At 40.5% G+C, this 57671-nt stretch carries 71 protein-coding genes and 2 tRNA genes (2 of these 73 cut by a window edge); 2 read left to right on the top strand and 71 right to left on the bottom strand.

Going from position 1 to position 57671, the window contains the following annotated elements:
- On the top strand, nt 1–205 hold the 3' end of the coding sequence (locus tag JR334_02250) for a rubrerythrin family protein (protein ID QRN86076.1). 335 nt of this gene lie to the left of the window's left edge; 205 of the gene's 540 nt are visible here — the last part of the coding sequence; the start codon falls outside the window, past its left edge; it ends in the stop codon at nt 203–205.
- 136 nt (nt 206–341) lie between these two features.
- On the opposite strand, the gene JR334_02245 is transcribed toward JR334_02250, so the two are convergent.
- From JR334_02245 to JR334_02160, 18 genes are all read right to left on the bottom strand, one after another.
- Nucleotides 342–1070, bottom strand: a complete 729-nt coding sequence (locus JR334_02245) for a prepilin peptidase (GenBank protein ID QRN86075.1) — start codon at nt 1068–1070, stop codon at nt 342–344.
- Between the two features lie 97 nt (nt 1071–1167).
- Nucleotides 1168–4206, bottom strand: a complete 3039-nt coding sequence (locus JR334_02240; GenBank protein QRN86074.1) for an InlB B-repeat-containing protein — start codon at nt 4204–4206, stop codon at nt 1168–1170.
- A gap of 18 nt (nt 4207–4224) precedes the next feature.
- The gene (locus tag JR334_02235) at nt 4225–5592 is read right to left on the bottom strand and encodes a VWA domain-containing protein (GenBank protein QRN86073.1); all 1368 of its coding nucleotides are present in this window, start codon (nt 5590–5592) and stop codon (nt 4225–4227) included.
- 25 nt (nt 5593–5617) lie between these two features.
- Entirely contained in the window at nt 5618–6049 is a 432-nt protein-coding gene (locus JR334_02230; GenBank protein QRN86072.1) for a hypothetical protein, read from the bottom strand.
- Nucleotides 6050–6061: 12 nt separating this feature from the next.
- The gene (locus tag JR334_02225; GenBank protein ID QRN86071.1) at nt 6062–6829 is read right to left on the bottom strand and encodes a type II secretion system protein M; all 768 of its coding nucleotides are present in this window, start codon (nt 6827–6829) and stop codon (nt 6062–6064) included.
- Nucleotides 6826–7383: a hypothetical protein gene (locus JR334_02220; protein ID QRN86070.1), complete on the bottom strand. Its 558-nt coding sequence runs from the start codon at nt 7381–7383 to the stop codon at nt 6826–6828. Before JR334_02220 ends, JR334_02225 begins: the two co-directional genes overlap by 4 nt.
- A 15-nt stretch (nt 7384–7398) precedes the next feature.
- On the bottom strand, nt 7399–8427 hold the full coding sequence (gene pilM / locus JR334_02215; GenBank protein ID QRN86069.1) for a pilus assembly protein PilM: 1029 nt from the start codon (nt 8425–8427) through the stop codon (nt 7399–7401).
- A 23-nt stretch (nt 8428–8450) separates the two neighbouring features.
- Nucleotides 8451–9659: a type II secretion system F family protein gene (locus tag JR334_02210; GenBank protein QRN86068.1), complete on the bottom strand. Its 1209-nt coding sequence runs from the start codon at nt 9657–9659 to the stop codon at nt 8451–8453.
- A 25-nt stretch (nt 9660–9684) separates the two neighbouring features.
- Complete coding sequence (locus tag JR334_02205) at nt 9685–10752, bottom strand: type IV pilus twitching motility protein PilT (protein QRN86067.1); 1068 nt, start codon at nt 10750–10752, stop codon at nt 9685–9687.
- Nucleotides 10753–10782: 30 nt separating this feature from the next.
- The gene (gene tadA, locus JR334_02200; protein QRN86066.1) at nt 10783–12465 is read right to left on the bottom strand and encodes a Flp pilus assembly complex ATPase component TadA; all 1683 of its coding nucleotides are present in this window, start codon (nt 12463–12465) and stop codon (nt 10783–10785) included.
- 46 nt (nt 12466–12511) lie between these two features.
- Nucleotides 12512–13696, bottom strand: coding sequence for a hypothetical protein (locus JR334_02195; protein ID QRN86065.1), 1185 nt, complete (start codon nt 13694–13696; stop codon nt 12512–12514).
- 5 nt (nt 13697–13701) lie between these two features.
- On the bottom strand, nt 13702–15855 hold the full coding sequence (locus tag JR334_02190; GenBank protein ID QRN86064.1) for a hypothetical protein: 2154 nt from the start codon (nt 15853–15855) through the stop codon (nt 13702–13704).
- A 179-nt stretch (nt 15856–16034) separates the two neighbouring features.
- A complete protein-coding gene (locus JR334_02185; protein QRN86063.1) occupies nt 16035–16412 on the bottom strand; it encodes a prepilin-type N-terminal cleavage/methylation domain-containing protein in 378 nt (125 codons plus the stop codon).
- A gap of 553 nt (nt 16413–16965) precedes the next feature.
- On the bottom strand, nt 16966–17652 hold the full coding sequence (locus JR334_02180; protein ID QRN86062.1) for a prepilin peptidase: 687 nt from the start codon (nt 17650–17652) through the stop codon (nt 16966–16968).
- Nucleotides 17653–17802: 150 nt separating this feature from the next.
- Complete coding sequence (locus JR334_02175) at nt 17803–18651, bottom strand: DegV family protein (GenBank protein ID QRN86061.1); 849 nt, start codon at nt 18649–18651, stop codon at nt 17803–17805.
- Between the two features lie 481 nt (nt 18652–19132).
- A complete protein-coding gene (locus JR334_02170; protein ID QRN86060.1) occupies nt 19133–20737 on the bottom strand; it encodes a PucR family transcriptional regulator ligand-binding domain-containing protein in 1605 nt (534 codons plus the stop codon).
- Nucleotides 20738–20977: 240 nt separating this feature from the next.
- Nucleotides 20978–21241 (bottom strand): GIY-YIG nuclease family protein, encoded by a 264-nt coding sequence (locus tag JR334_02165; protein QRN86059.1) that lies wholly within the window; start codon nt 21239–21241, stop codon nt 20978–20980.
- Entirely contained in the window at nt 21241–21396 is a 156-nt protein-coding gene (locus JR334_02160) for a hypothetical protein (GenBank protein ID QRN86058.1), read from the bottom strand. Before JR334_02160 ends, JR334_02165 begins: the two co-directional genes overlap by 1 nt.
- 248 nt (nt 21397–21644) lie before the next feature.
- Here JR334_02160 and JR334_02155 point away from each other — a divergent pair, with 248 nt between their 5' ends.
- Nucleotides 21645–22385 carry a hypothetical protein gene (locus tag JR334_02155; protein QRN86057.1) on the top strand — a complete coding sequence of 247 codons (741 nt, stop codon included), beginning with the start codon at nt 21645–21647 and terminating at the stop codon, nt 22383–22385.
- 139 nt (nt 22386–22524) lie between these two features.
- Here the strand turns inward: JR334_02155 and JR334_02150 are convergent, their stop codons facing one another.
- From JR334_02150 to JR334_01890, 53 genes are all read right to left on the bottom strand, one after another.
- A complete protein-coding gene (locus tag JR334_02150; GenBank protein QRN86056.1) occupies nt 22525–22881 on the bottom strand; it encodes a hypothetical protein in 357 nt (118 codons plus the stop codon).
- 376 nt (nt 22882–23257) lie between these two features.
- On the bottom strand, nt 23258–26296 hold the full coding sequence (locus JR334_02145) for an efflux RND transporter permease subunit (GenBank protein ID QRN86055.1): 3039 nt from the start codon (nt 26294–26296) through the stop codon (nt 23258–23260).
- A 2-nt stretch (nt 26297–26298) separates the two neighbouring features.
- Nucleotides 26299–27396 (bottom strand): efflux RND transporter periplasmic adaptor subunit, encoded by a 1098-nt coding sequence (locus JR334_02140; GenBank protein QRN86054.1) that lies wholly within the window; start codon nt 27394–27396, stop codon nt 26299–26301.
- 84 nt (nt 27397–27480) lie between these two features.
- The gene (locus JR334_02135; GenBank protein QRN86053.1) at nt 27481–28110 is read right to left on the bottom strand and encodes a TetR/AcrR family transcriptional regulator; all 630 of its coding nucleotides are present in this window, start codon (nt 28108–28110) and stop codon (nt 27481–27483) included.
- 159 nt (nt 28111–28269) lie between these two features.
- Nucleotides 28270–28346 (bottom strand) — tRNA-Arg (locus tag JR334_02130).
- Nucleotides 28347–28362: 16 nt separating this feature from the next.
- Nucleotides 28363–28436 (bottom strand) — tRNA-Gly (locus JR334_02125).
- Between the two features lie 107 nt (nt 28437–28543).
- Nucleotides 28544–29137: an XTP/dITP diphosphatase gene (locus JR334_02120; protein ID QRN86836.1), complete on the bottom strand. Its 594-nt coding sequence runs from the start codon at nt 29135–29137 to the stop codon at nt 28544–28546.
- Between the two features lie 18 nt (nt 29138–29155).
- Nucleotides 29156–29857: a Crp/Fnr family transcriptional regulator gene (locus tag JR334_02115; GenBank protein QRN86052.1), complete on the bottom strand. Its 702-nt coding sequence runs from the start codon at nt 29855–29857 to the stop codon at nt 29156–29158.
- Nucleotides 29851–30570 (bottom strand): ribonuclease PH, encoded by a 720-nt coding sequence (rph, locus tag JR334_02110; protein QRN86051.1) that lies wholly within the window; start codon nt 30568–30570, stop codon nt 29851–29853. The genes JR334_02115 and rph overlap by 7 nt, the downstream gene beginning before the upstream one ends.
- Nucleotides 30571–31350, bottom strand: coding sequence for a glutamate racemase (gene murI / locus JR334_02105; protein ID QRN86050.1), 780 nt, complete (start codon nt 31348–31350; stop codon nt 30571–30573).
- Nucleotides 31351–31550: 200 nt separating this feature from the next.
- The gene (locus JR334_02100; GenBank protein ID QRN86049.1) at nt 31551–32072 is read right to left on the bottom strand and encodes a hypothetical protein; all 522 of its coding nucleotides are present in this window, start codon (nt 32070–32072) and stop codon (nt 31551–31553) included.
- A gap of 273 nt (nt 32073–32345) precedes the next feature.
- Entirely contained in the window at nt 32346–32906 is a 561-nt protein-coding gene (locus JR334_02095) for a hypothetical protein (GenBank protein QRN86048.1), read from the bottom strand.
- Between the two features lie 71 nt (nt 32907–32977).
- Nucleotides 32978–33337: a hypothetical protein gene (locus JR334_02090; protein ID QRN86047.1), complete on the bottom strand. Its 360-nt coding sequence runs from the start codon at nt 33335–33337 to the stop codon at nt 32978–32980.
- The gene (locus tag JR334_02085) at nt 33338–33781 is read right to left on the bottom strand and encodes a SocA family protein (GenBank protein ID QRN86046.1); all 444 of its coding nucleotides are present in this window, start codon (nt 33779–33781) and stop codon (nt 33338–33340) included.
- 190 nt (nt 33782–33971) lie between these two features.
- Nucleotides 33972–34310 (bottom strand): hypothetical protein, encoded by a 339-nt coding sequence (locus JR334_02080; GenBank protein QRN86045.1) that lies wholly within the window; start codon nt 34308–34310, stop codon nt 33972–33974.
- Nucleotide 34311: 1 nt separating this feature from the next.
- Complete coding sequence (locus JR334_02075; protein ID QRN86044.1) at nt 34312–34935, bottom strand: peptidoglycan DD-metalloendopeptidase family protein; 624 nt, start codon at nt 34933–34935, stop codon at nt 34312–34314.
- Nucleotides 34932–35459 (bottom strand): phage holin family protein, encoded by a 528-nt coding sequence (locus JR334_02070; protein QRN86043.1) that lies wholly within the window; start codon nt 35457–35459, stop codon nt 34932–34934. Before JR334_02070 ends, JR334_02075 begins: the two co-directional genes overlap by 4 nt.
- Complete coding sequence (locus JR334_02065; GenBank protein QRN86042.1) at nt 35456–36895, bottom strand: hypothetical protein; 1440 nt, start codon at nt 36893–36895, stop codon at nt 35456–35458. The genes JR334_02070 and JR334_02065 overlap by 4 nt, the downstream gene beginning before the upstream one ends.
- Before the next feature lie 112 nt (nt 36896–37007).
- Nucleotides 37008–38432 (bottom strand): hypothetical protein, encoded by a 1425-nt coding sequence (locus JR334_02060; GenBank protein QRN86041.1) that lies wholly within the window; start codon nt 38430–38432, stop codon nt 37008–37010.
- 8 nt (nt 38433–38440) lie between these two features.
- Nucleotides 38441–38965 (bottom strand): hypothetical protein, encoded by a 525-nt coding sequence (locus tag JR334_02055; GenBank protein QRN86040.1) that lies wholly within the window; start codon nt 38963–38965, stop codon nt 38441–38443.
- 2 nt (nt 38966–38967) lie between these two features.
- Nucleotides 38968–39810: a hypothetical protein gene (locus JR334_02050; GenBank protein ID QRN86039.1), complete on the bottom strand. Its 843-nt coding sequence runs from the start codon at nt 39808–39810 to the stop codon at nt 38968–38970.
- 4 nt (nt 39811–39814) lie between these two features.
- Entirely contained in the window at nt 39815–40156 is a 342-nt protein-coding gene (locus tag JR334_02045) for a hypothetical protein (GenBank protein QRN86038.1), read from the bottom strand.
- Nucleotides 40153–42033 (bottom strand): hypothetical protein, encoded by a 1881-nt coding sequence (locus JR334_02040; GenBank protein ID QRN86037.1) that lies wholly within the window; start codon nt 42031–42033, stop codon nt 40153–40155. The genes JR334_02045 and JR334_02040 overlap by 4 nt, the downstream gene beginning before the upstream one ends.
- Before the next feature lie 215 nt (nt 42034–42248).
- Nucleotides 42249–42611, bottom strand: coding sequence for a hypothetical protein (locus tag JR334_02035; GenBank protein ID QRN86036.1), 363 nt, complete (start codon nt 42609–42611; stop codon nt 42249–42251).
- Nucleotides 42612–42623: 12 nt separating this feature from the next.
- Nucleotides 42624–43448 carry a hypothetical protein gene (locus JR334_02030; protein ID QRN86035.1) on the bottom strand — a complete coding sequence of 275 codons (825 nt, stop codon included), beginning with the start codon at nt 43446–43448 and terminating at the stop codon, nt 42624–42626.
- 1 nt (nt 43449) lies between these two features.
- Nucleotides 43450–43830 carry a hypothetical protein gene (locus tag JR334_02025; GenBank protein QRN86034.1) on the bottom strand — a complete coding sequence of 127 codons (381 nt, stop codon included), beginning with the start codon at nt 43828–43830 and terminating at the stop codon, nt 43450–43452.
- Nucleotides 43830–44207, bottom strand: coding sequence for a hypothetical protein (locus JR334_02020; GenBank protein QRN86033.1), 378 nt, complete (start codon nt 44205–44207; stop codon nt 43830–43832). Before JR334_02020 ends, JR334_02025 begins: the two co-directional genes overlap by 1 nt.
- Nucleotides 44204–44608, bottom strand: a complete 405-nt coding sequence (locus tag JR334_02015) for a hypothetical protein (protein ID QRN86032.1) — start codon at nt 44606–44608, stop codon at nt 44204–44206. The genes JR334_02020 and JR334_02015 overlap by 4 nt, the downstream gene beginning before the upstream one ends.
- Nucleotides 44598–44867 carry a hypothetical protein gene (locus JR334_02010; GenBank protein QRN86031.1) on the bottom strand — a complete coding sequence of 90 codons (270 nt, stop codon included), beginning with the start codon at nt 44865–44867 and terminating at the stop codon, nt 44598–44600. The genes JR334_02015 and JR334_02010 overlap by 11 nt, the downstream gene beginning before the upstream one ends.
- A gap of 12 nt (nt 44868–44879) precedes the next feature.
- Entirely contained in the window at nt 44880–45137 is a 258-nt protein-coding gene (locus tag JR334_02005; GenBank protein QRN86030.1) for a cadherin-like beta sandwich domain-containing protein, read from the bottom strand.
- 20 nt (nt 45138–45157) lie between these two features.
- Nucleotides 45158–46342 carry a phage major capsid protein gene (locus JR334_02000; protein QRN86835.1) on the bottom strand — a complete coding sequence of 395 codons (1185 nt, stop codon included), beginning with the start codon at nt 46340–46342 and terminating at the stop codon, nt 45158–45160.
- Between the two features lie 22 nt (nt 46343–46364).
- Complete coding sequence (locus JR334_01995) at nt 46365–46967, bottom strand: HK97 family phage prohead protease (protein QRN86029.1); 603 nt, start codon at nt 46965–46967, stop codon at nt 46365–46367.
- The gene (locus JR334_01990) at nt 46960–48204 is read right to left on the bottom strand and encodes a phage portal protein (protein QRN86028.1); all 1245 of its coding nucleotides are present in this window, start codon (nt 48202–48204) and stop codon (nt 46960–46962) included. The genes JR334_01995 and JR334_01990 overlap by 8 nt, the downstream gene beginning before the upstream one ends.
- An 18-nt stretch (nt 48205–48222) precedes the next feature.
- On the bottom strand, nt 48223–49908 hold the full coding sequence (locus JR334_01985) for a terminase large subunit (protein QRN86027.1): 1686 nt from the start codon (nt 49906–49908) through the stop codon (nt 48223–48225).
- Nucleotides 49901–50218, bottom strand: a complete 318-nt coding sequence (locus tag JR334_01980; GenBank protein ID QRN86026.1) for a hypothetical protein — start codon at nt 50216–50218, stop codon at nt 49901–49903. Before JR334_01980 ends, JR334_01985 begins: the two co-directional genes overlap by 8 nt.
- 130 nt (nt 50219–50348) lie before the next feature.
- On the bottom strand, nt 50349–50900 hold the full coding sequence (locus JR334_01975; GenBank protein QRN86025.1) for an HNH endonuclease: 552 nt from the start codon (nt 50898–50900) through the stop codon (nt 50349–50351).
- A gap of 107 nt (nt 50901–51007) precedes the next feature.
- Entirely contained in the window at nt 51008–51454 is a 447-nt protein-coding gene (locus JR334_01970) for a hypothetical protein (GenBank protein QRN86024.1), read from the bottom strand.
- A gap of 118 nt (nt 51455–51572) precedes the next feature.
- Nucleotides 51573–52025 (bottom strand): hypothetical protein, encoded by a 453-nt coding sequence (locus JR334_01965; GenBank protein ID QRN86023.1) that lies wholly within the window; start codon nt 52023–52025, stop codon nt 51573–51575.
- Nucleotides 52026–52029: 4 nt separating this feature from the next.
- Nucleotides 52030–52317 carry a hypothetical protein gene (locus tag JR334_01960; protein ID QRN86022.1) on the bottom strand — a complete coding sequence of 96 codons (288 nt, stop codon included), beginning with the start codon at nt 52315–52317 and terminating at the stop codon, nt 52030–52032.
- Nucleotides 52314–52592: a hypothetical protein gene (locus JR334_01955; protein QRN86021.1), complete on the bottom strand. Its 279-nt coding sequence runs from the start codon at nt 52590–52592 to the stop codon at nt 52314–52316. Before JR334_01955 ends, JR334_01960 begins: the two co-directional genes overlap by 4 nt.
- A 217-nt stretch (nt 52593–52809) precedes the next feature.
- Nucleotides 52810–53091, bottom strand: coding sequence for a hypothetical protein (locus JR334_01950; protein ID QRN86020.1), 282 nt, complete (start codon nt 53089–53091; stop codon nt 52810–52812).
- 2 nt (nt 53092–53093) lie between these two features.
- A complete protein-coding gene (locus JR334_01945; protein QRN86019.1) occupies nt 53094–53447 on the bottom strand; it encodes a hypothetical protein in 354 nt (117 codons plus the stop codon).
- Between the two features lie 59 nt (nt 53448–53506).
- On the bottom strand, nt 53507–53911 hold the full coding sequence (locus tag JR334_01940) for a single-stranded DNA-binding protein (GenBank protein QRN86018.1): 405 nt from the start codon (nt 53909–53911) through the stop codon (nt 53507–53509).
- Nucleotides 53904–54110, bottom strand: coding sequence for a hypothetical protein (locus tag JR334_01935; GenBank protein QRN86017.1), 207 nt, complete (start codon nt 54108–54110; stop codon nt 53904–53906). Before JR334_01935 ends, JR334_01940 begins: the two co-directional genes overlap by 8 nt.
- The gene (locus tag JR334_01930; protein QRN86016.1) at nt 54107–54406 is read right to left on the bottom strand and encodes a single-stranded DNA-binding protein; all 300 of its coding nucleotides are present in this window, start codon (nt 54404–54406) and stop codon (nt 54107–54109) included. Before JR334_01930 ends, JR334_01935 begins: the two co-directional genes overlap by 4 nt.
- Nucleotides 54406–54681 carry an HNH endonuclease gene (locus tag JR334_01925; GenBank protein ID QRN86015.1) on the bottom strand — a complete coding sequence of 92 codons (276 nt, stop codon included), beginning with the start codon at nt 54679–54681 and terminating at the stop codon, nt 54406–54408. Before JR334_01925 ends, JR334_01930 begins: the two co-directional genes overlap by 1 nt.
- Nucleotides 54678–55268 (bottom strand): HNH endonuclease, encoded by a 591-nt coding sequence (locus tag JR334_01920; protein ID QRN86014.1) that lies wholly within the window; start codon nt 55266–55268, stop codon nt 54678–54680. The genes JR334_01925 and JR334_01920 overlap by 4 nt, the downstream gene beginning before the upstream one ends.
- Complete coding sequence (locus tag JR334_01915) at nt 55269–55499, bottom strand: hypothetical protein (GenBank protein ID QRN86013.1); 231 nt, start codon at nt 55497–55499, stop codon at nt 55269–55271. It abuts the gene before it with no gap.
- Between the two features lie 343 nt (nt 55500–55842).
- Nucleotides 55843–56079, bottom strand: a complete 237-nt coding sequence (locus tag JR334_01910) for a hypothetical protein (protein ID QRN86012.1) — start codon at nt 56077–56079, stop codon at nt 55843–55845.
- Complete coding sequence (locus JR334_01905) at nt 56057–56503, bottom strand: hypothetical protein (GenBank protein QRN86011.1); 447 nt, start codon at nt 56501–56503, stop codon at nt 56057–56059. Before JR334_01905 ends, JR334_01910 begins: the two co-directional genes overlap by 23 nt.
- Nucleotides 56500–56817: an HTH domain-containing protein gene (locus JR334_01900; GenBank protein ID QRN86010.1), complete on the bottom strand. Its 318-nt coding sequence runs from the start codon at nt 56815–56817 to the stop codon at nt 56500–56502. Before JR334_01900 ends, JR334_01905 begins: the two co-directional genes overlap by 4 nt.
- Before the next feature lie 4 nt (nt 56818–56821).
- Nucleotides 56822–57190 (bottom strand): RusA family crossover junction endodeoxyribonuclease, encoded by a 369-nt coding sequence (locus tag JR334_01895; GenBank protein ID QRN86834.1) that lies wholly within the window; start codon nt 57188–57190, stop codon nt 56822–56824.
- A gap of 135 nt (nt 57191–57325) precedes the next feature.
- Nucleotides 57326–57671, bottom strand: partial view of a conserved phage C-terminal domain-containing protein gene (locus tag JR334_01890; GenBank protein QRN86833.1) — the 3' portion only. It continues 248 nt past the right edge of the window; only the last 346 of its 594 coding nucleotides appear in the window; the start codon falls outside the window, past its right edge — the gene reads right to left on this strand; its stop codon occupies nt 57326–57328.

Below are 57671 nucleotides of genomic sequence, written 5' to 3'. Positions count from 1 at the left end.
CGCTGAAATAGAAAAACATCATGAAGAACGTTATCTAGCTCTTCTAAACAACATTGAAAAAGAACGAGTATTTGAGCGTGACATGGAATGCAAGTGGATATGTCAAAACTGTGGAAATATACACTATGGTAAAAAGGCTCCAGAAGTTTGTCCCGTATGTGACCACCCACAAGCACATTATGCATTACTTTCAGAAAACTATTAAGATATAACTACGCAATAAGGCTGAGCGATACATCGCTCAGCCTTATTTTTTATTTATCATCCATATTTATTTTTGTAACAATCTAACACGATTCAATCTAATACAAATCGTCAAAGCATCCATTCTTAGCCTATCCCTAGTAATATAAGAAAAAAATTATATCCCAAAAATAGACCTGTGTTACGACTATACCAAGAGCAATATATGGTCCAAATGCAATTCGGTCTTTTCTCGTTTTTTTCTTAAGAGCAATTAAGGTTAAGCCAACAATTGAGCCAAACATCATACCAGCCAATATGCCCATTAAAATTTTAGGAAAGCCCAAATACAAACCACATATTCCAATAAGCTTGACATCGCCACCACCCATTGCACCGAATAAAAATAGGACAAAGAAGAAGACAAAAGCAAGTATCCCACCCACTGCCGTAAACTTCCATCCTATTTGTGAATACAGTAAAAGATATACCATAACTAGTGGCAACAAACCCATATGGATTGCATCCGGTATTTCTTGCGTTTTGGCATCTATTACACTCATAAACAAGAGTATTTGCACCATCATGATGTGAAGCCAAGCAGAACCATCTGTAATATTAACAAAAATCGCCAAACATAGAATACAGCCCATACCATAAAACACGATTCGATCCAATCGATTAAAATCCTTAAATAGCCATGAATCATTTTTAAACAGGGTCGTGCCCAATCGATTAAAAAACTTTTTCCACGAATATTCCCACTCTATGTCATCTAAAGATGATTCATCCTGCTGTTCAAGTAATACCATGTTATTCAAAAACAGGTACGCTGCTTGAACCATTACAAATGTTAAAACAAAACTTCCAATGACTGAAAATATCATATCTCTGCATTCCCTTCTAGTGTTATATTCATTATGAATTATATTCATTAATCCTTCAACAAAAGATGCTTCCGGAAAACCGGAAGCATCGCAATCATCATGGCAAGTCTAAGATGTATGGATCACTATCAGAGCCAGAGCCTGACAAGACTGTCAAGGTATACCAATCGACATCTAGTTCCAAATAAGGTCTAACACCCGAATTAGTAGATTTTTGAGATTGGGTTATTCCTCCGTTATTGCGTACCCTATATGCCTGATTCTTATTTTTTGCCGAGCTAGTCCACCATGCTCCCTCATTCGCTAGAATTGCATAGGTATCCAAATCAAGTACCTCATCTCGACTCAGTAAACCAGTATCAATTACTGCTGGTGTGGAGATAGTGTAGTAATAATTGTAGGCAACTGTATCTGCATCCCACCAATCTTGATTACTCCCCCACATTGTTCGTTTTAGTACTTTGCTATCAGAAACCTTTTGGTAATTGTATCCTTCAATCTCAACATAATCCCCTATGGATAAGTCGTTAAAACTTAACTGGCCTTTCCATTGAGCATAACATGTAAAGCTCTCAGTAACTATGGTGTTAGAAGTAACTTCATCTCCATTACCATAAGGACGCGTATTCCATCCAGTAAAGATATGAGCTGCTCTAGTTGGAGGATTCGGTAATGTACCAATTTTAAGCCCCTCGTATACTTCGATATTAATAGGATCAGGATAATTGTCTCCACCATTTTTATCAAAAGTTACTATATAAGAAATAAGGGGTATTAATTCATACTGAGCATATACAGTGATTGAGGATTCCACTACTGTATTCTCATCAAATTCACTTCCGCTACCATCCCTTTTCGTATTCCATCCATTGAAGATATAGTCTACTTTGTTTGGTGAAGTAGGTAGTGAACCCAAGGAACTTCCATCAAGAACCAACATTTGTCCAGGAACTGGATTGTCATCTCCACCATTTTTATCGAATGTTACTGTAAAGGTTTCCACGGATGAGCCAAGAATCTCTACCTCAGTAGACGCGCCTGCTCCCCCAGTAACCCTAAAATTAATCTTTCCTACAATCTCGTTATCTGAATATTTGTCACGAACACTCAGTTCGTAAAATTCAGATATTGGCTCGATTGAAGAATAGGCCGCAGAAACGGTAATTGTGTTTTCTCCATCATAGGCAGCTGAAACCTGTACTGGATTACCGGTTCCACTCTTCCAATCTACCGCCATCTCCATATTATATCTGCTGGAGCCTACATTTTGGTATACATTTTCTCCGGTAAAGGTAGAAGCACTGCTAGCACTAGCATAATCTAGGTTTCTTCCATAGTTCGAAGATATAATGATTTCATCATCGTTTGACCCTTTCACCAGGTCAAGACGTAATGGATTGTCCAAATCTGTATCCATATCATTGCTAAACTTGATTTTTCCGGTATTTCCAACTACAAGATTTCCTTGATTGCTTACTTTGCGAACACCTTTTGTAAAGGTTATACTCTCTCCATCTTCGACAGTAAGTGTTGACCCAGCAGTCCAACCGCCTTCTATCATTTCGGCCGGATCTTTGACTAGAATATCGACATACTCAAAGTCAACATTGTCTAGTATAATCTCATCTGGTGCCGAAAGTGTCACTGTACCAATTTTAGTAGTATCCCCCTCAAACGAGGTATCTTCAATACTAATCTCGTCTTTTGAAATTAGCTGCATAGTTTTTCCGTACTGACCATTTGCTACAAACTCAAGATTTGAATCATGAATTAGAATTCTCCGAACACCAGGGAATGACAAACCTTTCGTCGTATCTAAAATCAAATCATCGGCTGCCACCATGCTTGTTCCATATAAGATAATATCGCCATTCGCTATTACTGATATTGAGTCTGCTTCAAGATTTGAATATTCTTGGAATATAACTGTTCCTCTGCCTTCTGTTTCAAAGTTAATATCCCCGCTCGTAGTTAAGGATGGCCCATCTTCAATTAATTTAGTTCTACCATCTTCAATTACAGCATCTCCTGAACTTGGGTCAATTTTGATATATTGGTATAGGGTAATATCGCCATCACGAGTAGTAATATCGATATCGCTAGAATTCGTCACTTCAATATCAGTCGCTAGATTTACATTCTTATCCACATACCATTCTAATTTCTGCGTTCCATTTACATCAATTGGACCAATCAAATCACCAGGTGCAACGTCGATGCGCATAGGAACATATAGGGAACCACCACTCGGATCAAGAGTCTGATCTGGTTGCGATGGATCTTGGAAGGGTACTAGTGAATCAAAGCCGTGATTCAGTGGCCACATCAAGCTCTTTTCTACCTTAACATCATCTGTGTTGACATAGTTGGTATTGTTATCCTTATCCACCCAAGCAAACAGTCCTGATTTCCACTCTTCGCCGAGTACGTATATAACATTTGTACTATTGACTTCATTTCCACGAATGCCGTGTATATCAACAGGAACTACGGTAAACATAATGTAGCGGTTTACTAAGTTAGTCAAATCTGTCAAATTACTGGGTGAAATGCCACCAAAATAGATTTCTTCATAGTCATCCGGAAATACTGGTTCAGGATTTCCTTCCATAGAAGCATACCAATGGTATAAATCGGCATACCAGTTGGGATCTGTATTGGCATCAACCAAGCCAATTAATTGGGGCTTAGGATCATCTTTCATATCGGCAACTTCATGGGTTGTTTTATTTAAAATTTCCACATGTACATTTGAAGCAACCAAAAGCTGATGGACTTGCATCTCTGTCAATTTTTTGGACAAAGAAACGTTCATAAATTTTGCTTCATTTTCTGGATAAACCATATCCAGCTGATACATATCAACTGACCTACCGAAAATATTCTGATACTCAACTATTGATACCCCATCGAGGGATAATTCATCGATTGCTGGATCTAGCATGGCATTTTTTAAATCAAAGATATTACTTTCCATATGAGCTTGCGCATCAAAAGCGCCCACAGTGACATCCATCGTTCGTAATGTCATCTGTAGGATACTCCCAAAGGCAGGTATTACTCCAATAGCTAAAATGCCTGCTATGGTAATTGCCACAATCGTTTCTACTAGGGTCATGCCTTTCTTTTTCAACATGCGCTCACCCTCTCATAATTAATATGGTCCATAAATATGCCATGTTTCTTGTAGAATCGTGTTGGTTATTTCGCCAAAAACACGTTCCAACTCTACCGCACTATCTGCCCTGTAATATGTTCCGGCTCTAGCTGTATTTGTATCATGGGTGCATGAGTCTGTGGCAATATCTTCTGCTCTAGTTATTTCATCAGCGACTGCTGTAAATCCAATCACAAAAGTAGAGATATCAACATCCATACCCACAACTACATTTTGTCCAACATAGTCTACATAATTCATTGCATTACTAATATTACTACTATCTGAATACCCTGAGCCCCATAAGTAGTGTATATTATTATCATCTACTTGAGGCGAATAATTATAGTATGAATTACTGCTATAAAAAGTTGGTTCCCCATCTGTCAAAAGGATCAAATAATTAACTATTTCTTCCTCTGAATGATCATCTGAATAGTCCTTAATAATATGTGCTCCTCTTCGTAGTCCATCTCCGGTATTTGTACCTCCATATCCATACAAATTGTCAACTAGATTCTTCAAGGCTACTTTCTGTGTTGTAGCATCCATCATCGGACTGACATCGTTGGCATTATTAGCAAAAGGTATTATACTCACCTTCACATTACCAATATCAGCAAACTGATCAATAAGGTCTTTCGCTTTTGATTCAAGAATCGAATTTCTCACCTCGCTAGAATCATACCGCCAGTTCCATTGGTCATGCCCGTCCATATCGAAACGCATACTGCCGGAATTATCTAAAACGAGTGCAACTACTATAGTAACTTCTTTTTGAGTCGTTACAATTTCTGGTTGAGGTTTAGGATCGGTCCTATAGGCTAAGGCTATCGCAGGGTTTGAGAGGCTACCACCATCTTCAACGGCTACAGAATTCACCGCCGCTAGCTCTGATTCGATGATTGCCTTTTCCGATTCGCTTCCTTCAAAGTATCCTTCTAAATGGTATGATATCAGTTTGGTATTAGGAACACTTTGCGAAAAATAAAGATTATAAAATATCTTTTCTTTTTCGGGAAGCAATACAACTCTGTCATGAGTATTATTGACTGGGTCCCAAATATACTCTACTATTTCCTTATTATCTTCAATGCCGATATAATTCCACTTTTCCTTTTTTGATTCATTAAAAACGTCTTCCGTAATAGCAAATGTAACAGAGGCATCTCGTATAGCATAATTCACGGTGTCTGCAGCCAAACGGATATCTGACTGGATTTCATACTCATCTACCGTTCTCTTTTGACTAATCCATGAGAAATTTAGGAAGGAAGATGCAATCGACATAGCTATACTAGCAATCACGATTGTTACCATCAATTCAACAATTGTAAAACCTTTTTGATAACGATGTCTTGTCATTTACAACACCTCTTTCCCCTTCTCACTATTTAGACCAAGTTATGCTTGAATAATCGTCATAATTTATGTAGAACTCTAATCCGACCGTTCTAGTTGTTCCGTCTGGTAAACTGCCTACTGATTCAATATAAATCTTTTGTGTTTCACCAGGGTCTGAGGAACTAACTGTAATATCAGCCGTTCCATAACCAAAATCAACATCCGTTTCCTGCAAAACTAGATTCACATTACTCTCAAAGTTGTCCAACAAGCTAGGCGTAGTCGTCAACAAAACTTCATAGGCCAATTCAGCGCCCGAGCGTGCCACATAATAAGCCTGCAATTTTTTCTCTTGGATTCCGGCTTGCTTTGTATTCGCTTGAGAAACGCTCACTACGACACTCACCATGGTGAACAGTATTAGCATGGCCACCATAACAAATATCAAGGCTGCTCCTTGCTTTTTTTTAGCTTTCATATTCATCCCACCTTATTCGAATGGATTGGGTTTACCGAAGGCTACGGGTGACGCCTCTTTAAAGTATGTTTCTTCAAAATCTTCCAGTGCTGGAATTTTATAAAAAGCTAGTTTTGCACTTCCAACAATCGTTCCTTCACTTCCACTAATCGCCATTTCTTGCACAACCACGGCTTTATTAAGGTCCTTGATGGATTGTAATAAGGCTTTAAGCTGTGGGTATGTAGTCTGATTATAGCTTAATAATACCACAACCGACGGTATTAGTTCATTTTCAGCCATCTCTGCGTCAGAAATTTCTTCTTCCGAAATTTCTGCTTCATCCATAATTTCCTTGTAATTGTCGGCAATTTCACTCAATGGATAAGTTAATGGCATCTGCTCAGCTTGGCTGTCAGAAACCGTAGTTAGAATTTCCTCTTGTGGCATATAAGACACAACGGTTGCATTAGATTGTGCTATCTTTTCATCAACCAAGCGTAATATTCCAGCTTGGTCTAACTCTTTGAAAAATACCGTGTACTTGTCTGCTAGGCTTTGACGAAGTTCTTTTTCTTCTTCCTGTAGTTCTTCACTTCGATCGATTACGCTTTGAGCTTGTGCAATCTGAATTTCCAATTCCCCTAATTCAGCTTGTAAACTTTCAGCTTTCAACATTTGAGGGGAAATTACAAATCGGAAACAGGCGTATGCCAAAAGAGCAATACTCATAATTATAAGCAAGTATCTTTCTCGTTTATTGGTTACCATCCAATTGTTTTTAGTATTCTTTTTGTTCATTGAATTTCACCTGCTTTCAGGTTTCCGTTTATGTTAACTGTATATGTATTGGCTTCTTGTTTACTCACAACGGAAGCAATTTGCAAACGTTCAAATAATCCAGTTCCAAGTAAGCTATCATAAAGCGTTGCAGCAATTTCCCGGGTTGGAACCTCGCAGATAATGGAAAAAACTTCTTGATTTACATTCAAATTTGTCGTTTTTGAAGTTGCAGGTAATGCTGCTTCAATTTGACTCATAAAATCAACATCGATAATATTTGCAGCTGTCAATTGATTTAGAACATTCTCTGCTTTTTGATCATACTCTTTTAAAACAGCAACAACCTGTTCTAAATTTTTTGATTCTGCATAGGCTTCATGTTCTTGTAATGCAATCAGCTCTAAGTTTTGAGCTTGAATTTTATCCTGCATATCATTATTTTTGGTTATCAGCTGAAAAGAAAATGCGCCTAGGGCAATTAATACGATAGCAAAAATAAATATCGGCGAAGAGAAATTGAATCGAAAGCCCTTCTTTTTGTTATAGCCATCAAAAAAGTTATAATCTCTCATATTTCATCATCCTCTCTACGCTCGAATTAACGCTGCAACAGCGTTAACATGCGCCGGAGATATAATCAGTTCTTCGGTACCGAAACGCACACTGTTGAACAGTTCAACGGGAAAGCCCAAATTTTCAGTAAGATACTCAGGTAATCCTGCTAATTCAGCTCCCTTGCCCATTAAAAATACTCTATCAACATGGCCAATTCTTTCATGGGTGCTATAAAAGCTCAATATCTTCGACAGCTCATCTTGAAAATGATAAAAATAAGGTTTAAGCAAATCAAACAGTTTAACCATACCCGTATCATCTGAGAAGAAAGATTTACCTCTTTCTTTCAGTTGCCTTATTTCAGATCTAGATTTTAAGGTTTCCAGTTCCAAAATCTGTTCAATTTCGCCAGAACCAATCTGCAAAGTCCGGAAGAAAACTGGTTCTCCTTTTACTTTTACGTATGCCGTTGTTGTATTATGGCCATAGTCTAAAAGCAGGACGGATTCTTCACTTATATCATGATCATTGACTCTACTAGCACCATTTAATAGTTTATCAATCGCGTTAATATTTAAATCAAGAAAGGTTTTTTTAAACTTAAGTTTAAGCAGTAACTCATAGTAGCGTTCAACGGTCAATTTATCCAACGCCGCTACGCGGTAGCGTTGCATTGTGTTACCGTTTTCCTTTTCGATTTTTCCAGTATTTCGATACTGAATAATATCATCTCCTGCAGTTTGATACGTTTGAACCATTTCGTTTTCAATCATTTGTTTAACTTCTTTGGCTTTTGAAACGGGTAGTTCAATATCCTTAATTGCTGCATTTTCTGAATTAATCGTTACAATGCATTGCTTTGTCTTAACATTCATCAGCCTCATAGCATCCGCAATAATTTCTTCTAGTACCTCTGGAGCTACATCTTTTCCCACTTTTTCCGCTTCTTCTGGGATAGGAAAACTATTTGCTTGATTTACAATTAACTTATTCTTAGCGTATTGACCAAGGACTATATGTAGGTTTTTACTGCCTATATCGATGGATAGTCTCTGCTTCATCCTTTAGTTCCTCCTTTAGAATTCTAACCAATAGATTGATAAATATTAAAGATGGGTAAAATCATTGAAATTACAATAAATCCAACTATTCCACCCATAACAATGATCAGTAGCGGTTCAATCATTGTTACTAGTTTTTGAATTGAAGCATCAACCTCATCATCATAGTATTCTGCGCATTTAAGTAACATATGCTCCATCGTACCTGATTCTTCGCCAATACCTACCATTGAATAAATCATCGGTGGTAAATATGTCACCTTCCGAAGCGATTGAGAAAGCATCATACCTTTTCGAATATCTTCCTTGGTAACCAAAAGGTCATCCATAATTACCCTATTGCCAACTACATTAATAACTACATCTAACGATTGAATCAGTGTAGTTCCACTAGAAAGCAGGGTTGAGAGCGTTCTTGAAAATCGAACAGCTGCAATTTTGGTAAGCGTTTTCCCAACAGCCGGCAACTTAAACAAAAGTGTATGCCACTTCCGTTTACCGTATTCTGTTCCAATAAATGTTTTGGCCGCAAGGACTACTAGGATTACACCAATAATCATGACGTACCAATAATTTTGAATAAAATCTGAAAATCCTATCATTACCTGGGTGGGAAAGGGGAGGGCCTCCGTAGCAGTATCATATAAGCCCAAGAATATTGGAAACACCTGCGTCACCAGAATTAATATTACTGAGATACTAAGTAGAACCAAAATAATTGGGTAGGTCATTGCCGTTTGTATTTTGGTTTTTAATTTAACATCTTTTTCAAATTGCTCAGCCAGACGTGTTATTACCTCGTCAAGATTACCACTCATTTCACCAGCTTCAATCATGCGTACCATGATTTCCGGGTAAACATCCGATTGTTTCTTAATGCTTTCGGAAAATTGGTCTCCTCGTTGTACTGACTCATAAAGCAACTTAATGCTCTTCTTAATATTTCGTTTATCAATCTGAAGATACAGAATATTTAGCGCATTCACAAGAGAAACCCCAGAAGCCAACAAAGAAGATAGTTGTCTACAAAACATGGCGATATCTTTCGTAGATAGACGAATCTTGTTGCCGCCAAATATATCTTTCTTGGCTACCACTTCTTCGTACTCCAGCAAATACAAATCATTCTGCTTCAGCTTCACTAATAATGCCTGCTTAGAATTTGCTCGAATCTTATACTTTCGTATGATTGTTCCATTGGGTCGCTTCACCTTGCATACATATTCTTTCATACATGCTACTCCTTTCACATATTATCTATATTTCCATATTACAGTATCGTTTGAATACCTTAATATCAACACATCTTGCCATGGCATCTTCAAGGCTAATGGTTCTGGTTTTCACCAATTGAGCTAACGAATAATCCATCGGAACCATTCCATTGTTTATATTGGTCTGCAGTACGGTTTCTAGCTGTTGCGTTTTTCCTTCTCTAATTAAGTTTCTAACCGCATCCGTTACCAAAAGGATTTCCATAGCCGGTACGATACCCTTTCCATCTGCTGTCTTAATCAATTGTTGGCAGACGATTCCTTCTAAAATCGTTGACAGCTGGCTCCTTATCTGATGTTGCTGATGTGAAGGAAATGCATCAATAATCCTGTCCACTGTTTGAGCTGCAGTAGTGGTATGCAATGTTGACATAACAAAGTGTCCTGTTTCCGCTGCTGAAACAGCTGTGGAAATAGTCTCTAAGTCCCTCATTTCGCCCACTAGGATAACATCTGGGTCTTCACGTAGAGCCGCCCTCAATGCTTTTGCAAAACTAGTGGTATCTCCACCTACCTCCCGTTGATTCACCATGCAATTTTGATGCTTGTGCAGGTACTCGATGGGTTCTTCAATGGTAAGAATATGACACTTTCTATGACTGTTAATATACCCTACCATCGCGGCAAGTGTTGTAGATTTTCCTGAACCAGTCGGTCCAGTAACCAGCACCAAGCCCCTCGGTTTAAGCGCTAGAGTCTTGAGAATATCTGGTAGATTAATATCTTCAAAGCGAGGAATATTCGAATGAATCATACGAAGTGCAACAGCCACACTACTACGTTGGCGGTATACATTTACACGGTATCTATTCAAGCCTGGCCTGGACCAAGAAAAGTCAACTTCACCAAATTCACTAAATTTCCCTTTTTGCTCGTCATTCATCATTTTTAGTGCAATTTCTTCAATTACATCTTGCATCAGGATTTCTTCACCGAATGGCACCAATTCACCACGGATTCTTAGTATGGGCGGTTTTCCAACCGTCAAATGCACATCTGACGCATCCTCAGCCACGGCAAAACGGAGCGCATTTTCAAAATTATCGGACATTCTTCTCACTTCCTTTCTAGAAGAATAAGACTAGCCTTCAACACTATAGGTTACTTTAATCATTTCTTCAACCGTCGTAACACCTTTCAGTACCAATTCTGCACAGCTTTGTCGTAATGTAATGGTACCCTGTCTTATGGCCATCTGTTGGAGCTGGTCTGTAGACGCACCTCTATTGATTAGTTCTCTAATTTCTTTCGTTAAAACCAGCACTTCGTGTATTCCAATACGTCCTTTATAGCCTGTAAAATTGCAGGCAGGACATCCTTCTCCTTTATATATGGAAGTAGGTTCCTTCATTTTTAGCAACATCATTTCACTGTGACTCGGTCTATATGCTGTCTTACACTTAGGACAAATTTTTCTTACCAAACGTTGGGCTACAACACCTACAACCGAGGATGATACCAAATAGGATTCAATACCCATATCAATCAAACGGATAACTGATGACGCTGCATCGTTGGTATGTATTGTGCTTAGTACAATGTGGCCCGTAATGGATGCCCTGATCGCAATCTGCGCAGTCTCTGCATCTCGAATCTCACCAATCATAATGATATCCGGGTCTTGTCGAAGAATTGAACGTAGTCCTGAAGCAAACGTGAGACCTGCCTTATTGTTTACCTGTACTTGACTGATTCCATCCAATTTGTACTCGACTGGGTCTTCAACTGTGATTACATTTACTTCTGGTTTATTTAGTTCTTTGAGTAAGGTATACAAGGTAGTAGTTTTACCAGATCCAGTCGGACCTGAAACCAATACAATCCCATTCGGACTTTTAGTAATCTTATCAAATAGCAATTCATTTTCTTCAGATAAGCCAAGAAATTTTCTATCGAGGGCGCCAGCAGAACCACCCAAAATCCGGATAACAACCTTTTCGCCATAAATAGTAGGTAGGATAGAAATACGAAGGTCAACTGTCCGATCATCCAATGAAGTTTCTACCCGGCCATCTTGTGGTATGCGTTTTTCTGCAATATCCATCTCACCCATTATTTTTATTCTCGTTACAATTGCCGAATGGGCCGATATTGCGGAATTCATCACATCTTGCAACTTGCCATCAATTCTAAAGCGAACGCGAACCTCTTTGGCCGTTGGCTCAATATGGATATCACTCGCATTGGAGTTGATTGCATGCTGTAGAATCGAGTTGATCAGACGTACTACAGGTGCCTCGGCAACTTCATTGGCAGAGATTGAACTCAAATCCAGCAAATCTAAATCGCCATATTCCTTCTTCAAATCTTCAAACGCCTTTTGTGCATTTTCGCTACCATAGTAGCGTTCAATAGCATTGTTGATTTCTTTTATCGGTGAAATACCTACTTCAACCCGCAAACCAGTTGCTCTTTTTACATCGTCCACTGCATAGAAGTTCAATGGATCATTCATGACAACGGTAAGGACATTATCCTCTACCTTAATGGGAATTAAGGTATATTTTTTAGCCAATTTTTCAGGTATCAAGCTACTGGCTTTTTTATCGATTGGAGTCTCTGTTAAGTCAATATATGGAACATGAAATAAGAATTCTAGAGCTTGATATAGGGTCTTTTCGTCAATATATCCTATATCAATTAGTGTTTCTCCTAGCAGGGTGCCCCTTTCCTTGGATTTTTCCAACCCCTCTTGCAGTTGTATTTCTGTGATGGCTCCTGCATCCATCAGAACTTCTCCAAGTCTCTTATGGTTTATCCTCATAAGCCTCTCCATTTCTCGTTAAAAATTATACCTTCTAAGGTACTATCTATTGCGTTCTTCCCATTTTTCTCGTATCAGGATAAAGACCCGTTTTAAGGCCTATGAACTCCTCAATATAGAGTCCACTCATCCCCGTAAACTTTAATTCAATGCAATCGTCGTCTTTCATTTCAATAATATAATCCCTAGCGCTGATAAAGCCTGTGCTGTGTTTTAGAATTGCAGGCATAATTCCGTCATTCTTGGATTTCGCAAGCTCATATTCAATTCTTTCACTAGAACAATAGTAGGCTTTTTCTCTATCGGTGCAATCAACCAGTACAAAATCTCCAAAATCAATGATGAATAAATTATCGTAACCTGGCCAATCGTAACTCGTTCGAATAAGGTGATACAGCTTTGAAAAGCACCTTGTTTTTTGGGGATAATCTTTGGTTTTTACTCGGATTTGGTAAAGAAAGTGCCATTGTACAAAAGCATCCTTCATTTCCTTGGGGAATACACCCCAGTCCGGAGAAATGTATGGTTCTCCCAACTGTTCAAAAATGACCAAATTTACTTCAGTCAGTGAATCAGCAATGGAAAATTTCTCCCAATAATTCAGTAGCAAGTTTTCTAGGACCGCAGGTTCCTGGGTTTTTATTAGCTTGATTAAATAATGTCCATGCGAAAATAGGATATCTTTATCTGCTATTTTTAAATATTCCAACGCAATGTGTAAAGCAAAACTACTGTTTTCAGGTATAGAATAGAGCCTATAGAATTCACTCAATCCCAATTCATTCGAATAGATATCACGCACAATATCCGCTACAATTTGATTGCTACCACCATAATTCCAAACTAGCAAACCCTCTGAATAGTCAGCTCCAAGCTCATTGCCCTTTTCGTGGAGACGATGGAATAGATGCAACACAGCCGAAACATCTTCATGGTTTACAAAGAGTGAAGTAAACAAGCGCATCAACCATGGCGACATGCGTTCTACCAATATCTCGGTAGTTTGTTCAATCTCTAAAGAATCCTCAAGTTCTACCAGCATTAGTAGAAGTGCTTCCAAGTCTCTATGCTTCAGATTTTTAGCTAGCGTAGAGCGGTTGGATCCTTTCGTTGCTCTTATTGTATCTCGGAGTGTTTCTTGTTCTTTTTTTCTATCTAAGAATGGAAACTCATCTGGTAAATACATCCATTCCTTGACAGACTCTATGACTTTCGATAAACGGTACATCATATCACCTAATTGTCATGACGAATAGCATTAGGCAAGTTTTCAACCGCTTCCCGAATGCTCTCTGTCGTTAAGGCCAACCGCTCCGTCAGTTCAGCCAAGCCTGCGTCAAAGGTTTCCAAAGTTTGATGCACTGATTCGTTGGTATCCTCTTTGAAGACCTTAACAGATTCTTTTAATCCATCCTTTAAGTCATTTACGTCCAAATTAATCTCTTTGGCATACAAGCTGATGCTTTCCGCTTGTTCTTTAAAGGACTCCATAAGGCTTAAGGTTGCCTCATTATGGTTTGCAGCATTCTCATGATTCTGTTCCATCATTTCTTTAAGCATACTGCCTATTTCTTCATTTACTCTAGATATAATCAGCTGTATTTGGTAATCCATATCTTCAAGCGTTTTTCTAGTTTGATCATCCATTTTGCCAAAGTAATTACTATAGTCATCTCTTAGTTGTTGTGCTTGTTCCGTCAGATTAGCAATTGCCTCAGCATTACTTTCAGTGACTTCAATTACGCCACGTGCAATTTCTTTACCGGCTCCTGCCATAGCATCGTTCATCCGTTTTGTAATGCCATTCATCATATTCATCACGAGCTCGTCCATTTGGGTATACCGTTCTAGTCCCAAATTCAAGGAGTTTTGCAAGGTTTCTTCACTATTAACAAGTTTTTCAACAAAACTTGTTTGGGTTTGAGCAAACTCCGTAATACTCTCCATCGTTTTATGGTGAGAGCGCTCTGATTCACTAGAGAACTTAGTAATACCTTCTTGCAATAAGCTCAAGGCCGTGCCTATTTCATGAAGCTGTCCTGAAGTAATTTCTTCAATACGAACTGCTTCTTCCACCATTTTCTGACTTTTTTCCAGTCTCTCGTTTTCCTCATCCCGCAAATCGGCTAGCAACTGAATCCTTCCCTGCAAGGCTGTATTCTGTTCTTGAACACTAGACGAAAGCTCTTCTGCCTGTTCTTTCTGAAAGGCAAGAAACTGTTGTTGTTGTTCTTCAAGTGCAGTTGCAGCCAACTTCAGATTTTGTTTGATCAGGTCATTCTGTGCCATTTGTTCAGAAGCTTGCTTTGTAAGCATGGCTTCCATATTTTCTCTTGCTAGTTCCATACTGCTTTTAAGAAAAGCATCAAACTGCTCTTGATGCGCAATTGCTTGTCTTTGTTGTTCAGATAGTTGTGTCGTGACTTTAGTCATATCATCGGCCAAAGCCCTCATAGAGCTATCTACTCGTTCATTCAACAAGTTGCTGAATCGTTCAATCATATCTTGTACGCCGCGTTCTTCTCGAGCAGAAATCTTTTCTAAAGCTCCTTGCATCTCATCATGGGTCTTTTGCATACCCACTAGCAAGGTGTCTTTGATCATTTCTTCCATGGCATCACGTAGGGCTGGTAAAACGCCACCTTCGGTGAAACTTTCCATGGCCTGAACCATTCGGTTTACATTTATTTCAAAACTGTGATTTAAGTCTCTTGTCGCACTCGCATAGTTGCGTTGGCTCTTTCTCGTTGCTTCAACGAGTAACGCAGGTCCTGCATTTTGACTCATGACTGGCAGCACTGCGTTGCAGGCATGCAAAAAATGCTGGTATAGCTTTCTCGATGACCGTAGGGCACCCAGGTCAAGCATTGTAAATACCAGCATCAATAGCACCAACAATACGAAACCGACCCCGCCGATTGCTAGTGGTTCAGATAGATCACTCAATCCGTTTATGGAATTATATAAAATGGGAAGTACTATACCCAATACACCGAACATAGGTGCAACTAGGTAAAGTAGCCTAAAGGCGTCCCTATTGCCTTCGATATTTAGTAGTAACTGTTCTGGAAAGAATACTTCTACCTCTGGTAAAAGATCCTCTTCAAAGTGACTGTTAAGCATATGCAACAATCGTTCACGTCCTAAAACAAAACTCTTTGGTTCTACGTCCTTGTTCTCATTTACGAATAATTTTTCATAAGCTCTTCCCTTTTGTGGCAAGTCACTCGCTTTATTGCTGTATTTCAAAAAAACCTTACGCATTGCTCCTAAAGCCATTACGTCATAGCGAATGAAGAAATATGCAAATACTATTCCCATCACCACAACAGGAATCAGAGCAAGCGCTATTAGTATGGGATCCAATCCGTTAACATATTTCATTAGCATATACTACTCCTCGTCCCATGATTTTGTCAGTCAACATCCCGTAAAAGGGTAAAATAGGCCCTTTTCAGTTCAATTCTGAAAAGAGCCTATCAACATTTATTCTACACTACAAGCCTTTATAGTAATCACTACTAAAAGGTATATCGCTTTCTAATCAAAGCCTTCACCCAAATGGATTATTATTCTTCAATTAGGGCTACACCATCTGTAGCGCTATCTCTACCAGCTGTAAAGCCATCAATTTCATATTCGAATCCACCATCATCTTCTAAAGACAAAGAATTAGTACCAGAAGAAATGGTAACACCAGACATAGTCTCAACTTCAGTTTCTGATACATCCGAATAATCGCCTTGTTCAAGCTTTAGCGCATCATAGGCAGTAGCAATTTGCTTAGCATCTACTAATGCTTGGGTGCTTTTAGCTTTGTCAGTAAATCCACTGAATTGTGGAATCATAACTGCTGCTAGGATACCGATGATTACGATAACAACAATCAACTCAATTAGGGTAAAGCCCTTCTTCTTACTTCTTAACTTTGAAAAAATCTTGTTCATAATAATTCCTCCCCGAATCTTTTTTTGAATACTATTGCAATAAAACAAATTATTTTTGTCTTCACTAAACTGATATAATGCTCTCGGCCCCCCCTTTTTTAATACCATTCCTTTGAGGTAACCCGTTCAAATAAAATCGGGAATACTGGTATGTAGGCAAATTAGGTGTTTTTTGATAGGCTTTTCATCGTGCCCTATTATATTTCTTCCGATTATACACTAATTTTGCATTAAAAACAAATATAGTTGGAAAAAGGGTTGTATATAAACCTAAATTTTGTATGGCATGCACTATTACATTCCATCGGTATTCCGTAACGAGCAATATAGTCGTCATGGTTGACGTTAAATGCCGTAGGCAATGGCTTTCTATCTCATCTATGCATGAAACTGCTTTCCATTTCTAAAGACCAACTACAAGCGAAGATGATCCATTTCATTTCATTTCAGTTCCGACTGTACCAGTTTAGCAATAATTTATAAAATTTCAAGATATTAATCATAATAATTATGCATAATAAAATACTTATGAAATAAATAGCAACATTCAAAGCTATATAACTGCAAGAATCAACCCCCCAAAAAGAAAGACCAAATATCTAACCTGGCTAGCCCGGGTTAATCCCTGTTCGTCCTTAAAAGCTAACCTTGCCATTTCAAATGCTATGAGGGAAATAAGATACAGTCCTAAAAACCTCAAGGATCCATAGAATATTCCAGTTGCTATGAACGTAAAAACATATCCCAGTTCTCTTTTTTCTGTAGATATTTGTGAAATCAAGAATCCAAGGACACCACCCAATAAAGCCATTCCCAATTGAGAAAAGCTCTGTTGGTAAAGGGTGCTAAGAGAAAAGATTAATCCGATTACTCCTAGCGTTTTAGATGGAACATGGTTATCAAACTGAATTAGCACTGCTACAATGAAAAAACTAATCCATAGCAAATACAGTATCGAATATGGAAATGGCTGGGTTAAGCCCACTGCTAAAAATCCAATCCCAGTAAAGAGTTCAACCAAAAAATAGCGGATTGAGATGCTTTCACCACAGTAACGGCATTTTCCCCCAATAAACAAATAACTAAATAGTGGAACCAAATCTAAACCATTTAAGCTATGCTGACAGCGTGGACAATGGGACCTTGGATATGCTAGATTCAGCCCTATAGGCAAACGGTAGATACAAACATTTAAAAATGAGCCAATGATAATTCCGTAAATAAAGTAAAACACAAACATGATACACCTCTTGGATTTTTGTTTTTCCTATTGTCATATAATTGATTTAAGCAACATATAAACCAACACTGTATCTGTTTGTTGGATGCTTTACCTTTATGACCAACTACTCGTTGAATTCATGCAGTATATATTTAATACACTTTCATATTATTCTTTTGGAATATAGAAAACACCAATTGTACCAGGTCCGCAATGGCTTGAAATCACACAACCAGCTTGTTCCACTCGATGCCTTCCACCAATATCAATACAACGTAAACTGTCTTCTAATTTCCTAATAGAGTCGAGTCCAAACGAATGGGTTAATATCATTTTTTCAGCCCTGATTCTATTTTGATCTTCCCGTATCCGGTTTACCAAGTATTCAATTCCTTTATTTTTCCCCCGCGCCTTATGGACAACATTAAGATGCCCATCTTCTACTTTGATAATGGGTTTCATCCTAAGAATACCACCTACAAAACTCTGCAGCCCAGAACACCTGCCACCCATATGTAAATAATCTAGCGTATCAACCATAAAATAGCTGACAGTCTTCGGTATATCGTTTCGCACTTTATCTGCTACTTCCTTTGCAGATAAACCCTCCCGAATATACTCTGCCGCAGATATTACGTGTAATCCTATTGCGCTACATAGATTTCTGGAATCGATCACATGGATGCGGCTTATATCCAATTCTTTGGCTGCCATACTGGCATTCTGAAAAGTAGACGATATCGTTGAAGATAAACCTATATACACTACATCTTTGCCTTCTGCCAATTCTCCTTCAAAGGCTTGGTAAAAAGCAGCCGGTGATGGAGCCGATGTTTTAGGGAGGCATCCCAATTTTTCTACTTTGCCATACAATTGTTCACTGTTCAGATCTATTCCATCCTTAAAGGATTGTTCACCAAACTCAACATTTAAGGGAATTATCTTAATATTATTTTTCTCCAAGATAGCAGCAGATAAATCACATGTGCTGTCGGAAAATAAAGTTATTTCATTCATGTAAAAACTCCTATATCCCAAATTGTTCATCTGAAGCTATCGAATATTTGCCCTTCCAAATGAAGAGCATCCGCTGTGTTATACACCATCCGGTGAATAAGAAAAAGCACGTAACTTCAAAAATCAGCCAAGCAAGCAAACTTATTCAAAGCAGTTATTTGGTAGATACACCTTAAATGGATTGTAGCTTTGTAGTATTTGTAAGAGCATTCATACCCTCTTTCCATACCATGTATTTTTATGTATTGGCACAACCATCTTCTTTTTATAATTTGAGCTTTTTCTTCAGCCAAATGCTGTAATTCTTATACTAGCAGTATTTATAATCGGCTTCAAAAAACAATTTGAGCTAATATATGCTATACCAGTATAATTTTATTACGATATATTTACAAGAAAAACCATCCATTTTTGATTCATGAAAAGGGATTTGAAATCCCATTTTATAACCTAACGAGGTCCCTGAATCCCAGGGACCTCGCTACAGTTCTTCTTTCATATGTCGTATAAGTGGAAGAAGTTTTAATGCAATCCCCATATTAAACCTATCCTCATAATTACGCATATCAATATTACAGGCCTTTTCTATTGCTGCCATGCGATAATCCACTGTATTACGATGAACGTGCATCTGCTCAGCAGTCTTGGCATAGCTAAAGCGCATCTCAAAAAACAAGCTTAATGTATCCAGCATTTCCGTAAGATGTTCTTCTTTAAACTGTCTTTCCAACGGGAGAATATAGTCTTCATAATAGCTTTTCATAACTTCGCGGTCTTCTACCACATTGATAAACCCATAGAAGCCCAATTGATTAAAGAAGTAGATATTGGCCTCTTCCCCCAATGATTCTCCAATTTCAATAGCTCGAAGCGCTTCTTGATAGCTTTTGCATATTTTATCATAAGTCCTAGATTTCCCAATTCCAATCGTAAAGGTAAGAGCCTGATCTAAGCCTTGAATTTTTCGATATAAGCTGCGAATAATCTCTTCATCTGAATCACTTAGTATTAAAACTATCGTTTTGTCATCAGGTTGTACCCAAAATGGTGCGCTGGGAAACAGCTCCTTGACAATAGCTTTAAAACTTTGAATAAACCCCTCCATACTTAAGGAAACAGCAGGCTTTTTAATATTCATTAAAGCAATTGAAGAATTTTTTGCTAAACTATATCCCAGTTGTGCCGCCTGATGTCGTGCCTCTTCATAGCTGATTCCTTTTTCAATAATACTTTTAAATAAGTTCTCCCGGTGTTTGGCCTTTTCCTCACTCAATCCCTTTAGTCTCTTAATTTCCAAAGCACAAGCAGATAAGGAAGCACCCAAAAGCATTTCATCATCTTTCGTAAACTCCATATTTTCCTGAAAAAGCATCACGAAATTTTCAAACTGGCTGGGTGTTGAGATTTTAGCACCTAGCCACTCCACTTCGCCTTTCTTATCACGATAGACGTAATGTCCTACATTACTATATAGTAATGCATTATCAGGTACATTAATCCAGTGTCTACACCGAATTATCTCATCCTCTCGGTCACTTAGTGGCGGACAAGAAAGCACATTCCCTTCATAGAGCAAAGCTGTCTTCATGCCAGTCCACTTATACAAGGCCTTCAGCATGCCCTGCAGGCCCTCCTTATATATCCAGTCATTGATTTCTCGAATCACCTCATCACGTCTCTTTATCTCGTTTGTCAGTCGAGAAAAGAGATGGTTATTCATAAAATCACATACTTCTCCAAACACCTTTCCCGCAGGAAACGTTATGACCGGAAATTCATATTCTTCCGCCGCTTCCATCAGCGTGTCCGGAAGCTTATTATCAATCAAATTATTGGTGGTAATACACAAACCAGCTATACCAGCTAAGACCAAACCTTTAATAAGGTCCTTGTGTTCTTCGGTGCGGTCTAAAAAATTATAACCTGAACTAATCACAAGCTCTCCACCGCGCCAATACTGTGTAACATCAATATTCTCAACCACCTGAATTGATGATATATAGTTATTTAAACCCTGCTTACCTGCTAACACTCTAGATGTCTTAAAATATGTATGAGACAACAAATCCACTACTCGAATTTTCATAGGTTACTTCCTTTTCATCGTTTGTTAGTCTTTATCAATATTATAACTTATACGTTACCTATACTCAAAACAAAGAAACAATACCAATTTACTTCCTAGGCTGAACGGGATAGACGTTTTATACTCTTCGGGTGCATTTTCCTTTTTAATACAGTAGTATTTGGATAAAACTACTTTTATATTCAGCTAAGGGATTGCATCATCTCACTTCTTCTAGCTTTATTGCTATTTCACTTTATTCTACTCCTTGCATAGGGGAGACGGCATTGTCGCTACCAACTTCATTTTTTCCTTTCTCGTTAACTGCTTAATTCGGTATTCTTCTTTCATCGCCCATATTTTATCGTTCTCGAACTTATAATACACCAATTCTACAGGCAAGCGTGATCTAGTGTATTTAGCACCTTTGCCAGCATTATGAACTTTTACTCTTTTGTCAATATCCATCGTCCACCCGGTATAAAGCGTTCCATCTTGGCACCGTAGCATATATACATAGGGCATCAGCCGTTTCCTCCATATCCTTTGTTCCTTCTGGATTTCTGCATAAAATGAACTTGTAAATTCATCCTGTTTTTAATACTTGCTTGTTCTAAAATATGAACTGTGAACAAATCCATCAACTTTTCTTTTCTATTTGAAAGCTCTTTTCTTTTCAAAGTAGTTGCTTTGTTATTCGGTAACATGAAATCCTTTCTTGCGTCATGATTGCAACCTAGTGACTAATCCGCCGATTCCCTGAATTCTTACTTAAATCATCAAAGTTCAGTACCGTCGGAACACATTTAACGCTAATCACAAGTATCCTGCGTTTATTCTATCATGAATGCATGGTTAATTTGACTATAAAACTAAGACTCGCTATGATGAAAGAAGATAAATCTAAATGATTAGAAAGAGGTGACCCATGAAGAAGCAAACCTATGCTTTTATTTTCATAACAGCCATTGCACTTATGCTAAGCGGTTGTAGTGCTAGTTCCACAGGCGATAACGCAGAACAACTTGCCACTGACCTTGAAGCCTGCCAACAATCCGTAACAACACTTGAAGCAGAGTTAGCAGCAAAAGATACCATTGTAACCTCCTTAACTACCAAAGTTGAAGATTTGGAAACATCGCTTGAAAACCGCAGTTCAACACAAAACGTCACCCTGCTACAAGAAGCCCTCGACGTTATGTCGATGATTGCCAACCAAGATTCACAGGGGTTAGACACCAAGGTAAGTCCTACTAGAGGCGTACGGTTTTCTCCTTACCCCTATATCGATACCAACAACGATATCATTCTTTATGCTGGCAGCACTGTCCCAACTATGTTCACCAGTAGTGCAGTTCAAACTTGGGGATCGTATAGCGGTAGTGGTGACCCTATCACAAGTGATTTTTCGACATACTACAGTGGATTTGTCTATGATGAAGACTATCTAAACCCTGAGTTGATTGGCATCAACACGCTAATTGGCAGTGGAAATATGATGAACAATTTGGAAACAGTCTATGCGAACGACCAATATGTAGAATTCCATTTTACTGGTTTCGATCCTAGCGTGGAGGGCTTAGACTGGGGAAGTCTAATTTTAGTATTCGATGATGATAATCCGAATTGGGAATTAGTAGGCATCGTACATGGAGAATGGACTATATAGCAGCAGTTCTTTAACACAATATTAATTATGAAAGGCCACAGTAACAATGAATTACTGTGGCCTTTGTATTGCCATTATTCATCCATAGCATCACATTTTTTACTGTATGGTTATTTGAATAAGGTTACCTTGAATCAAATTATTTTTTTTTACAAAACCCGAGCACCCCAAGCAAGGCAAAAGCAGCCAAGGAAAGATAACACAGTGGTAGCCCTTGAAAATCTGGGCATTGAGCAATCATCAAAAATTGGCGAGAAGAAAACCAAATAGCCAGCAATAATCCCAATCCTGTCCCCAGTGCATGCAGAATCTTGTGATCCAAAACTATTGATACAAGAACTATTAGATAGGCTAGTAGCACTAGAAAGCATGCTGGTATATTGAAAACTTTAGGACAATAATCCCCTACGATAAGCTCACTTAGAACCAATTGAATTGACCATGCAGCACCCAGTACTGATATGAGTATTTGGGCTTTACTAGACTTTGTAAGCATCGTTTTTCTCCTTATCTATTAACAAACAGAGATATCCTGTTAAGACGCAACCTGGTAGTTTTTGGTTAAAACACTTGCCCTTTCATATTATGCTATACAAGGTTACTGCCTCCAAAAAAAAGACTCCTTTTGGAGTCTTTTATTTTCCACTGCTACCTTGCGCAAAAAGGAGTTCGGAGACATTTGAAGAAAAGACTGTATTATTATTCATTATGGTAGCAGTAAGAGGAAGTATACTTTAAACTTCTCCATTTAATCATGTACTCCTCCTTCATTTTTCATCTTCTTTGAATTATTTACCCTATCCAACTAGACTTGACCTTCTAACCATATCCTGTCCGAATTGATAGCTGTTCTTTGGCTTAATAGCCTTTTCTTACATCGTTTCAAGCGATTTGTTGCCCATCACCAAACAATACATTGTTGGTACTACTACCATGGTTAAGATTGTCGAAAATCCGAGTCCCGTCATAAGTGCAATGGCTAGAGGTCGGAAGAGTTCACCACCTGAAATCAGTAATGGTATTAAACCAATCACCGTAGTCATAGTACTAATCGTTATGGGACGGTAGCGCCTGTCTACTGCTGCTTTGCATGCCTCTTCTACCCCCATTCCCTCATCTCTAAATGTATTGATTGCATCCAATAAAACGATTGCATTATTGACGACAATCCCCATAAGTGCTATTAAGCTCATCATAGCCACAAAAGTAAGTATCTGGCTCGTTATGAAGAGGCCTATCAAAGCACTAGCCATTGCAATCGGTATTGTTGCTAGAATAACCAACGGTTGCCGGAAGGAGTCAAACTGAAGTATTAAAATGGAAAGAATCATGAGCAATGAAAAAATACCCAGTTTCATTAAATCTACAACACTTTCTCTAACCCGTTGCAGCATTCCCCCAAACTCAAATTTTACATCATCATAATTTTCAGCATCTATATATTCTTTTAACTCATCCTCCACTTTTTGGACAGAATAATCCGCACCTACATCGGCCGATAGTATTATTGATCTTTCTCCAGCATAATGATTAATCATAGGAAACGCTTGTACCAATTTAACTTGTCCTAATTCTTTTAGCTTGGCACTTTTACCAGTCATACTAGATTTTATTACTAGATTTTCAAAATCTTCAAGATTTAGGATATCACTCTTAACGATTAGTGCTGTTTCCTTTCCATTTTTATGTAAATTCGAGACGCTCATGCCCATCAAAGCTGCGCTCGCTTCCTTCTGGATATCCAACTTACTAAAGCCATAATACCCTGCTTTGGCTTCATCAATTTCAACATAAAATTGATATTCCTTGCTCGAAAAATCGTTGGTAACATTGAGCACGCTATCCATAGACTCCATTTTTGAAATCAGCGAATACCTAATTTCATCTAGCCTATCCAGGTTTTCACCCAGTATTTTGATTTCAATGGGTCTTGAGAAATTTCCAAGTTCTAGCAATAAAGTTGATGCGCTTCCCCCAATTAGTTCTTGGCTTAATTTGGACTGAATATATTGCTGTAACTCTTTTTTGTCATCGAACCTTTCACTTTTAGATAAATCAAATTCATACGCTATCTGCGCTATATCCGGTGAGGCACCGCGAAACATAACGGATAAATAGAACTTTGGTAGATTACTGCCCACAGCCGTATAGTAATTACCGAGTTCGGGCACGTCTTGCAGCAGCGCTACTGTTTGGTCTGTGAGTTTTTCTGTTTTGTCGATGTCCGTCGCAAACTCTGATTTTAAGTCGATCTGAATAATGTTCTTATCTGCTTTGGGTAGTAATATTGCTTCCATTCCCATTACGGAAAACCAACAAGCCACTACGAAAAGTAGAGTTAGGACGACTGTCCGTTTCTTTCTTTTAAGACTGGCATTCAACAATTTTTTAAACATTCTTTTAATCTTTGAGTTGTTTCTTTTTTTAGTTTCTACGGTTTTCTTAAATGTCATTGCTGCAATAACTGGTGTCGTTATGATTGCACAAATATAGGAGGCAATTAGGGCGGTCGTTACCACAAAAGGAACGCCGTGAACAAACTTACCGACTGTTGAATCTAGAAGCAGCAAAGGCATAAATGCAAAGATTGTGGTCAGCGTGGAAGTTAATATTGAAAAGGCTACTTCTTTAGTTCCCACTATGGCAGCCCGGATATTTTCTTCACCTTGATCAATATGGTATTGGATTGAATCACTTACTACGATCGCATTATCGACCAGCATACCCAAGGAAATAATCAGGCCAGATATGGACATCTGTTCTAGTTTTACACCAAAGAAGTACATGACCATCATACTTAACGCTATCGATAGCGGAATCGCAGTGGATACCACAAGTGCATTTCTCCACCCCATACCGATAAATACGACTAAAATTACGAAAATGATTGCTTCCAAAAGGTTGATCATGAAGGTATTGATTGATTTTCGCACTTCATCTGGCTGGTATACCATATAAGAAAACTCAACATCGTCTGGGAGTTGCCTAGCTAGCTCTTCTATTTGCTTCTCAATATTTTCCCCAACCATGACAATATTTAAATCATCCTCAAAATACCCCGCCAAATAAACGGCTTTCTTTCCATTTATGCCCAACCTAGGATTGTCAGGATTTGTCTTAAACTGCACATCCGCGACATCTGCAAGTCGAATATTTCGTCCATCCGGAAAAGTCATAACAACAATATTGCGTATATCCTCGATACTTTGAAGCCTCACATCCAAGCTTACTTCAATTTTACTTCCACCATTGTCGATGCTTCCCGTTGGCATTGTTACGTTTTCTGCTTTAATCTTATTTACGATTTCATTCATTGAAATCGTAAGTTGTTCTAATATAGCATGGTCAATATTTATTTCAATTTCCTGTTCAAGGTCTCCATATATATCAAACCTTGTCACCCCATCAATTTTTGCTAACCTTTTTTTAAAAAGTTCTGCGTAATCTGCAAGCTCCTCGTAAGTATAGTTTTCTCCGGTCAAGCCGAAAATCATTCCTGGTGTTTCCATAATTTCGGTATTGGTTATTATCTCCGTGACACCAGAAGGCATATTGGGTTTGAGTTCTTCAATAAGATCATCCAATTCACGCCACGAGCTTTCTATATCAACGCCATCTTTAAGCATAACCATAATAGAAGCCATATTGGACTTAATATATGTTTGAGCATAATCAAAACCTGTAATTTCAGTAAGTCCATCTTCTATCGTACCTACAACATAATCCTCGATTTCCTCGGGAGAGCCACCAGGAAAAGCAACAAATACAATAGCGCCTGGCGCATTTAAATCTGGGCTTTCCTGACGTGGAAGAAAAATATACGAATACATACCAGCAATCATTGTTACAAAAATTAAAAATATGGTTAGTTTTTTGTGTTTTAAAGACCTGGCCGTGATTCCTTTGTCCATGATTAACCCTCAAATTCCTGTGTTTTTACCAACATACCTTCAACGAGTGACTTCATGCCTGAAACAACAAGCTTATCATTTTCTTCCAATCCTTCCACCCATGCTTCATCACCTTTTATTTCTAATACATTTATTGACCGCTTTAATGATTTACCGTCTTGTATAACATAGACAAAATCAATGGTAGTGGACTGAATACACTGGATTGGAATCCAAATTCCTTCTGTACTTCCAGCTACTACTTCAACACGTACAATGGCGCCACTCATTAATTCTTTCTCCTCAATCTCAATTTCAACCTTGTAGGTTGATGTCTGGGCATCAGGCACCTCATCGACAAAGATAATCCTTCCTTCTTTTTCTACTGTATCCATCGTGTAATAGACTTTTTGGCCTATTTCCAATAACTTTTTATCTTCTCTTGTTACATGAATGACGATCTTTTGTTCTTTAGAGCCTACCAAAAATACTGGCTGTCCTGGTGCAATGAATTCAGATACTTCGTATAAAATACTATTTATGACACCATCTTGATCTGCATAAATTGTCCCATCTGCAATGTTTTCATAAAGTCTTGTTTCTTCTGAGGTCATGCGGCTGCGATTTTCTAGCGCAATTTCATAGTTTAACTTTGCTTGTTCATAGGCTAATTCTTTTGCATCCAAAGCAACTTTGGAAACAGCTCCTTCCTCAAACAATGCGGTATAGCTATCATATTGCGTTTTCGAGTAGGAAAGGGCTTCACTGGCCTTCAAAGCTTCCTTTTGGGCTATCTGTGATTGGCTTTCAAGACTCTCACTTTGTAGACTATTATCCTTTGTATCAATCCTACCTAATTTTGTACCAGCCTCAACATAGTCCCCTTCCTGGACATAGATTTGTTCGAGGTATCCACCCATTTTGAAGCTCAATTTCTTTTCAACACTCGGCTTCACAATACCTGTGTACGATAAGGTATCATCTTCCAATCTATTTTTTATTTCAACTACGCCAACTGTTTTGTAGCTAGGCTGTTCCTCTAAATTAGCAGTTTGTCTAGAACAACCAATAATGCCTGTACCTAAAAGGAGTATTGTTCCAATAATGATCCATTTTTTCATACTCTTTTGCCTTTCTTTTCCCATCTACTTTTTTTGCGAATTTGTTCGTATTAAATGATTTTTTAAGAGGGGTTCAACCCCCTCTTAAATTTTCCCAATCAGTGACATTCGAATTGTCTTCCTTAATTTTTCCTTGCAAGCATTCTTCGTCATATCTCCCATAATTATATATTCAAGGAATACTATTCTCATTGTATTCAATACATACATTGCGAATTCATCTGCTTCAATACTTACTTTCATAATATTTTCTTCCAGTAGTCGTTTTATAAAATTTGAAATAATTTCTTTCATGTTATTTTCTAAAAAGTTTTCCATCGTCTTCTTGATTTCATCAGATGCAGATATGGAAAAGAGGACAGAATGGAATTCCTTTATAATGCTTTGATCCATATCAATCAGGGAAGTAGGTAGTGCAAACACTGCATCTGTTAAAACTTCCGCTACCTCTTCAATACCCATATTACTAACATCTAAACCATCCAAGTGGACATGCAAATCATTCCTAGATTCAATCGATGGAAGAATCGTATTTATGAAGAGAAGTTCTTTTGACGAATAGTAACCATACAAGGTGCTAGCGCCAACACCTGCTTTCTTCGCTATATCCCTTATTGAAGCTCCTTTAATGCCTTTTTCTAAAAATATCTCTCGTGCAGCCTTTTGTATCCTAATATTTGTTTCTTGTTTTTCTTCAGCAGTAACCTTTGACATATTTCCTCCATTGCGAACTGGTTCGCTTTAGAATAAGTATATACCTCTCTCTAATAATTGCAAGTTAATATTTAGACACATTTCAATTATTGCCAATTACTCAGTGTTTCCAAATAGGCATAAAAAAAACCGAAACCCTAAAGATTTAGGCTTTCGGTTTGGTACGCCAGAAGGGATTCGAACCCCCGACCTACGGATTAGAAGTCCGTTGCTCTATCCAGCTGAGCTACTGGCGCATGGTTACAAAAAAAATGGAGCGGGTGATGGGAATCGAACCCACGTGGCCAGCTTGGAAGGCTGGAGCTCTACCATTGAGCTACACCCGCATGTCATAACTTCACAACCGCAAGACTTATTATATAGAGTCAGATGGCGGATGTAAAGAGAAATTTTCCATTTTTTGTATTTTTTAATCTCAACTTATTGTCATCATTTATAGAGCATACAATTCTCGAATGATTTTTTCTATACCCTCAAAGGCCTTCTTTCTATGACTAATCGTATTCTTTTCTTCAATAGTAAGTTCCGCCATAGTTTTATTCCGCTCAGAAATGAAAAACAATGGATCATAACCAAATCCACCTGCACCTTTCGGTGCATGTAGAATCACACCTTCTACCGTACCATTCGCAGTATAAGACCGACCATCTGGATAGACTAAGGCTACTACCGATTGAAAACGTGCTGTTCTTTTCCCTGCGGGAATACCGTGAAGCTCCCGAATTAGCTTTCGATTGTTCGCAGCGTCTCCTAGTCCTTCAGCATACCGCGCTGAATAAATACCTGGCGCACCGTTTAAGGCATCTACTTCTAGGCCAGAGTCATCGGCTAGACAAGGTAGTCCCGTTTGCATAGCAGCCACCTTGGCTTTCAAAATTGCATTCTCCGTAAAACTCTGACCGGTCTCTTCAGGGTCGAAGTCGGGAAGTATTGTTTTAATAGGTACTACCTCAATTCCCAGCGGTGCTAGTAAAACTTTAAAGTCTTCAATCTTACCCCTATTGCCACTAGCCACCACAAATTCCATTCTTTTCTTTTCCATTGATTATTCTCCTGCCAATTCAACCAAACGATCAAAATCTGCTATCCAGAATACTCTTCCTTCAGATTGAATTAATCCATCCCGCTTCATCTTGGCTAGCTCTCTAGAAAAGCTAGGTCGAGCCACTCCAAGATAGTCTGCTGTATCCAAAATATTCATCTTTAGTTTGAAGCGTTCCTTTCCCATTTCCCGCTGGCGTTGCACGAGAAGTCGTGCAATTTTTTCCCTTAGAGAGCCCAAGGATAGGATACCCAGCTGTTTGTGCAATCCCATTGCCTTTTCTGCTAGTATACTCATTAGGTTGAGAATCAACTGATTATGGTGGTGACAGTTTCGTTCACATCGTCCAATAATATTAGTCAAGGGGAGCGCAACTACTACTGCATCTTCTTTAGCTTGGACATACACTGGCCATTTCTTTTGCCTACCGAAGGCTGCAACTTCCCCAAACAAGTCTGGAGGGGTTAACAAATCACGCACAGAACGTTCACCCTCTGCCGTTTCCTTGAAAAGCAAGAGGCTACCAGACAAAACCAAATGAACAGCATTTATTGCATCTCCATCGTGGGCATATATTTCACCCTTTTGGAGACTCGTTACCCGTGGATTAAAGCAATCTAGCAAAAAAATGATATCCTCTTTTGTCATCTGATTGAAAAGAAGGTTTTTGGACACAATGCCTGCTATTTCAATATGACTCAACATGTGCCTAGCACATCCTTTTGCAAAGCAAAAAGCTCTTTCAGTCCTTTTTGCCCTAGTTGAACCATCTGATTCAATTCCTCCTGATCGAAGGTCTGCCCTTCACTAGTTCCTTGAATCTCCACAATTTGATTGGGATACATCATCACTAGATTGAGATCTACGTCCGCTGAGGAATCTTCTTTATAGTCAAGATCAAGGAGCAAGGTTTCCTCGTTTTTTCCCACACTGATGGCCGCAACCTGGTGGATTGGGGGTAGCTTGTCCAAATAGCCCATCTTTACTGCTTTCTCCATCGCTTTTACAAAAGCAATATAGGCCGCCGTGATACTAGCACACCTTGTCCCCCCATCTGCTTGCAACACATCACAATCCAAGGTAACCGTTAGGCCTGGTAATTCACGCAAATCTACTGCAGCTCTTAGAGCTCTTCCTATTAAACGTTGTATCTCCATTGTTCGCCCAGACTGTTTTCCTTGTTTTGCTTCACGAGGAGAGCGGCTTCTATTAGCCCGTGGCAACATAGCATACTCTGCTGTAATCCAACCACCATCTTCTTCAGACTTCCAAGCTGGAACAGCACGCTCAACGGTTGCCGTACAAAGCACTACCGTCTTTCCTTGGCGAAACAAGCAGGAGCCTTCCGCAAAGGCATTAAAATCTATCTCCACGCTCACATCACGTAGTTCATCTTTTTTACGATTGGCTCTTTCCATCTATACCTCCACAATATCCAACGTTTGAAACTCTGAGAATCCATGGCCCGCAAAAAGCAGTGAAGCCTTTTTCGAAAATGCTTCACTTTCGAAAGAAGTATAACAAATACTCGGTTCATCATGCCCGCCCTTGTAATGCAATATACTTCCTACCACTTCAACACCAGGGTCAATCAATTGGACGTCCTCTCCCATAATCTCTTGAATGAGGTCTCTGAGAAATGGATAATGCGTACAACCCATTACTAGGGTATCCACTTTTTCTTCTTGTAGAGGGGCTAAATAAGCGCCTAGAGCATCCTTCAGCTGATATGAATCCACATCGCCAGCCTCGATATACGGGACTAGACGTGAACAGGCAACAGTGTGTACGTCTACATCTTCACGCTTGGAAAATATTTTCTTTTGGTAGACCCCACTATTTACAGTCGCTTGGGTCGCCATAAGGCCAATCTTCTTTTTCCCTAGCTTTGCTGCCTTACTAGCCCCCGGGTTAACCACTCCGATGATTTCTGCCCGGTCACCATATTTTTCTTTTAGAAGGTCCAAAGCCAGTGCACTCGTGGTGTTACAAGCATCAATTACCAAGGTTGCACCTTCCGAAATAAGGAATCCAGTAATTCTGTCTGCAAGATGAATTAATTCCCCTGGTTTCTTTTCCCCATACGGCACACGCAAAGTATCGCCATAATAAATAATCTTTTCTTTAGGATATATTTCCCGTAAAGACCGAACGATGGTAAGACCGCCCAGTCCTGAGTCAAACACTCCGATTGCCATGATGTTTACCTTTATCTTTCATTATAAGTACTGCATGTTTTTTTATAGCGAGTTAAGTTGCAATAGCTTTTATTGACTGATTGTTATTAGGTATTTAACAACTTATCAGCTCGTATTATATCACAATGGTTTGTAATTTGTCTTCTGCAACGTAGGCAAAATGTCGGCAAATTAAAAGCCCCCGTTTCCAGGGGCAGATATCATTTTCCATTAATTACGTCATAAGTCACAATTCCATCGATAACCGTAAGTAAAGTATTGTCGGTATTTTCGGGATTTACAAGTTCAATAGTATAACCTGGTAGCATATCTGCAATATTTTCTGAAAGTACTATCATAGCACCTACTAAAGTGTCCCACTCCGCTATTGAATCTTGATCTCCGTCAAGAGCCATCGTCAAGCCAAGAACAAACGCTTCGTCGAACGGCGTAATATAGAATGTGTTAATATCACCATTCAAAGCAACTAACGCGATACCCTCAAAACTGTCTTCGAAAATCCCCAAGGCCAAAGATTCTAATGTTTCCTCACTTAGCTCGTAGTCTTCCTCGGCCACTGGTTCTATGGCCACCAGTTCTTCAGGTGCAGGGATGGCTGCCGGTTCTTCATCTGATCCACAGCTAACTATTGCGCTAAACACACCTAGTACAATCAGGATAATAAACCATATCCGTTTATAAAACGGTTTCTTAATTTTTCCTTCTTTTACCATATTCTCCACTTCTTTCTCTCCCTCGTGAGATGATTATACTATACTCCCCACAAAATTGGAACAACGTGCAAACACATTGGACTCAAAATCCAGCGGGGTTCACCCCCCGTGCGGGTTCGACTCCCGCCTTCGGCACCATACGTATTAGGGCTCCCAACGATTTGGGAGCCTTTTTATTTCTGTTGGTTATATGTGGAAATAGTGAACAAAAAGTGCACAGTCGTTTTAAACATAAAAAAGCCCCTGTCTCCAGGGGCTTAAGTATTTAACGTTTGTTCCTTGCTATCTAGAAGACATCGTACTCACTGTCATTCCCATTGTGAAAGGATCTTTCTCTCCTCCAGCAGCTTGATTTAGTTCTACAATAACTCTTTCAACATCAGCTCTCGCCCGTACCGCATTCTCCTCATTACAATACTTTTCCCATTTGGTTTTAGGGGTATGTGAAAGTATATCATCTTTTATGTTTACATTTTTATTAACTTGTAATTTTTCTGTTCTTCCATGCGCCAGATTATCACGAAAACCAAATAAGTTCTTCAACGTCTGATATGGCCTACGAGATGGATCTCTTGTGATATCAAACTTGTCACATAACACTGAATATTTCTTCATCACTGGTTCTCTATCAATCCTTTCCCAATCTTCTATTTTTTCCTTACCTAAATGATTCAAAAATGCCTCAAATGTAAATGCTGTAAATAGCATGCTCCCTAATAAAGCATAATAACCACCCTCTGGGTAGTCCTTGCTTCTTTCTAGAAGCACAAGTGATCCATGATACAAATTTGCAAACGTTCTTACATCTCGTTCAATTTCAATCTTAGCATCCTTTGCCATCATTTACCTCCAATTATACTCCCCTTCATCCTACACCTTTAATGCAAAATAAAAAAGCCCCCTCCTGAGAGGGGCTAATTATGCACTTTATGGTTTGGGTCCAATCTTAATACTTTAAAACGGCCATTCATCACTATTCCGTGAATTCTGAAGCCGGCTGCTACTTTATAGTGTATAACCTGAACATCTTTAAACGTATCTTGTTTATCAGGTTTCCTCTTAAATTTCTTATCAACTTGTAGCCATGTCATTTGTGACACCTTATCGAGAAAAACTTGAAACTGCTTAATCTGAGAGATTTGAAGATTTGTGAGGTTATACTCCTTCTCTAATGTAAATTTGAAGCTAATTATAAAATCGCGATTTACATCTCCAACACCTGCCAGTATACTACCAGATCCTTTTGTCTTTACTTTTGTCAGTTTTCTAGCCACTTAAGCATCGTCCCCATCGTAAATACTAGAGTAATACTCTTTGATGGTTTTCAGGTTAATGTAATGGTTTCCTCTTTCGAACTCCTCTAAGCCCCTTCTAGCTTCTATCCAAGGTGGTTCAGAGTGGGACAATGCTTCTAATGAATTCCCAGTTTGGTCACCATACGTTTCCCAAACACTTTCTAATAATTCGATATCTTCATCAACAATCTTAGGTTGAGGTCCTTCAAAATCGATTTTCTCCCAACCGTGACATTTATACGCTTGGTACAAGCTATTGGAGACAGGTCCATGCACCCAAGCCTCAAATGGTTCATCAAAAATCTCAACATCCTTTAAGGTGTAGAACCAAGCATATGCATAATAGCAAAGCTTCTGCAGTTTTTTGTGCGTCATTGGCTCTTTGTGCAAAAACCAATTCGCGATTTCCATAATATCATACATCACTATCGCCTCCTTACATTCCTTCTTTTACATTTCTAGTATACTATTACCAATATATCTGTCAACTATGATTAATTGCGAATAGTAACCGTTACTGGTAATTAGGCTGTATTTGGTATCTCTTAGTGGCAATTATCAGGCATTACATTTCTGCAAAATTAAAAAGGCCCCCATCACGGGGGTCTATGGTTTACTCTACTGTATTATCTAGTGTCGCCTCATAGATAAGCGGCTCCAGCTTGTCTTTGTTTATTTCATATACAAAAGCTTCAAGCAACCGTTCAACATCGTCCTCTTTTATTTTAAATTTAGAGTTGATAAAGTCTAGCACCCATTGTTTCTTCTTGGCTCCGCTGCCAGGGTCCGAGAATACCTGCTCTGCGGCATTTACTGCCAACTTAATCGCTTGCAGGAGCTTGGCATAGTTCTCGGCTCCAACCTTCTTGGTGATCCAGGGCAAAACAAACGCCATCAACAGGATGGCCAGCACTCGGATAATTACCTCTAATATATCGATATTTGAAAACATGTTATTCCCCTTTCTTGCTTAGCAATCTGACAGCTCTGGCTATCAGTGCAACTGTTTCAATGCGTGTGATGGTGTCAAATGGTCTGAGGTTGCCCGCGTTGTTAGGATTAAGCATTCCTAGGCTATTTAGATACTCGGCTTCTGCGGCTCCCCAATGGTCTTCTGGCAAATCTTTGAAATGTTTGCTCATGTGCTTTGCCTCCAATTCTTCCAGGTATTTGCCTGGATTAGTGTGTGTTCCCCATCCAAAAGACGGCGAGGACTTCAGTCGCACTTCGTAATGGCAATGAGATCCAGTTGAAATTCCAGTAGTACCTTGGCGGCCAATAATTTGGAACTCATTTACATTGTCGCCTTTTTTAACATCTACAGAGTTAAGATGTGCATACATGTGTAGCGCTCCAAAGGAATCTACAATTGCCACTACAATTCCATAGCCACCAAGACCGGTTCCACTTTCTGCCATTTTTGCATGGACAACGGTTCCTGGAACAAAAGCCTTGATAGGCGACTTGTGCGGTCCCACCACCAAATCGATGCCAGTATGGAAAGATTGCTTTTTCGTGATTGGGTGAATCCTTGGTCCATACGGACTGGTTATTCTAAATTCTGCAAATGGTTTCATATCGTGGGGCCTCCGTCCCCTGAGCTATTGTCAATATCATCATCCTCTAATATTTGCTTTTCTTTTTTCTTCGTCCAAACTAATAGCCATTTCATGTCAGCGCCTGCGTCGCAAAGGTTTTCTAGTATACTTTGTGCTTCCCTTAGAAATATCACAGAATAGATAATAGTAGCCAAGAATACGCTCACTTGCGTCAGCATCGTAACTCGATACGATAAACCGGCAAGAATGAATACAACTAAATAGGACACCAGCTTAATGCTAGTGCCCTTCCATAGTTTGTTAGAATCAATAATCCTACACTTTGTTGCTGCTCTAAATCCTCCGCCAATTTTTGATAGCGCTAGATATTTCGTTAATATATCTAGTATAATAGCAATTCCTACTGCACCAAATGCGTTAAAATATGCACAATCCGGAAATAGTACATAATTAATGATACTGATTGCAACAGCGATGATTGGCTTAGCACCGCTAAATACCTTTTCGAAGTAGTTTGTCCAATCCATTAATAATGTCCTCACTTTCCAGCCACCGCCTTTGCAATAATGTCATATAGTTCCTGTTTGCGATTGTCTCCTGATATTTCTTTCGCGGTCAGTGTTGTAATCGTTCCTCCATCGTTCTCAATATCGCCCCCAGAATCAACTGAAAGGAGCGTCTTGGCGCTTCCGCCTAACGCATCAATAATGTGATTCACAGAGGTTACAACAGCCTGGGATAAGTATTCATAGTCTTCGGCATCAGTCACCTCGAACACATCTCCAGACTGTATCTCTGGCCTGATTGGGACTTCGACCTGCAAGTTGACTCCTATATATTGGTATGCAGTCACGTACTCGTCACCTAGGAGGCCAAGTTCTGTTGCGTCCAACCCCTCGACCGTCGTGATGTATAGCGTCTTCTTGGACCCTAGGTTCCAGCCATCGAAATTAGGGACATCTTTATATACCCGGACAATGCTGTCGTCTGCTTGCTTTGATTCCAGCGCCAGCCTAGAATAAGCGCCATCAGCCTTCTGGGTTATCGACCTGGTGAAAACGTCGTCCTTTTTGAATTCATGGATTGCTAACGGGGTGAAGGTAGAAAGGTAATCAGCCCCACCAAATACCAAATCTCCAGCTGGAGTCTCCATCATGTCCCAATACCAATACTCATGCAATATATTAGCTAGGCCTTCTGATATTTTTTGGCTAGGCTCAAATACCACGCTCGATGCAGTTGATCCCGTTGGATCAATAAAAACTTTAGTCATATCAATGCCGGCATCTGTTAGGATGTCAGTCAGCACACTGATACGTGTTCCGCTATATGATACATCCTCGTCGAATGTTTGTTCCTTGAGTAGATACCCGATTGCATTCCTGCCTTGCAATTGTAAACTGTCCCCGGTCTTACTCCAGGTCGCATTATCCACATAGACTGTACAGACCGGAATTATGTCGGCATCGCCCACGCCAATTTTCCCTACAATCCGCGAGCCAGGCGCATAAATTGAGCTGTCCTTATTAACTGCATCTTCTCCAGGATTGGCAATTGTTAGACTTGCATCTTTGATAGAGCTTTCTCCACTCTCGGATGTATCTAAAGATTGCAATGCGTCAGTCAGTTCTTTGTAATAGGCATATCTGTATAGATATAATCCTGCTGAAACAGCAGGAGTTGGATATCTACCTTCGCCTGCTGCTACTGCTATGGGAGTTATGCCAGCCGCCCAAACCTCACCGTTAAAATTATGTTGCAGCACAAAATCTGTTAGTCCAAAATTACCCATTCGTGAGTTATTTTCCCACGTTTTCTCAAGCCAATCTCCTTCCTCAATTTTTCCGTAAGTACTTATCAACGCATTGTCCGAATCACGAATAATTATTAGCTGCGCTGCGTTATCATAGTAATGCACTAGACCAGCCAAGTCACCAGTCCTGGCATCGTTTATAAATCCATCCCACGCCAAAGGCATTTCGTCACCACCTCGCTAGTGCTTGTGCAATACGGTGCAGTGCTACAATCCACACTGCTGCCGCAACAATCAGACATGTTATTTCAATTTTACCAAGTATCATAATTATCTCCTAACTCGGTGTATATTCATTAAAAGTCAGTTCTATTTGCACATTTTTAATGACATGTTGGGAATCCTTCGCAATACAGTTTGGTTCATATGTCATAGTAACTGCATCCCCATCTGCTGGGGCAGAATCTGCAATTGCATGATATATGCTTCCTGTACCAATGAGATTACTGATATCTCTAGTGTAGGCTGTGGTGTAGGAATCAACAATTTTATAGTAGCGTTTATTCTGGTGTTCGATGTCGATAGTTTTTGTCCCCGTTGTAGTATTGGATCCATATAGAATTTGCGTCCATGTTTCACAATCGTCAGATGAATACATTATATAACGTCTCCCTATGACGTCTGTAACGGACAACATATCATTGCATACGTTTTCTAGAATCATCGGATGTATGTTTGAATCTGGGTCAAATGATATTACTTTTAGCGCCGGTCCTAATTGGGCTAGGTCGAGAGCCCCTATCGAATAAACAAAGGAAGCGTCTACCTCCACATCATTTACATACAATTTTGCAGTCCCATTATCTTTTACATTTCCAAAAGCGCAACTGAATTTTTTGTTGGATCCGTCTCCGGTTCCAACTGATTCTTTAATTATTGCCGGTTGTGAAAAATTTGTAACGGGAAGTTCTGCTATCATAACAGCCATTGAATCATCCCCAAGTAAGCACAGTTCTTTCAAACCTCCAATATTGCCTGTACTACTAGATAAATCGGATAATGTTATTGTCATCTTTTTGTTAGTTGGATCATAGGTTACACTGTTGTCTATATTCACCGACTTATAATCATATACACCACCATCCGCTTCATTCGCTTCCATATTACGAAACTGAACATTAAAATCAGATGTGCTGCTTTGAAACGTCAATCTGTTCAGTATATTTGCAGAGGTAAAACCGTATCCTGTAAAACGAACTGCCCCGGTTAGCGGTATTCTCACATAAAACGTACCAAAAATATCCACAACCTGGTCCACTAATTTTATGATGCTTAGTGGATTACCATTTTGATCTTTAATCAACGACTTAGTACATAATCCCTCGGTTGAAGTACGTCCGAAACCAACCTCTGATATTGATACACCAACATATTCCGATGCTTCAAGCCTAATATTCCCTGTTATTTTAATCACGCCGGTTGTTTTGAAATTACTGTAATCCCAGGCCATGTTAGTCGTACTTTTTCCGCCTTCATATGCTGTCATTGATGTATCAGATGATGCTGGTGTAGTAGTCCCAGATCCAAAATAAATATGGGATAAACATTCGTCCACGTCGGAATCACTTTGCAGAAATTCATTCCAAAAATTATCAAGGATAAGATTGTAGGCTCTTTCCTGCCTTACCACCTTGTTTGTTTTTACGTCGCGAGACACAATGTCGAAGTGATTATGTATCCCAACTACAATATTTTTTTTCATGCACCCTCCTATAACGGTACTCCGTTAATATCACAATATTGACCTGATAAAGATACACTGGCCACCTGCATGTAAGCTGTTTCTTGGTATGCTTCAGAGAAAACAATCTCTTTAATTTCTCCCGCGACGTCAACCGAAGCAAGCTGCATATACTCATCTCCGGTGTAAAGATTCCCATCGAATAGCTCGCTAATCTCTCCCGACAAATTAGTAGTCACTAAATCCAGATAAGCGTAATCTCCCGGCACGGGGTACAACCCCTGCAATTGGAGTTCTTTTTCAAATGCAGAAAATGGTATTTGCTCGCTTCCCATTGCTATACATCCTAGGCATTCTAATAATGCTGGAAGCACAAGATTGTTTATGTCCTCAAATAAAATATCCACTTGATTCTCATTTGGTCCTTGGGTCACCATAATCGGGTATGTATATTCATTGTATGCATTTTTAATCCTTAGCTGAGTTTTTTCTATATCAGACACATGATACACTTTACCGGAGTATATCAATCTCAATCTTTTTCCGTAATCCATAACTACTCCCCCACAGTCTCGATCGATAAGAGTTCTGGAGGTTCCTTACCCCATAAACCACTGAGTTTGATAGTAGATACCCCTATGTAGTCCTGGCGGAAACCTCCGGGACGGCTTTTGCCCATTAGTGTATAAATATTACTGTCATCGCCTTTCAATTGTAAAACTACCCGATAATCGAATGTCCTGCCAGCCCACACGTCTAACCAATTTGTCACACCAATGGGTAATTCCGTGATTTGTGTAGTTTCTTGCACTATGCCATCAAAAATGCGAGATTCCCACAATGTTCCTGCATTGGTTATGTAAAAACAAAATATGCCATCATCAACATCTGCAGCTGACGAATACAAGCCCGCTGTAGTTGAAACTTTACTAGCCGATGAGCTTAACGTCATTTCTGCTGATAAATCTAAATTTTTGAACTTAACATTTCCGGAACTATCAATCCAAAATACATATGGATGCTCGCCTATCGTATAGGCTTCTACAATGTCGTTTTCTTTTTGCATTATATTTTCAAAGCAAAGCGACACTTCCACAGCATCTGAAATCGTTTCTAAAGTATGCCATTCCATTTCGTTAAGATTATCGTTGGTATCTGAATACATGATAGTCGCCGAGCCACTTACCACCTGAGCCATATAAATGCGATCAGCCAACATATTATTTAATGGCCGGCGCACGGCAATGCTACACGCGGTACCGGCATCTGCTACCTTCTGCCGTTCCCAGAATCGTTGTGCGGAGATAGCAGTAGTTGGTCTAGTAATATACACCTTTGGCTTAATGGCTTGCTTGCTCTCTTTTAATTTTGATAGTAGTTGATCACTTGCGTAATACATCGCATCACCCCGTCACTGCCAGCTCGAAGTCAACCGTGCATTTCTGGTTCAATCTTGGAGCAATTATGTCATAGGTGGGTTGGTCTAGCATGTGTCCCGTATACTCAACGCCATCGAATTCCATGCTCAAGGTTTCCTTGCTACTTGCATAACTAATCAGCTTTTGAATTGTTGCATAGGAGCAGTTCAGTTGCATAGTTAGCTTTGGGGAGCCTTCGCCGATGACTTGAGTGTGCCAGGTCCCGTTTAATAGCCGCTGAGTGCTACTGCTGCTTACATGCGCCAGTCTTGCTTTGAGTATTTCAACATCAAGCAATTCTCCGGAGGAGTTTTTCAGGTAGTTCATTTGCTCCTCCTTTGCTGTCTGGCTAGGTCATTCTTGATTCGGTCCACGACTACCTCGACGGCTCCCATGAGTTGTCCTTGGTCGTTTACTCCCTCGACCCGGATGGTCCCGCTGTGGTCAACTCTACTGGTACCACCACCCGCAAATGCTAGGCTGCCACCACTCAGACTCGTTTGCATGCCATCAAGATTGATCATGCTACTGGTCGCTTTGTCGATGTCCCGCTTTGTGCTTTTGATACCCTCAATAAATCCCGCCCCGGTATTTTCACCGAAACCGGCGAAGACAGTCGAGGGAGAGTTGATGCCCAGTAGTTTCTTGAAGCTCCCCTTGATGTTCTCAGCAACCTCTCCGATTTTTTCTTTAACTTTGCCAATCATACCTGTGATTCCGTCAATCAATCCCTGGATGATATTCTTGCCCAGCTCTTTGAAGGATGTCACAAGGTTCTGGCCTTTTTCAATGAGTCCAGAGAAGAATGACTGGATTGCTTCGACAGCATTGCCAATCCCGTTTTTCACGCTCTCAAAGACCACACCAGCAACCTCTTTGACTTTGTCCCAGTTTTTATAGAGTCCCACGCCGAGCGCTATAAGACCAGCAATAGCGGCAACTACAGCAACTACTGGCAATGATATCGCACCAATCGCACCACCAACTACACCAGCGGCGGTTCCCACAGCTGCAAATACGGGAGTTAGAGCTGCGATTCCTGTCATAATAGAGCCAATTACCATCAAAAGTGGTCCAATGGCTGCTACAATGCCACCGATAATCAGCACAGTCTTTTTACCTGTTGGACTCAACGCATTGAATTCCTGCAATAGACCAGTCACAGCTTCAGTGACCGCGGTAACTATCGGCTGTAAGGTTTCACCCAGTTCAGCAATAGTAAGCTCGAATTCTTTGGATCCCTCTTTGCTCTCGACCAATCCTTCGTTGGCAGTTCTGTATGCCTCATTCACTTCTGCCAAACCCGTGTTGGCTAATTCTTGCAGAATATAATTCTCCGCTTTTCCAGCCTCTTGTGCTGCGACAAGTCCTTCATTAAATGTGTCGAGGTTCACACCTGAACGTTCCAACAGCTCAGAGAAACTACCTACAGCAGAGCCAGTAGCCAATGTTTCCTGAAGGCCATCAGCCAACCCCTCAATCTTTAGAGTATCCGGGAATTTAATGACTGCACCAGATAAGGCATCAACAGCTGAAGTGATGCCTTCTTCGCTAAATCCAGTGGCTAGTAAATTAGAAAGTGCTTCGATATTGGAATCAGAGTCTTCGCTCACTGCACCCAGCCTCACGAATTGGTCTTCCATTTTTTCTGCCGAAATACCAGCCTGGTCTGCATTTGTCTCTAGTTTTGCCAAGTCCTCCCGCAAATCTTGAGTCCCAACCACAGCAGCGGTCACTCCTGCCACAATGGGAGCCGTAACCTTTGTTGACATTGTGCTGCCCACGTTTTTCAGACTGTCGCCCGCAGTTTTTAGGTTTTTGGCCAGATCCACAGTTTTCGTTGATGTCTTTTGAATTGAGGTGTTCAGACTTTTGACCTGTGCCTCTGTCTTTACGATTTCACGCTTCAAATCCCGGTATTGTTCCTCAGTAACTTCGCCGCGCTTGAATTGTGCCTGGACTTGTTTCTCGGCTTCTTTTAATCCCTTCAATTTCTCTTGGGTCGTGTCCACCGACTCGGCCAATATCTTCTGTTTCTGGGCTACAAGCTCGGTGTTGGTTGGGTCCAGCTTCAGCAGTCGGTCCACTTGTTTCAGCTCCGTGGCCAAGTCTCTGGAATGCTTATTGACGCCAGCGAGTGCCTTGGTCAAGGTGGTCATTTCCCCGCCCAATTCAAGCGTCAGCCCTTGTATTTTCTTTGCCATATCTTTCACCTACCTTTAGAATGAATCGAAATCATCCTGTCCTGCCATCCTACTGCCATCATCTTCTTCGGATTCCAACAACTCGTTGACACATGTTGTCAAGTAATCAAGAATCATTCCAACAGTCATCCTATCAAAGTCAGATAAAGACAAGCCCCCCTTGATCGCACTGTGTAGCAATTTCTCCGTTGTGAGTTCAAAGGGGGTGTCGTTAACTATGGTTTTTTTTTACTTTCGACAACCGTGCTAAAGGAGCTACGAATCATTTCAAGCCATTCGCCCAAGTGATCAGTCAGTGGGAACGTGGAAAAAGTGTCCAGCCACTCCATTGGTGGCAATATATCAGGGTCTGCGGTCTTTGCCAGTGTCCACACCATGTCGTAAAATATCAACATGTCAAAAGCATCAACGTCAACAACCTTCGCTGGAGATTCTTTGGTTTCTTGTTTTATTGCTTGGTCAATCTTGCAAAGGTCCTGAATTGCATCACGTCCGAATTGCTGTTTGTATCTAATTAAATAAGCACCAGTGCTTTTGAATGGTATCTGACGACCATCAATTTCAATTACTTTTTCCACAATCCTAACCTCCTAGTCGCTAACCGTTACAATGCCCATGACTGAGTTACCTTTGTCGAATTCAACCGTCACGATATAATCGCCATTATCAAGAGTTGCAAAAACCGCACTGTCAATATCAACATCAACACCATTCGGGGTCAAGTACACGCCGCCGATATTAGCATCGTCAAGCATAACATTCTTTACAGCGTTGGTTGCATCAGTGGAAGTCACATCGACCTCAACATCGGCTGGAGCTCCTTTGCTAAAGGCTGCTGTGATAGCAGTCAGCGTATTGATTGCTGCATTTTCAACATAAACAGCAGTGTAAAAATCATCATAACCAGCAGTGCCCTCTTTGACTTTAGCCTTAACGTTGCCGTTTGTTGGGTGAGGTCTGACGGTGATATCCATACTGTCGGTCTTTGGCTCTTTGCTGCTAGTCTTGGTGCTGCCCTCGACGTTTGGTCTGGACCCACTTACATAATATGCAATATGTCTGACTTTCTTAGCGTCGCCATTAAACTCAAACATCAGAGCGAATTTATTGGGCTTCGCGTTAGCGTTCTCTATCAATGCACCGTTGCCGTCTATAGTATCACCCAGAATGTCCACCCGGAAAGAATCTGGAATGACAGCAATTTCCAAACTTCCCTCATAGCCATTGTTCACTTGTTCCTCGTAATACTCCACATCGTCTGCATAGAATTCCAGTTTGTCACCGGATGCAGACAGCGACAAATTAACTGCACCAGGGATCAAGACCGGGGTAGCATACGCAATGACACCATCCGACTCTGTAATAGGTGCATAATGGACATTTTTAAGTCCATACTTTATCTTATTTTCGCTCATATCATGTTCCTTTCTTTACTTCATCGATGATAGCATTTACCATCTGGTCGATGCTTCTTTCAAACGTTTTGCGGATAAACGGATGACCATTTTCTGCATACTCCAGGATATTAGAAAGAGGGATTGATCCCTTCTTCCCAGGGACCATGACGGTGTTGCCGACATACCGTTTGAGTTTATATTTCTTGCCTTTGCCCTTCCAGCCCTTCTTGAAGCTTTTGGTCACACCTTCTGGACTATCAGCTTTTAGGTTTTGAATGAGTATCTTTTCGGCAGCCGTCAAACCCGCTTCTGTTGCATGAAAAACAGCGTCTCCGTATTGTTCCAATGCTTCTGCAATCGCAGCCTCCAGGGTATCTGGTGTTACCTTAATACTAGCCATCAGATAACCCTCATGTATTCAAATTCAAAGACTGTCACAAAGTACCCGATATCATCCACGTCACCAGCGTCTAATTTCCCGAACGGCAAATCGAAACCTGCAGCGCTCATTGATGCTTCAATCAGTTCTTCATTGGCTCGAACTGCTTGACGTCCTGCATACGTATTAACCAGGCTGCCACGATAATAATACTTAAGAGATATGCTCGCCTTTTTCATCACTGGCACATCGTCTGCAAAGGATTCTTCGGAATCGCCCGATTGCGAATATACAACATACTGGCTCGCATCATCACCGCTTTTGGTTTGGTCATGAACTAGAATGTCCTTTCCAGACAATGCTGAATCAAGCGTCGTTTGTACTAGGTTTTTGATCATTTACCTTCATACCTCCTGACCTTGAATTCCATGAATTGATTCTCATTCTTGATATTATCAACCCCGCCCCAGAGCTCATACACATTGGGGTTGTTTTGATTGGGAACGTCATCAACTACTGCAAGTGGATCCAAATTCTTCACAATAACCACTCTAGAAGTCCGAAGTGCCGCATAGACTGTCGGGTTGTAAACCATCCGGAGTGTTGCCGAATCCTTCACGCCCTTTGCTTCTGCTGCTGTCGCTCTGTCTCCGTAAGACCCGCCCCACTCACAAAAATGAACTAGTTTTCCAGTCTCACCAATTGCAACCCATGAGGCATCGTTCCCTTTGCCCTCAATGTATGCCTGTTGTTCTTCGTACATTTCCAGTGGCGTATTGGGGTTAAATTTAATCATCATCAGCAGCCACCGTCCTACCCTGTATGATATAGCTGAGTAATACTGGATGATTAGTTAGTGATGCGGGGTCTGTTGATTGTGCCATCTTGCAAAAGAGTGCAATAGCCTCAACCACAAGAGGGGAGGCGCTGGTGGTGTCCCAACCAGCACCCGCAAAATACTCTTGAGCCGCACTAATCATCTGAGCAATTTCTGCTTCTTTATTTTCCTCGGTGTAATTGATACCGAGTCTTCTCTTTACGTCATCAATTAGTGCCATAATGTATCACCTCTAGGACTTCGTAACAGTCACGACGTACTCTGTTTCTGATTCTCCATCTGTCACTGTGATTGTCACTATGTTTTCTCCGGCTTCCCAGCTTGCTGCCTCACCATTTACATGAGGTTCGCCATTGAGATCAATATCAATCACGGCTGACGGGTCGTCCGTCGTTGCCGTGATCACATTGGTCGCATTGGTTGTTGCCACCGCATATGCAAGTGTTTCAGCGTCAAATACTGGGTCGAGTGCTAAAGCGCCGATAGTCAATCCGGATAATGAGCTATCGACTACGCTTTTTTTGTCACGGTTACCAAGGAGTTTTTATCTACGACTTTACCATCCACAGACATCACAGCTTTAGTCAACATGTCCTCAGTATCCCAGTCCTGCTTTTTCTGAACGCCCATGTCATAGATGGTGTTCAAAACATAGTCCTTCAGATTAAAGATTGCTGCAACGATGGTGTCACTGACTACAGTGCTGGCATAGCTGTCCATGTATTCGTTGAGAACAACCCCACGTCCTAACAGTGTTCTCTCAGGAGCTCCACTGATTCCATAGTTGACGCGTGCGATTGGCTGTCCGGCTGTATCCTTCATTCCGATGAATCCCATAAATGTTTTCTTGGTCATGTGCCATAATGCCTCGGATTCATATGCTAAAGGCAAGGCTGCTTCTGCATCAACCAGTGTTTGATATTCCAATTTGCCATTTGCGGCGACATCAACGTTCTGGCCAGAGACAACAGTCTCAGCGAAGATACCTTTTGGAGAAGTAGTACCATCTGCACCAGAGAAAATCGTAGATTCAATTTTCTTAACCATTGCTTCGACAACCTGTGAGACAAACTTATCCTCGAAGATTGCAAGTGCCATTGCTCCGACTTCGGCGGACATAGAGATTTCGCAACGAAGTTTGAATGCAGAGAAACTAATAAAGGATGTGGTCTTCTTCTGTTTGTCAGAAGATGCACCTTCTGAAACCCAAGTAGCAACCGGCTTCACGCTGGATGTTGGAATGTTCACACCAGAAGCAAAACTGGTCTTAGTGATCAGTGGCAAGATCATACCAGTCGCTTCTAGTTTCTCGATGATACGATTCGCAATGGCCGTAGGAATTACGCTACCGACGTCGGAGGTCTTGGTGCTCGCATCAGTTCTCAGCTCCGGAGCAATGGGCGTTCCACGAGTAATGAACTGCTGGAATGCCTTTCTGTATTCCATATCACCATTTTCTGCAGTTCTTTCAATGATGGGTGCAGAAACCATACCAGGAGTAGTACCGTTTACTGCTGCAGTTCTCTCAACAGTAGGTGCATCTTCTGGAAGTTTTGCAATCATGTCTTCTAGGTCTCTGATTTCAACATTCAATGCATCTACGATACCATTTATGCTGCGTAATTCTTCTACGCTTTCGATAGTTTCAGCAGATGCGACCTTTGCGTCTCTTGCTTCTTTTTTTGCTGCTAACATTTTTAGTAATTTATCTTTCATTTTAATTAGCCTCACCTTTCAATTTAATCCTTAGCTTCAGTAGTTCTCGCTCGTGTAAGCTATCCAGCCGCTTTTCCTCGCTATCCAGCAATTCCAAGCTGCGAGCATAAATTGAGGTACTGTCGTAGAACGGTGTGTCCACAACCGATACATCCCACAGTTTCTCAATATTGTTAACTTCTCTAATCGTTTCATCGTCCTTGAAGGTCCACGTGTCACCGCCTTCCGCAACGTTGAATGCAAAGCTCATTTTATCGATAAGGCCCTCATTGATAGCCTTATATAAATCTCTATTACTCTGAGTGTCAAGAAGGTCTGCTTCGACCTTTAATCCTTTTTTGTCTTTAATAAGTCGCAAAGACTTATTGCGTGTGCGGGCCATAATCATCACATTGTCGTTATGGTTATACCTCATCGGAACATCTTTCATGTCAGTTTTATCAAGAGCCTTTGGTTTAATAACCTCGGTAAATTTTCGGTTATATGTCTTATGAGTCGCTGGCTTATCGAAAGTAATCGCATATCCCTCGATGGACATCTTATCTTCGCCATCATCAGACGCTCTAATCTCAATAATCCGTCTTTCAAATTTTTCTTTACTCATTCGGTTCACTCTCCTTTACACCAGCTTTGCTTTTTTGATAATCGTCAACCTCGTCAATATTGACAAAATTCAAAGACTGCAGCCTTCTGTCTCCACCAGAAAATGGTGCGAGCCCAAACATTTCATTGATTTGGTTCAACGTCATAATGCCAGTCTCTTTGGCCAGTCCTGCCAACTCCATTTTGTTAGTGTTGTCCATGTAATTGACTTTTGAGTAATAGCACTTGATCCGGTGTCCTACATCCTGCTCCCTGATACTAAAAGAACAAGCCGTCATGGCTTGCTCTAATTGGACTATAAAATCTTCGATGGTTGTCTGGTAGAAAGCACTGTGCTGACTTCCGGTATAATCACCTGACAGAATCGCGGCTGATACGCCATAGCGTTCTTGCATGACCGCCTTGAGAAATGACATCACATCTTTTGGAATATCAGGTGGCGAAATTTTTACAGGCGTGAATTCTCCGGATAAGTCAGTTGCGACCATTCCGTTTTTACTGGTCGTTATGTGGCTTTCAAAGTCGTCCCTGATTTTATTCATTTTGGCTGCATCGCCAAGCGTTTTGGCTGAGAATACTCCCTTGACTTGAAGGCTTGACTCGATGCTTTTCGGCAATCCCTGGATTGTTTTATCTAATGCGTCAAGCGTTCGAATGACATCTCTGTTGTTCATCATACCAAGGTCGTCACCGCCGCCAATTATAGTGTTGACACCTCTGCGCCATTTCAAATGGATAAGATCTGCATAGGGCAATGTGTAGCTGCTGCCATCTGCAAAGTCGAACCGTATTTCCCAGGGCTTCCCATCAATCGTGCCAATGTAGATCCCCGATGGGTTCAACGGATAAAACGCCAGGAACCGCTTGAATTGTCGCCCATTGGGCAACGTCACCACCTCATACTGTGGATAAATAAATGCATTCCCGTTCTTTCGCCGCAACCATTCAACGCAAGATAAGAAGTCACTCGTTGTCTGCAATGGGTTCGGCTTGAATCTGAACAGCCGCGTGATATCGTCATTTTGGACTTGTAGCATATCACCTGTTTGGACAATGCTTTTAATTTCAATTTTTGATATCTCAGTTGCTACTCGATCTATAGCGTTGTTCACATAATCGGACAGATAAATGTCCTGGCCGAAATTTGTGAATATTGGCTGGCTATTACTCAACCAGCCACCCCAGTTGGTTGGTTGTTTTGATGGTAAAATACTTTTCAAATAACTCAATACTCCCAATATCTCAACCTCCTTCCCTTACATTAGAGCCATAAACTCAGAGCGAAACCACTCAAAAGTTGCATAGGCAATCACCTTGCTCGCTGTTCCGTCTATTCGTCTAGTCGTTTTTATTTTCGCGGGCATAATGCGCCCTACCTTATCAATCACGAGGCCGGTGTTACTAAAACACCAGGCACAGATTGGATTATTTTGGTAGTTTACACGCCGGTCTCGCATGTCAGCCTCAAGCGTTCTCATTGGATTATTAAGGACTTTTGGCTCCTGGGGAACATTGAGCGCCACCTTTTCTCCAAATAACTCAATATATCTGTTTTGGAAATCTTTCGCGAACCGGTTATCGTATCCGCTGCGGAATGGTTTCAGATCGTATTCTTCCATGAGTTGGAAGTGCCAGTCAGCAATATCAGCCGTGGACACCGCGTTGCCTTTCACTATTGTCAACCATCCATCACGTTCCCATTGCCTATAATCTACATCGTCCGGACTATCCTTCAACTTGCTTTCTGGAATCCAGTATCTAGTATGCAAGTATGTCCTGGTGTCACCTGCCTTTTTCAGCAGAATAGTTGATGCACACAAGTCGGTTGTTTCGGCAAAGTCATTGCCCGATATATAAAAAGCTCCAGCAAAGTCGGTAAGGTCGAAAGTCTCCACGTTCACAATATCGCTAGCGTCAAGCCATGCTTGAGCATGTGATTGTTTGATATTAAAATCCTTAGCCAACATGTATGCCTTTGTTGCGCTGTCGGTTTTGGCATCCTCAATCATGCCATCAAGATAATGCCATTTTTTAGCCACTCCAAGATTTGGGTTGCTTTTTACCCATGACGACCGGTCTTGCCAAACCTCTTGTATGCTGTCCTGCGTGTACAACCAGACCAACCACCTAGGATTGACCAGTTCGCCCTTTATAAGTTCCCTGGCTCGGACGAGTAGTTTGTCCAGGTAGCCGTCTTCGGTGAATCCCTCCGTCGTTATTTCATCGATCATGGATTCGTCTTTTGTCGAGGTAGATTGTACTATAGGAGCCACTAGACTGTTGTCCTTCATTTCATGGACTTCATCAATGATAGCCTTATCGACGTTCTTACCTTCTTTTGCTCCAGTCTTTGCTGACAGCTTTTTGACCTTGGCCTTGTTTTGGTAGCTGTATTTTCCTTTTTTTCGTTTTTGCTTCGGGTTGCCCATGAAGATTCCTTTGATGTTCTTACGGCTGACTTTTTCTAACCTGGGGCTCTCTTCTCTCATGTTGTTCATTTCTTCAAAGATGAGTCCAGCTTGCTCGTAGTCGTTTGAGGCACACAAGACATTCGTTCCGGTATTACCGCAAAAAAACTCAGCCAAGCCATCAGCTGAACACATTGTTGTCTTGCCATTCTTGCGCCCAATCACCAGCAGCGTCCTATTGAACCGTCGCACCCATTTGTCGTCAATGAGCATATAAAAAGCGTACTTGGATTCCAGGTACGCTTTTTGCCATAACTCCAGGATAAAGGGGTCGCCTGCATATGGAGATATGCTGTGTTTACACTCTTTTTCTATGAATTTAATCCTCTTGTGAGCCTCTGTCGCGTCATATTTATACTCAGGTTTCGACATGTCAGCAATGAGGATATCCAACATCATCCACAATTCCTTGCCGATAATGATTTCACCTTTTTTGCACTTATCGTAGTATTCCAGTAGATAACTGTTATTCATAATCGGATAGGCCGTCATCATCATCCACCACTTCCGAGGCAAGGTACTTCATCAGCTTATCCATAATGTTCGTAAGCGTGGCTGCGTGCTTAGCAATCTCTCCAGATACCGGTAATGATTTCTGAATCTGCGGATTATCCGGATGACACTTCACTAGACCGGTTTCAATGGCCTGCTCATTAAGCTTTTTAAGATATATACTTTCGTAGGCTGCCTGCTCGATCAATGCATCAAGTGCCTGAATCTTATTATCATCAGCTGCAGGAAATACCTTCTTCAACCTATCAATCTCTTTTGATAACTTGGACATTTTGATTTTCTCACCCACTTTCGCGTTATTTTCAAAATCTAAAAATGAAAAGTCAAAACTACAGCGTGTGTCATAAAATAGAGTGCTCACAGTATGGCTAATATTCATATTCAGAATCAGGGCGGGGGGACTATATTGTGTACTTATCCCACCATTCATTGATGTAATCAACCCATCTTGCAGGTCTGCCAGCTGGCTCCACCCTCGTCAGGCATTCACCCAGCGTGCTCTCGCAATAAATCAACTCTGCACCCAGCTCTTGTGCTATTCGTTCTCGTTCGTACTTCTCAGGATAGCCACCAATCACATAGGCCGTGTACCAGTTTCCGTATCTCATTTTAATCTGGTCCAGCAGCTCGTCTCTTAGTTTAAATATATTGAATCGCACGTTGTCAGGTTTGACACATCCAGTCTGGTAGGTGATCGCTTGCCATATCTCGTCCAGATCTAGAACTATATCACCATGTCGCATCAGTTCCTTAACCAGCGATGTCTTGCCACTTAGTGGGCTACCGTAAACGATATATACCTGTTGCTTACCTCCAAACCTAGCATGTTCAAGGTTATGGCACTTATGGCATATAATCTCTATGTTATTCGGGTTGAGCGATATATCCGGATTATTAATATTGTCTTCTGTAAGTTCAATGATATGGTGACCTATGAGTTGTCCAAAGTCCATGATTGTTTCGTTACAGCGATTGCACTTACCTTCCGCTGCTACTTTTAAGTTGTATGCAAGGTCCCTCCACGCTTTGCTTGTATAAAACTTATGGCGCTTATCCATACTTAGAAAACCTTCAGCCTTTCCATTTCTTTTTTGAATTCTAATAGCTCACGCTCGATATCTAATTTTTGTGGATTATCACACCAGTTTTTCTTATCCTTGTTCTTTAAAATTATATTACAGGCGGCTACATCCGGCGGTTGATACTTTTCTGTTTTTTCGGTATAACGCGTTACTCCGTCTTTATCTTCTTTGATGTAGGTCTTACTCTCTTCATACTTAAAGCCTCGTGCTCTTTTAGCAAGCGCGTTTTCTATTTCTGCCAAAAATGGTTCTCTTCCCCTTTTTAAGGAGTCCGAAAAGTCCGAGTGCTCCTTCTTGTATAACTCCAAAGTGCTTTTACTAATTCCGAGATTTGTAGCTATTTGTTTCTCATCTAATCCATCTCTAGCCCACTTCTCAACCAGTGTTAGTTTATCTTTGACCCGCGGCCATTTCGATTTTGCCATATACCACGCACCTCCACCAGCCCATAAAAAAGAACCAAGCTATATATAGTACTCGGTTCTTTAACTCATTATCCACACTACTATCTTATATCAAATAAAGTGCAATATAGTGTAATGCTCAAATTCCCATTTCTATTGTCGCTTTAATCATTTTCTCTATTGCAGTATCTCGGATATTAAAGCATTGGCGTCTAGCATAATGTGTATTGCTAGCCACCATCCACCATTTGTATTTTTTAAAGTATCGCAACTCAATGATTTTCTTTTCTTCGACCGTCAAAACATCGAGCAACAACTCGACCAGCGCTCTTTTTCGGAATATACCACGTTGGCGTTTTTCAATCCTATCAATATCCTTTTTGTATTCCTCTAATATCTTAGCAGCCTTTTGATATGTTGGATCACTCGTTGTTGAGGTATTGCCAGGCATACCGCTAATGATAGTCGCTTTAATGCCTCTCTCGCAGTCAATTGCTTCGGCAAGTAGCTGCATTTCTTCTACGCACTCTCTAATTTCATCCTCGACATACGTATGATTGTTTAAGAGCTTAGAAATTTCAGCTTTCGTCATGTTCTCATCCTTTCCATACTACAGGTATGCCAAGTTGATTAGCCACTTGCTTTTCTAGATTACACCCCTCGCTATCCCCATACATCCACATCTCATCTACTATACCTACCAACTCCATACACGCCGATAGTATTGGTTGACGGTATGTATCATCAGCAAAGCTAAACATATGCAATGGGCTGATTGGTAAACCCTCACCGTTCTCTAGTATTTCTTTGCAAATACTATCTACCTTACGTTTACTTTCTTCCGGGTCCTTAGCATATGGGTGACTTATATAAATACGTTTCATTTATCTTTTCCCTCGTAATATCCATTATCAATACGATTCAAAGTCCTGTATACTTTCTCAGTCATTATGCACAGTGTGTCTTGTTTGTTTAATTTGTATGCATAAGCAAATTGATTAATCATATTCATCACATCTGCGCATTCCTCTGTTTGCTCTTTTTTAGTTCCACTTTCAATAGCTGCAATAAATTCTTCTACTTCTTCACGTAGTTTCATTATTTGTGTTTTTTCCCCAAACGTATTGAATATTTTCATGTAACTCTTATCTAAGCTCATCTATAACGTCCTCCGCTCCTATGAATAAACTCTGGCGATGATTGTTGTTCTGATCTATGCTTCTTTTTTTTAGCCTTAAAATATTCCACTACAGCATTATACTTCTCGCAAGTATCATGACATCCTACATATCGTTTTGTACAACCCTTACATGGCTGTGTATTCACTTTTATAGTCACCCCCGTCCCTCAGGTACCCTCCGGATGAATATAGTCCCTCAGGCACTTTTTATTTTTCTGTTGCGATATGTCTGCATTCTCTTAATCATAGCGCTCCTCTTGATACCGTATACCTCTCCAAGCTCTGGCCATGTCAACCCTTGCCCTTTGAGTCTTATGACATCCTCACAGTCCTGATCGGTCCATGCCTCCCTCAGGTGCCCGCCGCGCTTAGGCCTTGGTCCTTTCTCATACACCATGAAGGCTACCTCAACTGTCAGAAATCTTGGTGACAGAATTGCTACAGCTAGTGCTGCATAGTTTTCCATTATGCCATCCACTATTATTCCTCCTCGTCCCTCAGCGCTTTCTTTAATCTCCGGACCTTACTTACCAATGTCGATTCGTGCATTCGGTAATATGCAGCTATCTCTTTCCATGTTATGTTTTTCTTTCTCATCTTAAGTACTGTCTCTAGTTCCCCATCCGACCAGGTTCTTCTTTCTCTCTTTTTGGGTTTTCTTTTTATTATCTCAGTATTTCTTTTCCCCCTCTTTACTATCCGGCCGGTTTCATCTCTCCATCTAGGTGGTAGCTTACCTCCTGCATCAATGACCTGAGGGACTGTGTTGAAAGTCTTTCCGCTTTCATAGTTGGTTCTCATTATCACATTTGCCTTATCGTTCCAGTTGCTCATTTATTCCTCCTTTGAGTCCTGAGGGATATACTCTTGATTCCTGAGGGACGAGGTCCTCTCTAAAACGGTAGTCCATCATCACTAAAATCTTCCGGATTAATCGTTGCTCCTTCTGAAGTAGATAAATCATCCTTCACGTTGCTTTTATTCCCTTTAGGACCACAGAATGTCATTTCCCTAGCCACTACATCCACGCTCTTACGCTCTACAAGATCACTACCTGTGTAATTGTTGATATGGCAGCTACCGGTGATACCTATTTGCTGGCCTTTTCCACAGTGCTTAGCAATGGTCTCTCCCAGCTTTCCCCAGGCTGTCACTCGAAAGAAATCAGCCGTTGGCTTTCCGTCCACTTTTTTTACCCTATCAACCGCTAAGCTGAAATTTGTCACCGCTTTACCGTTTTGTGTGTAGTTCATTTGTGGATCACGTGTTAAGCGTCCAATTAAGCTTATATTATTCATTGTGTTCTTCCTCCATAAATTCATCCATTGCCTTCAACGACGTAGCACTTGGCACAAACTCAAACCTGCCATTTGGTGTAATCACTTCTAGCGAGTGGCCGTCATCGCCCTCGTTGCGATAATTTACAAGGGCAAAGCTTGGTGATTGCATTAGCTTAGATATTATCGCTAGTGATTTCATCCTGAATACGTTTATCATTTCTGCTGACCATTGGCGATGTACCGCACATTGTCCGCAAGAACATTTGGATATTCGTTCGTGAATTCTAGCCGACCCTCGACAATCACTAGTGCGTGCTCTGTGAGATACTTTAAATCATTCTCAGCCTGTTTGGAGCTCGATATGATTCTGAATGTATCTGACTCAGGGTCTCCTTCTCTGTGGTACATTCTTTTTACCTCTAGCTTATAGATAGCTCTTTTCTTTTTATCGTTCCCTATTCGTTCTTCCGGATTCGTGATTAGGTTACCAGTCAGTATAATTCGGTTATACATCAGAGGACACCTCGCTTTCTCAGTATTAATTCATCTACCTTGTTGCCGTATCGTTCCCTGCTCCAATCTTCCATGCTTACCCTGAATGTTCTGTCCTTGTGGGCTCGTCTATGGCATTCATCGCAAAGGCAAATCATATTGTAAGGCTCATTTACACGTTTACCGCCCATACCGGCAGGTACTATGTGATGCACGTCCGTTGCTCTCTTGCCACATAGCTGGCAGATGCGCTGGTCCCTTTCTATGACTAACTTATTCGCTTTGGTTAAGTTCATTTATTCACCTTAATTTCTTTCTCTATTTCGTAAGTTCTGTTAATCACCTTAGCAATTTTGATTCCTGTCTTAGTTAGATCAGTGTCTTCTTTGAATAATCCTTTACGGTTCATTGTCAGTAGTACCATTCTAGGTACTGCCACTAAATTATCAATGTTCACGTTCAGGTGATTGCCATCTGTAAAAATTACAACATATCCCTCAGGTATTTTTCCGTTATGTTCCTGGTATATTAGCTTATGTGTGAATTTCCATTTATTAGGCTCTGCCACTTTTGTTCTTAAATATCCATCCGTTGAGAGTACTTCGGAACCAATAGGTAAATGATTGTGTGGCATTTTTCCTTTTTTAAATTGCGTAGCTATGGATTGTTTATGTTTTGGCACTTTCTTTCCCTTGTTGGCAGGAACACTGCCTTTTGGATATCGGCAATCTATCCCACTTTTTAACTTGTGATTTTTTTTATATGCTCTTGCTTGATTTACCGACCAACTTTCTCCAAATCGTTCGTTGAACATTCTTACTAAATCAGATGCCAAGACGCCCTTTACATTTGCTCTTATCCATTCGTGTTGTTCTCTATTCATTTATCCCTCCAACATTTTTGGAGTTTCCTTATCGATATCCATTCTGTTGTCATTGAATTTTCTAGCATCCAGTATTAGTTTCCCGTTATTTACAATTTGAGTAGCTACCGTACACACTGCTTTGGCTCTAGTTATCTCACCTTGCAAGCTGTCTCCTTCTAATTCATCGTCGTTTAGACGTTCTATCTGCTCGAATAGGTAGTTGTTTAAATCGCCTAATGTGTTTCGCATAATTCCTCCTCCTCGTCTTTTACTGGTGTTTCCTCACCAAATATGTCACGCTGATAACCTATGACGTTAGCCTCTTCAGTCACGCCCTCACCTTCTCCCACTCGCATGTTTCAGCGTCTATGCTTACACATTTCATTTTTATGTCGAATGATCCTCGATGAACTCCTATCACAGTGCCAGGTGCTAAATCAGTCTTGGCCAGCTTTTCAAAAAACTCTGCGTCCCTCAGACACTTATTGCTTAACGTGTATTGAGTTCTTGCATGTGGTAGTCCCATATTGAGCGTGTGATGCAATTGTAGGTGGTTTTGGATTGTTGTTTGGCTATTCATTGACGGCCTCCTTTACCTTGGCATTTCGAGCAATACTTCATCCAGTTTTCTGATTGACTTATCATAGTGGCCGGATTCGTATGCACTCATAGACTTGTAGTCCATTTGCCGATATATGTCATTCAAAATCATTTCCTGCTCCAACAGGGCCTTTGCTTTGTCAATGTAGTCCAAAGCCATTTCCTTTCTATCGCATGGTTTTAATAGACGTGTTCCATATAAAAATTTATTTCGCTCTTCTGCATTCATCTTGTACTTCCTCCGGGATATAAATTCTCGTAAAGTGGGTGCACCAGTCAGGTATTGTTGGTTTGCCGTGCCGATCAAACGTTATCGGACTTCCTAAATACGGAGGTTCTTCAATCGGAAAATGCCACCACAAGCAATCACCATCTTCTTCTGTCCATTCATCTGCCGGTAAAGCCACAATACCAAGTTTTCCGGCAGTATAGGTTGGGCTGTTTCCAGATACCAATGTTATTGTTCCGCAATTTCGGCATCTCACCATGTAGAGGCGTTCCTCACAGTAGGATGATTCCAATTCATATCCACACCTTGAGCACCTAACTCCCGTTTCTCTCCAACCGTTTGCCCTTTTATCTGCGCTAAAATTGAACACCCTATGCGCACTCTTATCGAGTTCTGACGCTCCTGCTATTTTATTGTTATTCATTTTGATACCTCGTCAAACTCCCATTCATATGCAGTCTGTTTAACATGTGCCAGGCTAGTCTCCGACGATTCAATTCTAGATCCATATTCTCTTTCCCCAAATCGCAAATATTCGTCTGCACTCTTGGCCAGCCAGTAGCCTCTCTTACCGCTTGCACTACTGCTACAAATTGGCATATGGTCATTGTCTCTCAAGTCATGGATGGCTAACCGAATCATGCGGTCAGACACATCTAAGTAAGCTTCGAGTTCTTTACGGGTCCACGTCTTACCGCTTATCAGTAATTTTTTAATTCTATTCTTCAATTCATTCATGTTTTCAATCCTCTATTCTTGTAATCTCGATTTCAACTCTTGGATTTTCTTTGTCGTATCGTACCCGGCTGCCGTCCATAGCTACGATAATTTTTGAATCGTCGTCCTTGATAACCTTGTGATGTACCAGGACATCACATATGGCACTGTTGAGGTTGGTGAGGTCCACCTTTCTCCGTGTCCGCATGTAATACGTGCACTTGAGGTTTACTGGCTCATCGATAAACAATGACTTTAGGTGCCAGCCACAATCTCTCTGGTATTGGGCGTATGCTTTCGATGGTGCCACGAATGGTTTGCCTGTCCTCCGGTTCCTCAGGATCTGCGAGCTGTTCTTCTTGGTGCGGGGATCACCTGGTATCGTAAATCGTATCGGCTCCATCCCTACCACCTCAATTCCAACTGTTTGCCAGTCCTTTTATGTTTTACGTACAAAGTCTCGGCAGTTTTCTTGATAACTTTATATTTTTTAGGTTTTAAGCCATACCACCTTAGAGCTTCTTTTTGTTTAATTCCCATCTTCATCCTCCATCATGTTCACTACCAAGTGGTCATATTTGGAATTTGGTCTTGACATTCGGTTGTTGGGACTGTTATTCAAGTACGATTCGAACTTACTCCCGAATAACGTCTGTGGCCTAAGATAAGCTACCATCTTCTTTTCTGCTTTCCACGCTGCCACTTGGTTGTCTATCACCTGGATGAACTCCTGTTCCTTGAATCCTTCAGCGTACCTTGCTTGGATTAAACGTTTACTAGCTTTCGATGTTGATCTGAATTGTTTGCCTGTTTTTTTGTTTAAGTAATCGATGATTTTTTTGTAAGGAGGAGGAGTCGGGTTTTTCTTGCCCGAC

The sequence above is a fragment of the Clostridia bacterium genome (assembly GCA_016887505.1).
Lineage (GTDB): Bacteria > Bacillota > TC1 > TC1 > UBA5767 > UBA5767.
Note: the sequence above shows the minus strand (reverse complement) of the source record. Positions and strands in the feature narration are given on the sequence as shown.

Bases quoted from the DNA above. Each gene is read 5' to 3' on its own strand.
- JR334_02140 (QRN86054.1), bottom strand. From the start codon at position 27,396: ATGAAAAAATGGATCATTATTGGAACAATACTCCTTTTAGGTACAGGC.
- JR334_02085 (QRN86046.1), bottom strand. From the start codon at position 33,781: ATGTATGATATTATGGAAATCGCGAATTGGTTTTTGCACAAAGAGCCA.
- JR334_02030 (QRN86035.1), bottom strand. From the start codon at position 43,448: ATGAGCGAAAATAAGATAAAGTATGGACTTAAAAATGTCCATTATGCA.
- JR334_01960 (QRN86022.1), bottom strand. From the start codon at position 52,317: ATGAAACGTATTTATATAAGTCACCCATATGCTAAGGACCCGGAAGAA.
- JR334_01935 (QRN86017.1), bottom strand. From the start codon at position 54,110: ATGATAAACGTATTCAGGATGAAATCACTAGCGATAATATCTAAGCTA.
- JR334_01945 (QRN86019.1), bottom strand. From the start codon at position 53,447: ATGAGCAACTGGAACGATAAGGCAAATGTGATAATGAGAACCAACTAT.
- JR334_02240 (QRN86074.1), bottom strand. From the start codon at position 4,206: ATGTTGAAAAAGAAAGGCATGACCCTAGTAGAAACGATTGTGGCAATT.
- JR334_01915 (QRN86013.1), bottom strand. From the start codon at position 55,499: ATGCGAAACACATTAGGCGATTTAAACAACTACCTATTCGAGCAGATA.
- JR334_02055 (QRN86040.1), bottom strand. From the start codon at position 38,965: ATGGATTACGGAAAAAGATTGAGATTGATATACTCCGGTAAAGTGTAT.
- tadA (QRN86066.1), bottom strand. From the start codon at position 12,465: ATGAGGATAAACCATAAGAGACTTGGAGAAGTTCTGATGGATGCAGGA.
- JR334_01920 (QRN86014.1), bottom strand. From the start codon at position 55,268: ATGAATAGAGAACAACACGAATGGATAAGAGCAAATGTAAAGGGCGTC.
- JR334_02210 (QRN86068.1), bottom strand. From the start codon at position 9,659: ATGAAAGAATATGTATGCAAGGTGAAGCGACCCAATGGAACAATCATA.
- JR334_01985 (QRN86027.1), bottom strand. From the start codon at position 49,908: ATGAATAACAGTTATCTACTGGAATACTACGATAAGTGCAAAAAAGGT.
- JR334_01940 (QRN86018.1), bottom strand. From the start codon at position 53,911: ATGAATAATATAAGCTTAATTGGACGCTTAACACGTGATCCACAAATG.
- murI (QRN86050.1), bottom strand. From the start codon at position 31,350: ATGGCAATCGGAGTGTTTGACTCAGGACTGGGCGGTCTTACCATCGTT.
- JR334_02025 (QRN86034.1), bottom strand. From the start codon at position 43,830: ATGGCTAGTATTAAGGTAACACCAGATACCCTGGAGGCTGCGATTGCA.
- JR334_02145 (QRN86055.1), bottom strand. From the start codon at position 26,296: ATGGACAAAGGAATCACGGCCAGGTCTTTAAAACACAAAAAACTAACC.
- JR334_01965 (QRN86023.1), bottom strand. From the start codon at position 52,025: ATGACGAAAGCTGAAATTTCTAAGCTCTTAAACAATCATACGTATGTC.
- JR334_02000 (QRN86835.1), bottom strand. From the start codon at position 46,342: ATGTTAGCAGCAAAAAAAGAAGCAAGAGACGCAAAGGTCGCATCTGCT.
- JR334_02060 (QRN86041.1), bottom strand. From the start codon at position 38,432: ATGAAAAAAAATATTGTAGTTGGGATACATAATCACTTCGACATTGTG.
- JR334_02045 (QRN86038.1), bottom strand. From the start codon at position 40,156: ATGAACTACCTGAAAAACTCCTCCGGAGAATTGCTTGATGTTGAAATA.
- JR334_02205 (QRN86067.1), bottom strand. From the start codon at position 10,752: ATGTCCGATAATTTTGAAAATGCGCTCCGTTTTGCCGTGGCTGAGGAT.
- JR334_02220 (QRN86070.1), bottom strand. From the start codon at position 7,383: ATGAGAGATTATAACTTTTTTGATGGCTATAACAAAAAGAAGGGCTTT.
- pilM (QRN86069.1), bottom strand. From the start codon at position 8,427: ATGAAGCAGAGACTATCCATCGATATAGGCAGTAAAAACCTACATATA.
- JR334_02150 (QRN86056.1), bottom strand. From the start codon at position 22,881: ATGCTTACAAAGTCTAGTAAAGCCCAAATACTCATATCAGTACTGGGT.
- JR334_02190 (QRN86064.1), bottom strand. From the start codon at position 15,855: ATGCTAATGAAATATGTTAACGGATTGGATCCCATACTAATAGCGCTT.
- JR334_02065 (QRN86042.1), bottom strand. From the start codon at position 36,895: ATGCCTTTGGCGTGGGATGGATTTATAAACGATGCCAGGACTGGTGAC.
- JR334_02225 (QRN86071.1), bottom strand. From the start codon at position 6,829: ATGAACAAAAAGAATACTAAAAACAATTGGATGGTAACCAATAAACGA.
- JR334_01975 (QRN86025.1), bottom strand. From the start codon at position 50,900: ATGGACTTTGGACAACTCATAGGTCACCATATCATTGAACTTACAGAA.
- JR334_02230 (QRN86072.1), bottom strand. From the start codon at position 6,049: ATGAAAGCTAAAAAAAAGCAAGGAGCAGCCTTGATATTTGTTATGGTG.
- JR334_02015 (QRN86032.1), bottom strand. From the start codon at position 44,608: ATGATGATTAAATTTAACCCCAATACGCCACTGGAAATGTACGAAGAA.
- JR334_02120 (QRN86836.1), bottom strand. From the start codon at position 29,137: ATGGAATTTGTGGTGGCTAGTGGCAATAGGGGTAAGATTGAAGACTTT.
- JR334_02135 (QRN86053.1), bottom strand. From the start codon at position 28,110: ATGTCAAAGGTTACTGCTGAAGAAAAACAAGAAACAAATATTAGGATA.
- JR334_02175 (QRN86061.1), bottom strand. From the start codon at position 18,651: ATGAATGAAATAACTTTATTTTCCGACAGCACATGTGATTTATCTGCT.
- JR334_02165 (QRN86059.1), bottom strand. From the start codon at position 21,241: ATGCCCTATGTATATATGCTACGGTGCCAAGATGGAACGCTTTATACC.
- JR334_02010 (QRN86031.1), bottom strand. From the start codon at position 44,867: ATGGCACTAATTGATGACGTAAAGAGAAGACTCGGTATCAATTACACC.
- JR334_01980 (QRN86026.1), bottom strand. From the start codon at position 50,218: ATGTCCAAGTTATCAAAAGAGATTGATAGGTTGAAGAAGGTATTTCCT.
- JR334_02040 (QRN86037.1), bottom strand. From the start codon at position 42,033: ATGGCAAAGAAAATACAAGGGCTGACGCTTGAATTGGGCGGGGAAATG.
- JR334_02155 (QRN86057.1), top strand. From the start codon at position 21,645: ATGAAGAAGCAAACCTATGCTTTTATTTTCATAACAGCCATTGCACTT.
- JR334_02080 (QRN86045.1), bottom strand. From the start codon at position 34,310: ATGTTTTCAAATATCGATATATTAGAGGTAATTATCCGAGTGCTGGCC.
- rph (QRN86051.1), bottom strand. From the start codon at position 30,570: ATGGAAAGAGCCAATCGTAAAAAAGATGAACTACGTGATGTGAGCGTG.
- JR334_02180 (QRN86062.1), bottom strand. From the start codon at position 17,652: ATGTTTGTGTTTTACTTTATTTACGGAATTATCATTGGCTCATTTTTA.
- JR334_01905 (QRN86011.1), bottom strand. From the start codon at position 56,503: ATGAATAACAATAAAATAGCAGGAGCGTCAGAACTCGATAAGAGTGCG.
- JR334_01955 (QRN86021.1), bottom strand. From the start codon at position 52,592: ATGAGCTTAGATAAGAGTTACATGAAAATATTCAATACGTTTGGGGAA.
- JR334_02075 (QRN86044.1), bottom strand. From the start codon at position 34,935: ATGAAACCATTTGCAGAATTTAGAATAACCAGTCCGTATGGACCAAGG.
- JR334_01910 (QRN86012.1), bottom strand. From the start codon at position 56,079: ATGAATGCAGAAGAGCGAAATAAATTTTTATATGGAACACGTCTATTA.
- JR334_02185 (QRN86063.1), bottom strand. From the start codon at position 16,412: ATGAACAAGATTTTTTCAAAGTTAAGAAGTAAGAAGAAGGGCTTTACC.
- JR334_02050 (QRN86039.1), bottom strand. From the start codon at position 39,810: ATGTATTACGCAAGTGATCAACTACTATCAAAATTAAAAGAGAGCAAG.
- JR334_01925 (QRN86015.1), bottom strand. From the start codon at position 54,681: ATGAACTTAACCAAAGCGAATAAGTTAGTCATAGAAAGGGACCAGCGC.
- JR334_02170 (QRN86060.1), bottom strand. From the start codon at position 20,737: ATGAAAATTCGAGTAGTGGATTTGTTGTCTCATACATATTTTAAGACA.
- JR334_02115 (QRN86052.1), bottom strand. From the start codon at position 29,857: ATGTTGAGTCATATTGAAATAGCAGGCATTGTGTCCAAAAACCTTCTT.
- JR334_01930 (QRN86016.1), bottom strand. From the start codon at position 54,406: ATGTATAACCGAATTATACTGACTGGTAACCTAATCACGAATCCGGAA.
- JR334_02095 (QRN86048.1), bottom strand. From the start codon at position 32,906: ATGATGGCAAAGGATGCTAAGATTGAAATTGAACGAGATGTAAGAACG.
- JR334_01970 (QRN86024.1), bottom strand. From the start codon at position 51,454: ATGGCAAAATCGAAATGGCCGCGGGTCAAAGATAAACTAACACTGGTT.
- JR334_02195 (QRN86065.1), bottom strand. From the start codon at position 13,696: ATGATGTACCGTTTATCGAAAGTCATAGAGTCTGTCAAGGAATGGATG.
- JR334_01900 (QRN86010.1), bottom strand. From the start codon at position 56,817: ATGAATGAATTGAAGAATAGAATTAAAAAATTACTGATAAGCGGTAAG.
- JR334_01995 (QRN86029.1), bottom strand. From the start codon at position 46,967: ATGAGTAAAGAAAAATTTGAAAGACGGATTATTGAGATTAGAGCGTCT.
- JR334_02245 (QRN86075.1), bottom strand. From the start codon at position 1,070: ATGATATTTTCAGTCATTGGAAGTTTTGTTTTAACATTTGTAATGGTT.
- JR334_02020 (QRN86033.1), bottom strand. From the start codon at position 44,207: ATGATCAAAAACCTAGTACAAACGACGCTTGATTCAGCATTGTCTGGA.
- JR334_02235 (QRN86073.1), bottom strand. From the start codon at position 5,592: ATGACAAGACATCGTTATCAAAAAGGTTTTACAATTGTTGAATTGATG.